The sequence below is a fragment of the Psychrobacter sp. CX5 genome, assembly GCF_057621535.2.
The window spans coordinates 2018502-2076172 of sequence record NZ_CM177735.1 but is presented as its reverse complement, the minus strand read 5'-3'; the positions used below and the strand labels follow the sequence as shown (position 1 = coordinate 2076172).

General features: G+C 41.4%; 38 protein-coding genes, 2 tRNA genes and 1 pseudogene (1 of these 41 only partly in view). 25 read left to right on the top strand and 16 right to left on the bottom strand.

The genetic code is table 11. The annotated features are described in order from the left end of the window. Positions 1-429, bottom strand: partial view of an LD-carboxypeptidase gene (locus AC21OG_RS08105; RefSeq protein WP_487377692.1) — the 5' portion only. It extends 804 nt beyond the left edge of the window; 429 of the gene's 1233 nt are visible here — the first part of the coding sequence; its start codon is at positions 427-429; its stop codon lies beyond the left edge, outside the window. Between the two features lie 210 nt (positions 430-639). Here AC21OG_RS08105 and hemB point away from each other — a divergent pair, with 210 nt between their 5' ends. Continuing rightward, positions 640-1650 carry a porphobilinogen synthase gene (gene hemB / locus AC21OG_RS08100; RefSeq protein WP_487377693.1) on the top strand — a complete coding sequence of 337 codons (1011 nt, stop codon included), beginning with the start codon at positions 640-642 and terminating at the stop codon, positions 1648-1650. 108 nt (positions 1651-1758) lie between these two features. Here hemB and AC21OG_RS08095 read toward each other — a convergent pair whose 3' ends face one another. Then, positions 1759-2385 carry an OmpW/AlkL family protein gene (locus AC21OG_RS08095; RefSeq protein ID WP_487377694.1) on the bottom strand — a complete coding sequence of 209 codons (627 nt, stop codon included), beginning with the start codon at positions 2383-2385 and terminating at the stop codon, positions 1759-1761. Between the two features lie 653 nt (positions 2386-3038). Between AC21OG_RS08095 and AC21OG_RS08090 the strand changes: the two genes are divergently transcribed. The 5 genes from AC21OG_RS08090 to argB all read left to right on the top strand — a co-directional run bounded on the left by AC21OG_RS08090 (position 3039) and on the right by argB (position 10517). After that, on the top strand, positions 3039-5075 hold the full coding sequence (locus AC21OG_RS08090; protein WP_487377695.1) for a UvrD-helicase domain-containing protein: 2037 nt from the start codon (positions 3039-3041) through the stop codon (positions 5073-5075). A 90-nt stretch (positions 5076-5165) separates the two neighbouring features. After that, on the top strand, positions 5166-6557 hold the full coding sequence (gene mgtE, locus AC21OG_RS08085) for a magnesium transporter (RefSeq protein WP_487377696.1): 1392 nt from the start codon (positions 5166-5168) through the stop codon (positions 6555-6557). An 82-nt stretch (positions 6558-6639) separates the two neighbouring features. Further along, the gene (dut, locus tag AC21OG_RS08080; protein WP_487377697.1) at positions 6640-7104 is read left to right on the top strand and encodes a dUTP diphosphatase; all 465 of its coding nucleotides are present in this window, start codon (positions 6640-6642) and stop codon (positions 7102-7104) included. A 258-nt stretch (positions 7105-7362) separates the two neighbouring features. Continuing rightward, on the top strand, positions 7363-9360 hold the full coding sequence (locus AC21OG_RS08075) for a phosphohexomutase domain-containing protein (RefSeq protein WP_487377698.1): 1998 nt from the start codon (positions 7363-7365) through the stop codon (positions 9358-9360). A gap of 245 nt (positions 9361-9605) precedes the next feature. Continuing rightward, complete coding sequence (gene argB, locus AC21OG_RS08070) at positions 9606-10517, top strand: acetylglutamate kinase (protein WP_487377726.1); 912 nt, start codon at positions 9606-9608, stop codon at positions 10515-10517. Between the two features lie 180 nt (positions 10518-10697). Here argB and AC21OG_RS08065 read toward each other — a convergent pair whose 3' ends face one another. After that, entirely contained in the window at positions 10698-11063 is a 366-nt protein-coding gene (locus AC21OG_RS08065; protein ID WP_487377699.1) for a hypothetical protein, read from the bottom strand. A gap of 337 nt (positions 11064-11400) precedes the next feature. Continuing rightward, complete coding sequence (locus AC21OG_RS08060; RefSeq protein WP_487377700.1) at positions 11401-11778, bottom strand: arsenate reductase; 378 nt, start codon at positions 11776-11778, stop codon at positions 11401-11403. A 344-nt stretch (positions 11779-12122) separates the two neighbouring features. Here AC21OG_RS08060 and leuS point away from each other — a divergent pair, with 344 nt between their 5' ends. From leuS to AC21OG_RS08025, 7 genes are all read left to right on the top strand, one after another. Beyond that, positions 12123-14780 (top strand): leucine--tRNA ligase, encoded by a 2658-nt coding sequence (leuS, locus tag AC21OG_RS08055; protein WP_487377701.1) that lies wholly within the window; start codon positions 12123-12125, stop codon positions 14778-14780. 2 nt (positions 14781-14782) lie between these two features. Then, the gene (locus AC21OG_RS08050) at positions 14783-15430 is read left to right on the top strand and encodes an LPS-assembly lipoprotein LptE (protein ID WP_487377702.1); all 648 of its coding nucleotides are present in this window, start codon (positions 14783-14785) and stop codon (positions 15428-15430) included. A gap of 81 nt (positions 15431-15511) precedes the next feature. Beyond that, the gene (holA, locus tag AC21OG_RS08045) at positions 15512-16576 is read left to right on the top strand and encodes a DNA polymerase III subunit delta (protein ID WP_487377703.1); all 1065 of its coding nucleotides are present in this window, start codon (positions 15512-15514) and stop codon (positions 16574-16576) included. A gap of 282 nt (positions 16577-16858) precedes the next feature. Continuing rightward, positions 16859-18247, top strand: a complete 1389-nt coding sequence (locus AC21OG_RS08040) for a permuted SH3 domain-containing protein (protein ID WP_487377704.1) — start codon at positions 16859-16861, stop codon at positions 18245-18247. 204 nt (positions 18248-18451) lie between these two features. Then, positions 18452-20521 (top strand): MacB family efflux pump subunit, encoded by a 2070-nt coding sequence (locus AC21OG_RS08035; RefSeq protein WP_487377727.1) that lies wholly within the window; start codon positions 18452-18454, stop codon positions 20519-20521. 360 nt (positions 20522-20881) lie between these two features. Continuing rightward, positions 20882-20957: transfer RNA gene (locus AC21OG_RS08030), tRNA-Lys, on the top strand. Positions 20958-21374: 417 nt separating this feature from the next. Continuing rightward, positions 21375-21450, top strand: a tRNA-Lys gene (locus tag AC21OG_RS08025). An 83-nt stretch (positions 21451-21533) separates the two neighbouring features. Here the strand turns inward: AC21OG_RS08025 and AC21OG_RS08020 are convergent. The 4 genes from AC21OG_RS08020 to AC21OG_RS08005 form a co-directional block, all read right to left on the bottom strand. Next, a complete protein-coding gene (locus AC21OG_RS08020) occupies positions 21534-22319 on the bottom strand; it encodes an MBL fold metallo-hydrolase (protein WP_487377705.1) in 786 nt (261 codons plus the stop codon). Positions 22320-22761: 442 nt separating this feature from the next. Beyond that, positions 22762-24849, bottom strand: coding sequence for a catalase (locus AC21OG_RS08015; RefSeq protein WP_487377706.1), 2088 nt, complete (start codon positions 24847-24849; stop codon positions 22762-22764). Positions 24850-25217: 368 nt separating this feature from the next. After that, positions 25218-25742 carry a DUF2726 domain-containing protein gene (locus AC21OG_RS08010; protein ID WP_486546876.1) on the bottom strand — a complete coding sequence of 175 codons (525 nt, stop codon included), beginning with the start codon at positions 25740-25742 and terminating at the stop codon, positions 25218-25220. Between the two features lie 375 nt (positions 25743-26117). Beyond that, positions 26118-27425, bottom strand: coding sequence for a LysM peptidoglycan-binding domain-containing protein (locus tag AC21OG_RS08005; RefSeq protein ID WP_487377707.1), 1308 nt, complete (start codon positions 27423-27425; stop codon positions 26118-26120). A 324-nt stretch (positions 27426-27749) separates the two neighbouring features. Here AC21OG_RS08005 and AC21OG_RS08000 point away from each other — a divergent pair, with 324 nt between their 5' ends. The 3 genes from AC21OG_RS08000 (at position 27750) to AC21OG_RS07990 (ending at position 31921) form a co-directional block, all read left to right on the top strand. After that, entirely contained in the window at positions 27750-28574 is an 825-nt protein-coding gene (locus AC21OG_RS08000; RefSeq protein ID WP_486546879.1) for a thiazole synthase, read from the top strand. A gap of 283 nt (positions 28575-28857) precedes the next feature. Then, positions 28858-30243, top strand: coding sequence for a WS/DGAT/MGAT family O-acyltransferase (locus AC21OG_RS07995; RefSeq protein WP_487377708.1), 1386 nt, complete (start codon positions 28858-28860; stop codon positions 30241-30243). Between the two features lie 316 nt (positions 30244-30559). After that, positions 30560-31921, top strand: coding sequence for a WS/DGAT/MGAT family O-acyltransferase (locus tag AC21OG_RS07990; RefSeq protein WP_487377709.1), 1362 nt, complete (start codon positions 30560-30562; stop codon positions 31919-31921). 516 nt (positions 31922-32437) lie between these two features. Here AC21OG_RS07990 and AC21OG_RS07985 read toward each other — a convergent pair. Continuing rightward, positions 32438-35524 carry an insulinase family protein gene (locus AC21OG_RS07985; RefSeq protein ID WP_487377710.1) on the bottom strand — a complete coding sequence of 1029 codons (3087 nt, stop codon included), beginning with the start codon at positions 35522-35524 and terminating at the stop codon, positions 32438-32440. Between the two features lie 974 nt (positions 35525-36498). Here AC21OG_RS07985 and AC21OG_RS07980 point away from each other — a divergent pair. Continuing rightward, positions 36499-37518 carry an adenosine kinase gene (locus tag AC21OG_RS07980; protein WP_487377711.1) on the top strand — a complete coding sequence of 340 codons (1020 nt, stop codon included), beginning with the start codon at positions 36499-36501 and terminating at the stop codon, positions 37516-37518. Positions 37519-37695: 177 nt separating this feature from the next. Here AC21OG_RS07980 and AC21OG_RS07975 read toward each other — a convergent pair whose 3' ends face one another. Next, complete coding sequence (locus AC21OG_RS07975) at positions 37696-39015, bottom strand: O-acetylhomoserine aminocarboxypropyltransferase/cysteine synthase family protein (RefSeq protein WP_487377728.1); 1320 nt, start codon at positions 39013-39015, stop codon at positions 37696-37698. 424 nt (positions 39016-39439) lie between these two features. Further along, on the bottom strand, positions 39440-40090 hold the full coding sequence (gene nfuA / locus AC21OG_RS07970; protein WP_486546884.1) for a Fe-S biogenesis protein NfuA: 651 nt from the start codon (positions 40088-40090) through the stop codon (positions 39440-39442). Positions 40091-40482: 392 nt separating this feature from the next. Between nfuA and paeA the strand changes: the two are divergent. The 6 genes and pseudogenes from paeA to AC21OG_RS07940 all read left to right on the top strand — a co-directional run bounded on the left by paeA (position 40483) and on the right by AC21OG_RS07940 (position 48279). Further along, a pseudogene (gene paeA, locus AC21OG_RS07965) lies at positions 40483-41762 on the top strand (polyamine export protein PaeA). A gap of 210 nt (positions 41763-41972) precedes the next feature. Then, a complete protein-coding gene (locus tag AC21OG_RS07960; protein ID WP_487377712.1) occupies positions 41973-42602 on the top strand; it encodes a glutathione S-transferase family protein in 630 nt (209 codons plus the stop codon). 242 nt (positions 42603-42844) lie between these two features. Continuing rightward, a complete protein-coding gene (gene rarD / locus AC21OG_RS07955) occupies positions 42845-43861 on the top strand; it encodes an EamA family transporter RarD (RefSeq protein ID WP_487377713.1) in 1017 nt (338 codons plus the stop codon). Between the two features lie 389 nt (positions 43862-44250). Then, complete coding sequence (locus tag AC21OG_RS07950) at positions 44251-45339, top strand: bifunctional nicotinamide-nucleotide adenylyltransferase/Nudix hydroxylase (RefSeq protein WP_487377714.1); 1089 nt, start codon at positions 44251-44253, stop codon at positions 45337-45339. Between the two features lie 225 nt (positions 45340-45564). Continuing rightward, positions 45565-46965: a nicotinate phosphoribosyltransferase gene (locus tag AC21OG_RS07945; protein WP_487377715.1), complete on the top strand. Its 1401-nt coding sequence runs from the start codon at positions 45565-45567 to the stop codon at positions 46963-46965. Positions 46966-47418: 453 nt separating this feature from the next. Continuing rightward, positions 47419-48279, top strand: coding sequence for an SGNH/GDSL hydrolase family protein (locus AC21OG_RS07940; RefSeq protein WP_487377716.1), 861 nt, complete (start codon positions 47419-47421; stop codon positions 48277-48279). A 201-nt stretch (positions 48280-48480) separates the two neighbouring features. Here the strand turns inward: AC21OG_RS07940 and AC21OG_RS07935 are convergent, their stop codons facing one another. The 3 genes from AC21OG_RS07935 to AC21OG_RS07925 all read right to left on the bottom strand — a co-directional run bounded on the left by AC21OG_RS07935 (position 48481) and on the right by AC21OG_RS07925 (position 51294). Then, positions 48481-48951, bottom strand: a complete 471-nt coding sequence (locus AC21OG_RS07935) for a DUF2127 domain-containing protein (RefSeq protein ID WP_487377717.1) — start codon at positions 48949-48951, stop codon at positions 48481-48483. Then, positions 48944-50110 (bottom strand): dihydroorotase, encoded by a 1167-nt coding sequence (locus AC21OG_RS07930; RefSeq protein ID WP_486546892.1) that lies wholly within the window; start codon positions 50108-50110, stop codon positions 48944-48946. Before AC21OG_RS07930 ends, AC21OG_RS07935 begins: the two co-directional genes overlap by 8 nt. Positions 50111-50256: 146 nt before the next feature. After that, a complete protein-coding gene (locus AC21OG_RS07925) occupies positions 50257-51294 on the bottom strand; it encodes an aspartate carbamoyltransferase catalytic subunit (protein WP_486546956.1) in 1038 nt (345 codons plus the stop codon). A gap of 538 nt (positions 51295-51832) precedes the next feature. Between AC21OG_RS07925 and AC21OG_RS07920 the strand changes: the two genes are divergently transcribed. Next, positions 51833-52855 (top strand): class 1 fructose-bisphosphatase, encoded by a 1023-nt coding sequence (locus AC21OG_RS07920; protein ID WP_487377718.1) that lies wholly within the window; start codon positions 51833-51835, stop codon positions 52853-52855. A gap of 48 nt (positions 52856-52903) precedes the next feature. Next, positions 52904-53737, top strand: coding sequence for a TrmH family RNA methyltransferase (locus AC21OG_RS07915; protein ID WP_487377719.1), 834 nt, complete (start codon positions 52904-52906; stop codon positions 53735-53737). 201 nt (positions 53738-53938) lie between these two features. Here AC21OG_RS07915 and tuf read toward each other — a convergent pair whose 3' ends face one another. Further along, positions 53939-55129: an elongation factor Tu gene (gene tuf, locus AC21OG_RS07910; protein ID WP_486546896.1), complete on the bottom strand. Its 1191-nt coding sequence runs from the start codon at positions 55127-55129 to the stop codon at positions 53939-53941. Between the two features lie 331 nt (positions 55130-55460). After that, on the bottom strand, positions 55461-57590 hold the full coding sequence (gene fusA / locus AC21OG_RS07905; protein WP_486546897.1) for an elongation factor G: 2130 nt from the start codon (positions 57588-57590) through the stop codon (positions 55461-55463). Between the last annotated feature and the right edge of the window lie 81 nt (positions 57591-57671).

The window sequence follows — 57671 nt, the reverse complement described above, 5'->3', positions numbered from 1 at the left end:
TTGATCAGTTCCGGCAAAGCGCAGATATTGCCTTCGAGTCACTTGTGGATTTTGAATATCAAATCCAGCACAGCTTAGGCGTTGTAGCCCTATTTGATTTCGAGCGTCGTCTAGCCCAGCGTTAGAGCTTGAAAATAGACGTGTAGATATAGTGGGCCTAATACAGCTTGTATTATTGGTTTGAACAGGGGTTTGAGCAGGGGTTTGCGCAGTGGTATGCAAATGGGTTTGCGAAAGGTTATTTAAATGGTTTAGATCATTTGTGTTATAACTATTTTCTTTGTCTACAACCAATGTATTCGCTATCGCATTTTTTGAATGACTACTCCATAGACTCATTCCTGCGACACCAAACGCGGTGAACTTAAGAAATCTTCTGCGATCGATGTCACACTTATCTAATAAAACAGAGTGCTGGTTATCATTCATAGCTATCGCGACCTCTTTCGAATAAATAAGTTTGTTGCTTTATCCTATCTACAACCCAAAATATACCTCTCTCTGCGTTATAATATACAGAGATTGCAAATTCTTCCATAGATTATGGGCTTTGAGTGTCATTACCAATAGGCATCTAATGTTTTAACCGTCTTTATAAAAGCTATAAAAACCAACCCTATTAAATTAGTAGGAATTATTATGAGTTATACCTTTAACCGTACCTTTCCCCATACTCGCCTACGCCGGCTAAGAGTCAATGATAATGTTCGCGCAATGATTCGTGAAGTTGAGTTACTGCCCAAGCATTTTATCGCTCCAGTATTTGTATTAGAAGGTGAAAATCAGCGTGAAGCTGTCGCCAGTATGCCAGGCGTTGAACGCTTATCGATTGATTTATTAATTGATTATGCCAAACAGCTACTGGCTGAGGGAGTGACGACAGTCGATATCTTCCCAGTGATTGACCCAAGCTTAAAAACCGAAGATGGTAAAGCCGCTTATGATCCTGATGGCTTAGCATGCCGTGCGGTTCGTGCCCTTAAAAAAGAAGTCCCTGAGATGGTAGTTATGACGGATGTCGCCTTAGACCCCTACACCTCTCACGGTCAAGACGGTCTACTTGATGAGACAGGCTATGTGGTCAATGATGAGACAGTGGATGTCTTAGTAGAACAAGCTCTCGCCCATGCGCGAGCAGGTGCGGATATCATATCCCCTAGTGACATGATGGATGGTCGAATTCTGGCTATTCGTGAAGCCTTTGAAGCAGAAGGGTTTGTTAATACCAGCATTATGGCTTATTCCGCTAAATATGCATCTGCCTATTATGGTCCTTTCCGTGATGCGGTCGGTAGTGCCGGTAACCTGAAAGGCGGACACAAGAAGCAATATCAGATGGACTTTGGCAACCGTGCAGAGGCGCTACACGAAGTGGCGATGGATATTAATGAAGGCGCGGATATGGTCATGATCAAACCAGGTCAGCCATACTTAGACTTAATTCGTGAGGTTAAAGATACCTTTGGTGTTCCTACCTTTGCTTATCAAGTATCGGGTGAATACGCCATGCACATGGCTGCTATACAAAATGGTTGGCTAACTGATGCCGTTATATTAGAGTCACTGATTGGCTTCCGCCGTGCAGGAGCAGATGGTATTTTGACTTATTTTGCTTTAGAGGCAGCTAAGCAATTAAATGCTTTAAAATAATGTCAATTTATTCAATTTTGTTTTAGTCAAAAAAACCCCGTTAATTTATGATTAACGGGGTTTTTACAGTTATTAAGTATATTAACATTAGCGTATTGATAATCAATATTAGAAACGCTGAACGTATGAGATACCATATACCCAAGGGTTAATCTCAACAGTACCAATATCAGTACCATCTAGTTTTACATCTGGCTCAAGGTCGATGTAGCGAGCGTCTACACGAACCGCATCGGTGTCACTGAGTTTGAAATCAACACCCACATGGCCTGCCACACCCCAGCTGTCATCGATATCTAAATCAGCGCCGCCATCGATACGCTCCTCAAAGAAAGTAGTATAGTTAGCACCAACCCCAACAAAAGGCTTAACGCTAGTGCTCACGTTGTCGAAGTGATACTGTAAGGATAGCGTTGGAGGAAGATGTTGGGTTTTAGCATTGACGACTGCACCAGCAGCATTTTTCAATTCGATATCGTGATGGAATGGAATGGCCGCTAATAACTCAATACCGAAATTATTCATTGGAAAATATTCAGCAGTAATCGTTGGACGAATATCAGAGTCTACTTCTACTTTATAAGCCCCATTTGCAAGGGTTCCATTATCGCTGTCTGGATCTACATAGCCAGCACCTACACCTACAGTCCAAGTACCTGCGGTTTCTGCCATAGCAGGCGCCATACTAAAACCAGCAGCTAGAGCAGCTAAAAGTAATGCTTGACGTTTCATCATAGTATCCTCAACTTAATTTAAGTAGTCAGTAATTGATCAAAAATCGATCAAAGCGCAGAGTCATTTAAACCAAACACTACGCCTAATAATAATCTCTAAACCGTTAGAATATTACTCGCTCCTAACTGTTTGGTTGTATTATATTACATATCCTTAAATTCTGTAAGGTATTTAAACAGAAAACTGACGACTTATTAGTCGTAACTTTTTACAATTTTGTTGGTTTAATGCCTTGAAAAATGACTTGAAATCCTTAGGACTCATTCATTAACTTTTCATAATTAGGGACTTTCTTGGAATCACGTCTTTTATCCTGTCTTTATGCATAACTCACAGTCTATCTTGCAATCTTTTTATTACTCATTTTAGAGGTTGTGATTTCATCGTTAACGCCTATAATAACACCTTCGCAACTTTAAACTATCTTCCACTGTCACAAATATTTATTAAGTATAAGCACTTATATCGTTATAAAAGGCGAATTCTTAATGATTATTTAAACCTCTAAACCCTCTAAACCCTTTAAACCGTCTAAAAAAAGGTTGGCTCGAACTTATAGGGTTAGTTTAAGATTTGCGTTTTTTAAAGCTATTATATCCAAGCTTTAGAACCTGTTCGAATTTATAGCATTTGTCATTATATAAAGGTGTGTCATGAGCAAGCTAAACCCCAAACAACAAGAGGCCATGACTTATGTGACTGGTCCCCTCCTCGTTTTAGCGGGTGCAGGCTCAGGTAAAACATCGGTCATTACTCAAAAAATCGCTTACTTAATAGAACAGTGCAATATTCCTGCAGAGCGTATTACCGCCGTGACCTTTACCAACAAAGCTGCGAGAGAAATGAAGGCACGGGTATCCACCCTGATGCCGAAAGAAAAAACGCGCGGGCTAACGGTGTCTACCTTTCACCAATTTGGTTTGCAGTTTTTGCGCTATGAGCTGCTACACACTCCGTTAAAAGGCAACTTTTCTATCATGGATGCCGACGACAGTAAGCGTCTGCTGATGGAGCTTATGATGCGGGATAACTTGTCAGGTGCTGAAAGCCGAGAGCTTGTGGGTAAGGCAATTAAATTTATATCTGATTGGAAAAATAACCTTATAGAGCCAGAGAAAGCGATGGAAACTCTGGACGATCCTGAAGATATGATCTTTGCGACCCTTTATGCGTTATATGAGCGTAACCTGCGTGCTTATAATGCCGTTGACTTTGATGACTTGATTGTCTTGCCAGCTAAGATATTACGTCAAAATTCACAGCTACGAGACAAATGGCAAAACCGAATTCGCTATTTATTGGTCGATGAGTATCAAGATACCAATACCGCTCAGTATGAGCTGATTAAGCTTATCGTCGGTCCTTTGGGTAAGTTCACTGTGGTAGGTGATGACGATCAGTCTATCTATGCTTGGCGTGGGGCTCGTCCTGAAAATATGGCCTTACTAAAAGAGGACTTCCCTAAGCTCAAAGTCATTAAGCTTGAGCAAAATTACCGCTCAACTAACCGTATATTAAGTGCCGCCAACCAAGTCATTATGAATAATGAGCACTTATTTGATAAAGCACTATGGTCAGAAAAGGGTCAAGGCGAAAAAATTCGCATCATCAATTGTCGCAACGATGATGATGAATCAGAACGAGTTGCCAAAGAGATCGTGACCCATAAGCTTCGCTTTGGAAATGAGTGGGAGCAATATGCAGTGCTGTACCGCAGTAACTTTCAGGCTCGTATGCTTGAGGCTCAGCTGCGTCAGTTGCAAGTCCCCTATAAACTCTCTGGCGGACAGTCGTTCTTTGCACGTAGTGAAATTAAAGATGTAATGGGTTATTTACGCCTGATTTTAAATCCTGAAGATGACAGTGCTTTTTTACGTATTGTGAATACGCCAAAACGGGGTCTGGGGCCAGCTACGTTGGAGAAGCTAGGACTGTTTGCGCAGGAGCACAGTATTTCACTATTGGCAGCCTGTACTCACGGCGGCTTACCTCATGTACTACCAAGCAAGGCTTATAGTACGCTTAAAAGCTTTGGCGACTTCATCGAGCATTACACCCGTGAGCTTGATCAGCATCCTGATCCCGTGCCTTTGGTGCGCCAAATGATTGATGAGACAGGCTATATCGACTTTGTCCGCTCAGACTCAAAGACTCCTCAACAAGAAAAAAACCGTCTCGATAATATCGAAGTCCTTTATACCAGTATCCAAGCTTTGATCAATCGAGCAGATGACGATGATGACAAAACCATCGATGCGGTCATTCGCAAATTGGTCTTACTTGACATGCTTGAGCAGCAACAAGAAGAGGAAAACACCAATAAAGTTAATCTGATGACGCTGCACGCTGCAAAAGGGCTCGAGTTTGATTTTGTTTATATTATGGGGTTAGAAGAAGAGCTACTACCGCATCGAAATTCTATCATTGGCGAGACCATTGAAGAAGAGCGCCGCTTGATGTACGTTGGCATTACCCGTGCTCGCCGTGAACTTACGTTGACATTAGCGGCTCAGCGCCGCGGCGGTGGTCAAATGCGTACCACGACTCAAAGTCGCTTTTTAGAGGAGCTACCCGAAGAGCATTTAGACTGGCCTGCCAATGCCAAAAAGAAAAAGGCAGATCGAGATCCTCAAGAGGTGGCAAATGAGTATATGGCAAATATTAAAGCCTTACTACAGAAAAAGAAATAAATGTACTCACTATTTTAAAGCTTTAAGAGCCTGTTTTTAGACGCTTAACCGCCCCTTATCAAACATTATTTAGATTATCCAAAGGCGCCCATGTCCAGTCATACTGAAAACACAGCCAAACAAGACGCCTATCCTGAAGGGTATGATCGTGCAGACGACAAGCTAATTTATCTGCAGCGGCTAGTCTATGATCGAAATGAAACCCAAATAGCTGAGTTCTTAAGTGAGCAGTCTGATTATGAGATTGCCAGCCTACTTGAGTCATTCCCACCCGATTCTCGTCAAATAATTTGGGAACAAGTCCCTGTCGACATGAAGGGACAGGTTCTAGCTGAAGTTGAGGATGATATTCGCCCATCATTGATGGAGAATATGCTAGCAAAAGAGATCGAGACGCTGGCAGAAGATCTAGACGCGCAGGACATTGCAGAGATCTTAGACACGGTAGATGACAAAGTTCGATCTGAGGTGATGTCCCATCTTGATGAAGAGCTTCGTCAGCAGGTCAGTCATCTTAATACCTATGAAGAGTATGAAGTGGGTGACTATATGGACCCGGATACTATTCAGATTCAGGGCAATATTACCCTCGAGCAAGTTCAGTCCAAGTTACGCCAAGATGAAGACTTACTGGATGATCAAACTCAAGAGCTCATCGTGGTGGACGCCAGCAATCAGCTGTTGGGTTTGTTAAGCTTAGTAGATTTAATTAAATATCCGCAGCACTCTTTGGTTGAGCAATGGATTGATCCTGCCATTACCATCAATGATCGGATGGATATCCAAGATGCAGCCGCCGTCATTCGCTCATCTGACATACGTTATGCGCCAGTGGTCAATAGCCATGGCGAGCTTGTAGGCCAGCTAAATGCTGAAGATATCATGGAGATTATTCAAGACGATGTCGACAGTACGATGAAGCACTTAGCGGGTGTTAGTGATGATGAAGAGCTGTTTGCACCCATTTTACGAAGTGCCAAAAGTCGTAGTGTCTGGTTAGGTATTAACCTATTAACAGCACTACTTGCGGCAGTTGTCATTGGACAATTTGAAGAGGTATTGGCCCAAGTCGTTGCACTGGCAGTCTTAATGCCAGTCGTGGCTAGTATGGGTGGTATATCTGGTAGTCAAACATTAACTGTGGTTATTCGCGGTTTGGCCATGGGTCAAATCGGGGGCTCAAACCGATTATGGCTGATGAACAAAGAGCTATGGGTAGGGGCAATCAATGGGGTTATTTGGGCATTGATCATGGCGGTCATTGCTCAGTTTTGGTTCCATGATCCTAAAATTAGTGTGGTTATCGCCTGCGCTATCGCCATAAATATGACCGCCGCTAATGTGGCAGGTATTGGTATTCCTTTATTACTGAAACGTATGGATATCGATCCCGCATTATCGGCATCGGTTATATTGACCACAGTGACGGATATTGTCGGCTTTATGTCCTTCTTAGGTCTCGCAAGTCTCCTAATTTTATAGGTAAATTCTCGTCACCTCAGTTTTAAAATAGCTGTCAATAATACAGCTAACTCTATAACCGTTATAAATAAAAGGGTAAATTATGAACTCCGTTCAAGTCAAGGTTTTAAATCCTAAGATAGGCACAGACCCCAAGTTTCCTATGCCCAGTCGAGCAACTGATGGATCTGCGGGTATTGATTTACGTGCTTGTATTGATGACTCCATTACCATTAAAGCAGGTGAAACGCAGCTTATTGGCACTGGTCTGGCGATATATATTGCCGATCCCAATTATGCCGGAATTATCTTGCCGCGTTCAGGACTCGGTCATAAGCATGGTATTGTCTTGGGAAATTTAGTCGGTCTTATTGATGCCGATTACCAAGGGGAGCTTATGGTCAGTGTCTGGAACCGCAGTAATACAGATTTTGTACTCAATCCTGCTGAGCGTATGGCTCAATATATGGTTGTTCCTGTGGTACGACCAGAGTTTGAAGTCGTCTCAGAGTTTACGGAGCAAAGTGCGCGTGGTGCTGGCGGGTTTGGTCACTCCGGTCGCGATTAAGAAAAAATTAGGGTTGTCATTATGCGCCTAGCCTACCCTCTATTTTAAATATTAATTTAACCTTGTATTAATAGGTATAGTGATTTTAATTAAGCAATTATTCATTCAATTCTCTACCTATTTTCTACTTTCATTGACACGGCAATCAGTATTTTAGGTCTACTACCAGATTCCAATTTATAACTCAACAGGATAAAAGTATTATAAATAGTTGTATATCAGTTATAATGAAAGTTTACATGTAAACAGGTTTATGACGTGTCCTCTTTTGCTTTTTCTGCTCAGCACATTCTGTTCAAGGCTTACGATATAAGAGGTGAGCGTCATTATTTCAGCCTTGAATTTACGAAAGCAGTCAGTCAAGCCCTTGTTTGCCATTTTTTTGATAAAGCTAAGTTCTTGGATAAAGGGCACATTTTTGATAAAGGAAAAATAAATACAGTCGTCATTGGCTACGATGTACGACATGGCAGTCAAGAGATCGCAAAGCAATTAGCCAATAGCTTTTATGAAAATGGTGTGGAAGTCATTTGGCTAGGCATGGTGACGACTCCGATTATGGCCTATTGGGCTAACCAGTTTCAAGGACATGGACTTATCGCCACTGCCAGTCATTCTGAGGCAAGCTATATTGGCATTAAATGGTTAATCAGTGGTGAGTCACCAAGTAGCGAGGACATTCAGGATGTTTATAAAATTAGTAATGACCTTGCTCAAAATCCGTCTGAACATACATCTTCTGCCCATATATCATCTGCATGTAAATCATCTGATTATAAGTCGCCTGCACATAACCTGTCCTTAATGAATAAGAGCACACTTCAACCGAACAAAACACACCCTAAACTGCCTAATGATAAACAAACTGTCAATCGAAGCTATTATGATGAAAATGCTTTAGATCTTAAGGTTTTAGACCCTGATATAGTGTTAGAGCGTTATATCGAAGCTACTCAACACGCATTGGACTCTATCAATAAAAATCAAGCTCAGAGTATAACTACTACGGCGCATACCGATAATCCGACCTTTAAAGTCGTCATAGACTGTTTAAATGGTGTCACGGGACTGTTCGCTGAGTCTTTTTTTACAAGACACCCAAACTTATGTTCAGACGTCATTTTACTCAATAACGTACCTGACGGAGATTTTCCGAAAGGCAATCCTGATCCTATGGAGGATCAAAGACTGCAAGAGCTCTGTCAAGCGGTCGTTGAAAATGGTGCCGATATTGGCTTAAGCTTTGATGGTGATGGTGATCGCTTAATGGTAGTCGATCATCAAGGCCACCCCGTAGCCCCAGATCATCTGCTGTATCTGTTAGCCCGCGTTGCTGTTGAAGACTATAGTCATAAAGACCTTCAAGACCGATTATCTGACTCGTCGTTATTAAGCCAACCTGAAAGCACTCCATTACCTAATGAGAATAACCCTCAGATACCGATCGTCATTTTTGATGTGAAGTGCTCTCATCATCTGCCAGTATTGATTAAGCAAATTGGCGCAAACGGGCAAATGAGTAAAACCGGCAGTAGTATCTTCCGCCGTGCACTACAAGCTAAGAAATATGGGACAAAAGATCCCGTCTTATTTGCAGGCGAGTTGTCAGGACATTTTATATTTAACGATGGTCACTTTTTATTGCATGATGATGCCATGTATGCGGCACTTCGTCTGTTAAATTGGTTACAGAAGCAGCCTAAAGATCCTGTTACGAACAAGCCTATTTATATCTCTGACATTATAAATACCTTACCGCCGATGGTGAGTACAGCAGATGTCTACTTACCAGTGGACAATTATCAACCTATTGAAAGACATGATCCTTATGGTTTGTATGGCCTAGAGGAATGGGCGAAAGACGATGACAGGGAAGTTGAAAATATCAGACAATCCATCATAAGTCGACTGACCGCACTATGCAAAAAACTGCAAAATAGTCAGTCAACTTGTTCTACTCATGCAACTGCTCTTAATCATACGACGAGCAAAACCTATAATGCCTTGTCTCATCATACTTTAGCTGAAGGCTTGCCAGAAGATATCCGTCTGACCTTTATTGATGGGCTACGTTTGGACTTTACCCATGGTTTTGGGATAATAAGGTCCTCGAGAACCAGTGATAAGCTGACCGTACGCTTTGCAGGTGATACGCTATCTGACTTGCAAAATGTCCAAAATTATTTCGTTAGACTCTGTCAATCGGTTAGTCAAGACTTGGCAAATCAAGTCGCTAAAATTAATATTCAAAGCTAGTTTCATTTATAACGTTTTCAATTTAAAGCCAAATGCATTTAAAGCCACTTTTCATTCTATGCCAGTCATATTGCAAACTAACCTCTAAATTGATCAGACATTGATGAACTTCAAATGAGCTTTTTAAATTTTCAGCATGCTTGAAATTTTCTACATTAATTTACCGTCTTTTACTCAATTATTTGCTTTTATTGGCTATAATTATGCCACTTCACCCTACTTTTAACCCGAAAGAAGAGTTACTCATGTCTTTAAACCTTGCAGAAGCCAAAACCACTGCCGAAGTTCTTACCACCGCCCTACCTTATATTCAACGTTTCGAAGATAAAATTATCGTGGTCAAGTATGGCGGCAATGCCATGACGGATCCTGAGCTTGAAAGCTCATTTGCACGTGACATTGTTTTACTTAAAACGGTCGGGTTACATCCTGTCGTGGTACACGGTGGTGGACCGCAGGTTGATAATTTGCTTAAAGAGTTAGGTCGTCAATCAGATCGTATTGATGGCATGCGAATTACAGATAAATCGACCATGGATGTCGTTGAAATGGTGCTAGGCGGTAGCGTCAATAAATCAATCGTCAGCTTAATTAATAAGCATGGCGGTCGTGCCATCGGTCTTACAGGCAAAGATGCTAACTTAATTCTTGCAAAAAAATTAAAAATGAGCAAAGTAGATAGTGCGGGTCAAAGTACAGAAATTGATCTGGGCTTTGTGGGAGAAGTGGTCAGTGTCAACAAAGACGTCATTATGATGTTAATCGCGTCCAACTTTATACCAGTTATCGCCCCTATCGGCGTTGATCAAGACGGTAATAGCTATAATATTAATGCAGATTTAGTGGCGGGGAAAGTGGCAGAATTTATCCAAGCAGAAAAGCTTATGCTGCTGACCAATATTAAAGGTGTGTTGGATAAACAGGGCAATGTTGTGACAGGTCTGACACCGAAGAAGGTGGATGGGTTAATCGAAGATGGGACAATTTCAGGTGGCATGATACCAAAGATTCAGTGCGCGCTTGACGCCGTGCGTGGGGGTGTCAAAAGTGCCGTTATCGTTGATGGACGTGTGCCAAATGCTACCTTGTTAGAGATCTTTACTAACGAAGGTGTTGGTACCTTAATTAGCCGCGATCTTGAGAGTGCATTGAGTTAACTAGATCAATCATCTGTCAACAAGATTTAATCTAATTAGAGCTCTTTAAAATTATAAGATATTTTGAAATTATAGGATTTACGTAAATTAGGATATAAACATCCTGCATTTTTACATAAATCCTATAGGTTACTCAATCTAAAAATCAACCTATCAAAGACAGCAATTGTACACTGTTCGCTAATAAGCGCAAAACTCTACTGAGCTATAGTTGTCATTGCCATAAACTTTCATATAATGATTGCCCTTACTTTCCGTATAGTAGGTCATGCTATCATCATAGTTATCTCTAACCCCTTCAAGACGTCCACTAGGGCCTTCAACATAGGCCACATTTAATTGATCATTTCCCATATTACGAATGACCATCTCTTGATTGGGCTGTAGCCATAAACGAAACTTTTTGCCATCTTTCATATATCCAGAAAAACTACCACAATAACTACCATCGGCGAAAGTGACTTTCGTGGACTGCTCCGCCGCTTGCACTGGTAAAGCAAATAGACAACCGATCGTTAGCGCTGAGATCATCAAAACATTTTTCATATTTTTCCCTTAAAAAAGTTAATAAAACTTATATTTATAACTTATATTTATAAAAAGCAACCTATCGAGTAAACCAAATCTAATTTAGTCTAAGCAATACCTTTAATGGGCTAAGCTAGTTCGACAAAGTAAAGTTACTTTTCTAAATTGTTATAAACTTATTGAGGCATTCCTTATAATAATACACAACTCATTTAATAAATACTGAGCTATATTATGAAGTTTATATGAATTGTTATTAACGAAGGCTAAATCACTGTTTAAATATTACATTCTCTCACTATTAACTTAAAATAATCTATATCATCAATACTCATTAATTTTTAACATCCTTTATTTAAGCAAAAGCTTCTGAATACTCTGCGTCATCAAAGCCACACAATAAAATATCTTTAGCCTCGTACTTGCCTTCTAAAACGCCTTCTACAATAGGACGCTTAATCATACTGGTATTCTCAATTAATAACGCTATTGCCGCATCGATATTGTCATCAGCAGCTTGCTTTTGTTCTTCAGTCAGCTTGCGCCACGTGGTGCCTCGTTTATTGAGTACTTTTTCAATACCAAGCTTATCGACCCAGCGCTCAACATGTGCTTTATCGATACCTTGCTTTTTGTAGTCATGAAACTCGTAAGCTACGCCCATGTCATCCAATTTAGTAAACGCTTTTTTCATCGTGCTACAGGCTTTGATACCGTAGATTGTCATTGTCATCATTGTCTCCAGTTAATATTAAGGTGTGTGATTTCAGTATATGTGTTCAGTAAACGTAAGTCCTTTAATAGCTTCTTTAAGAACCTGTATTCACAAGCTGCCGTTATGATATTTTTAGGCAAAAAGAGCCAATTATAGAGTGTGAATACCGGTTCAAAACCAGCTTAATAGCATTTACTTTACGATGTCAATGAAACGCTAAAGTTAGTGCATACCATCGCAATTTTAGTCAATTTACGCTATCCTATCGTATCTGATTATTATCCTTAATTTTACTCTTTTTCATCAAAACCTTAGGGCATGTTCAACACACCCTATTAAAAACATCCAACTTAGAGCCTATTATGAGCACTGCAGCATCCGAACAACTAAATTCTAATCATTATCAACCCCATATCATCGAAGCTGAACAACAAGCGAAATGGGAGGCTGACAAACGTTTTGAAATCAGTAACGATATTAGCAAAGACGCCAATACCCGTTATATGCTGTCTATGTTCCCTTATCCTAGCGGTAAACTGCACATGGGGCATGTTCGTAACTACACCATCTCTGATGTTCTGAGCCGTTATTATCGCTTAAAGGGCGACAAAGTCTTACAACCGATGGGTTGGGATGCGTTCGGCATGCCAGCAGAAAATGCCGCAATCGCTAATCAAGTGGCTCCGGCTAAATGGACCTTTGATAATATTGACAACATGCGTGCCCAGTTGAAGACCTTGGGTCTGTCTATTGATTGGTCACGTGAATTTGCCACTTGTACGCCAGAGTACTATCGCTGGGAGCAATGGTTCTTTTTACAGTTATACAAAAAAGGCTTGGTGTATAAAAAGCTTGCAACAGTAAACTGGGATCCGGTGGATAACACCGTACTGGCTAATGAACAAGTCATTGACGGTAAGGGGTGGCGTAGTGGCGCCCCTGTCGAAAAACGTGATATCCCAATGTATTACTTTAAGATCACAGAGTATGCTGATGAGCTGTTAGATGACCTTGATGAGTTAGAAGGTCAATGGCCAAGTGATGTCATTACTATGCAGCGTAATTGGATCGGTCGAAGCCAAGGTATGGAAGTGCATTTTCCTTATAAAAATACCGACGACATTAGTACCTTAGACGTCTTTACGACTCGTCCAGACACCCTTATGGGGGTTACTTATGTGGCAGTGGCAGCAGAACATCGCCTTGCTAAATTGGCTGCTGAGCAAGATCCAAAAATAGCGGCGTTTTGTGACGCCTGCAAATTAGGATCTGTTGCGGAAGCGGATCTGGCCAAAGCTGACAAAGTAGGGATGGATACGGGCTTAACGGTCACTCACCCATTAACAGGAGAAGAAGTGCCTGTGTGGGTCGCCAACTATGTGTTAATGAGCTATGGCTCAGGTGCTGTCATGGCTGTTCCTGCTCATGATGAGCGTGACTTTGAGTTCGCTACCAAATACGGCTTACCGATTAAAACCGTTATCAAAACACCAGAAGATCATGAAGGGCCTTACACCGAACGGGGTACGTTGGTTAACTCTGGGGAGTTTGACGGTCTTGATTTTGAGGCCTCTTTTGAGGCCATGTTGGCCAAACTTGAGCCTCAGAACTTAGCGTCGCGTAAGATTCAGTTTCGTCTGCGAGATTGGGGGGTCTCTCGTCAGCGTTATTGGGGTTGTCCCATCCCGATGATCAACTGTGAGTATTGCGGTAATGTCCCCGTCGAAGAGTCGGAGTTACCTATTAAGCTACCGACAGATGTGGTACCGGATGGGCGTGGCAACCCTCTAAAAAACATACCTGAATTTGTCAATACAACCTGTCCTAAGTGTGGTGGCCCTGCCGAGCGTGAAACCGATACCTTTGATACCTTTATGGAGTCTAGCTGGTATTATGCGCGCTTTGCCAGCCCTAATGACGATACCCAAATGGTCGATAAGTCAGCTGCTGATACGTGGTTACCCGTTGACCAGTACGTCGGGGGTATTGAGCACGCGGTCATGCACTTATTGTATGCGCGCTTCTATCATAAGTTAATGCGTGATGAAGGCTTAGTCTCTGGCAATGAGCCCTTTAAAAACCTTCTAACCCAAGGTATGGTGTTGGCGGGAACGTTATATCGTAGCAATGATGATGGCAGTAAGACTTACTACTTCGCAGAAGAAGTAGATATTAACTTCGATGAGCGTGGACAAGCCGTTAGTGCGACCTTAAAAAAGGATGGCCTGCCAGTCACTATTGGCAAAATTGAAAAAATGTCGAAGTCAAAAAACAATGGTGTCGACCCTCAAACGACCATCGATCAATATGGGGCAGATACGGTACGATTATACACCTTGTTTGCTGCCCCTGCTGATCAGACGTTGGAATGGTCAGATGACTCATTAAAAGGTCCCTATAACTTCTTGAAAAAAGTATGGCGTGAAACGCAAGATCATATACAGGCACTCAAAGATCAAGAGGTATCTTTGGACAGTTTACCGAATATAACGTCCATGGATAGCAGTCAGTTGTCAAGCTCTGCCAAAGACTTACGCCGAAAAGCGCATGACGTTATCGCTAAGATTGACAATGACCTTGGTGAACGTCTATCTTTGAACACACCGGTGTCAAGCTTGATGGAACTGGCGAATGCGCTCAGTGCTTTCACCTCAAAAAACAAGCAGCTTGATGCCACCTTACTTGCTGTTCAGCATGAAGCTATCGTTACATTGCTGACTATATTGTCGGTTTACGCTCCCCATATTTCCGAGTACTTATTAGAGCAGTTGTCTATCGACACCACAAACCTGACTTATCCAAAACTTGATGAAACTGCGTTGGTTCAAGATACCATTACTATGGTCATTCAGGTTAACGGTAAGGTTCGTGGTAAGATGGAGGTCGCGCCAGATAGCGATGCCGAAACTCTAAAAGCACAAGCTAAGCAAGTAGAGAGCGTGGTCAAATATCTAACGGGTGACATTAAAAAAGAGATTGTGGTACCTAATAAATTGGTCAATATCGTTGTGGCGGGATAAGTATGACTCATAATCGTTTAAGCATCGCTTTAACTACCTCTATTTTAGCCACTGTCACCTTTGCTGCGCCACTGGTGTTGACAGGTTGTGGGTTTCATCTGCGTGGCTATGAGGCCCCCCTATCTTATGTGGTCGGTAGTACTGTGCTTAGCATAGACGATGACCCTACCAGCTTCCGTTTAAAACGACCTTTAAAGGACAAACTAAACGATGTGGGGGTAAATGTTGTCGATGATATAGGACGTCAAATCAATAGTAGTAACCAGTTATATACGGCCACTATTCGAGTCGATAATATTAGGTTTAAACGTTACGAACTGGTCGGGGTATTGACCGAAGTGCGTTTGGTATTATCGGCTGATGTCACGTATCAGTCACTAAATAATACCAATGGTCATTTTAATGAGCCGGTTATTGTCAAAAATACTATACAGGTCGAGCGCACTTATCAGTTTGACGAGGCGTCGGTCAGTATTGAGGACAAGCAAGGTCAGCAGATTCAAGGTTGGTTATATGAGAACTTAGCTCAACGCATCACAGATCAATACGTGGCGTTAAGCCTACCTCGCCAAGCGCCTAGTGCAGCACCCGCTGAGGGAACTAAACCTTCAGAGCCCTTTGCGTTAAGTAATCCCGCTAACTCACGGTAATTAAGGATAACTTCCGATAACTACCAATCATTCCCGATAAATTAGGATAGGGCCAATTTGATTGACTCGACATAATAGCTTATGCAGGACTCTTTTTTAAACGTTTATCCCAAACTTAGCGCATCGCCCTCAGCTCAGAACTTAAGTCTGACGGGATTATGGTTAGCACATGGTGATGAGCCCTTGTTACAGCAGTGGCTAATTGATGCGATGAGGGCCTCTTGGAAGGCGCAAAATCTAGCGATAAAACGTATTGAGTTGGTGTCTACTAAGACATGGCAGGATGTATTAAGCGAGATTAATAGTTTATCTTTGTTTGATGATGCCACCGCGGTTATTGTGACAGGCAATCATAAGCCAGATAAATCAGTACTAGCAGAATTAGACGCATTCGCCACTGAAGCGAATGCTGGAAACAATCAAAACTGTGTGTTATGGCTTACATCAAAGGTCGATAAACGCTCACAAAGTAGTCAATGGTTTGCTCCTTTTACTAAGCTAGGTCATGTCATTGACTGCAACTTATATAACGAGCAGCAGCGTCAACAACTACTGTCAATACAAGCTCATCGTTTTGGCTTAGATCTTGTACCGGAGGCGTGGCAATTTTTAATGGTTCAGACGGAACATCATTTATTGAGCGCTTACCAAGCCTTGTGGCGTTTGTCTTATTTGTTTGCCCCTGATATTAAGTCTGCCTCTTCCCTTTCAACTACCTCAAGCACGCCTACTGTCACAGTTGATGTCGACGCATTACAACAGGCGTTAGTCAGTGATGCACAATATAGTGTATTTGATTTGTCTGATGCCATTTTGGCTGGAAATGCGCCTCAAGTGGTAAAAATTATTGAACAATTAAAAGCCACAGATGAGCCTACTCCATTGGTATTATGGGCAATTAGTAAAGATATGCGCTTAATAATGCAACTGATGGGTGGACAAGATCCACAGAGTTTGGGTATCTGGAGTAGTAAGCAGTCTTTATACCAGTCAGCTTGCCGCCGTCAAAACCTTCAAAGCATCTCAGACTGGTCTGATATTCTTTACCAATGTGATAAAGCGGTAAAAGGTGTCATCCGTCAGCCGGCATGGGAGCTTATATTGCAAGCGGCATTAAGAGCAACTGGGGTGCGTTTGTTCGCTTAAATTATGGATTAAAATTCATTTAAATTATTTACGTTTAATTTCCTAGTCTTTCCCTATTTGAGGTAAAAAAACCTTTTAATAAAACAGCTTCAGTAACCTTAAGTAAACTTATAACCATACTCTTTTAATGCCATTACGGTATTATTGTATAGTCAAAGAACTTTAAAGTAGTCATAAGGCAACCGAGTGCAAGTACTACTGGAGTAGGCTTAACGAGGTAAACGCCGTGACTCTTTATAAGTTTGCCGACTATATTTATAAAATCAAACTTTGGATGACGTTATGGCGACTGTTGCTCACTCAAAGAACCGCAAATCATGGATCAAATGGGCCGTTTTCGGATTCATTGCACTTGGTTTAGCGGTTTTAGCCTACAACCAATTTAAACCTAAAGAAGAGACACCAAATTATATTACTGCGACTGCTAAGACCGGTGATATCGAAAATAATGTCATGGCGTCTGGCAAAGTCAAAGCATTAAATACGGTCGATGTTGGTGCTCAGGTTTCAGGTGAAGTGACGAAGCTCTACGTTGATGTTGGCGATCAGGTTAAAAAGGGCGATCTTATCGCACAGATTGATCAGGTCACCCAAGACAATAATGTATCAAATCAAGAAGCGACTTTGCAGCAAGCACGAGCAGGTTTACAAGGGTCACAGGCAGATTATCTAAGCCGTCAAGCCGATTTAGAAAGCGCCCAAGCGAACCTTGCTAGCCGTAAAGCGGAGCTAAAGCAAGCTCAGTCAAATTATGCCAGATTACGCCCCTTGTTAGCACAAGACGCCATTAGTGAGCAAGAGTTAGACACTGCTCAAACCAGTGTAGAAACCGCTCAGGCTCAAGTGGCTAATGCCGAAGCTGCCATTAAAACAGCTAAAGCAGCGTTAATTACTGCTCAAGCGACAATAGCCAGTAATCAAGCCGACTTACAAAAAGCACAAACCAATTTGAATACTGCGAAAACAGACTTAGGCTATACCACTATCCGGGCGCCTATGGATGGCACAGTTGTCGCTGTGGTTACCGAACAAGGCACTACCGTTAATGCCAATCAATCTGCCCCTACTATCGTTACCTTAGCCGACTTATCCACGGTGCGAATTAACGCGCAAATATCTGAAGCTGATGTCATTAATGTCCAAGCCGGCATGCCCGTTTATTTTAATACGATTGGCAACCCTGATCAGAAATATAATGCGGTATTAACCGCCATTGAGCCTGCCCCTGAACAGATAAGTAACACCAGCTCAACTGATTCGGCTATTTATTATGTGGGTTATATCGAAGTCCCCAATCCCGAACGCCGCTTTCGAATTGATATGACTGCCCAAGTGTATATCATCTTAGATAAAGCTGAAAACGTACTATTAGTACCCTCAGCTGCTATTAAAAAGGGATCTCCTAGTAGCACACCTGATGGCAGTGATGCTCAAGCTTCTAATCCAAAGTCTGATAAGTCTGATAATTTTGATAATAAAGCTGCCAATATAAAAGGCACTTTTGTGCGAGTCTTAAAGCCAGATGGCAGTGTCGAAAACAGACCAGTTAAGGTTGGAATTGACAATAGAGTTAACGCTCAAATTCTGAGTGGGTTGCAACAAGGAGAGACGATCATTATTGGTGAAGAAACTGGTAAAAGTGACTCTGGTAGCCGACCACCTCGACTTTAACAAAACCAATAGAAGAACTTATGCTATCGAAGTTACCCCTAATTTAACGCTCTATATTGAACGCTCTATATTTAAGTCATCTGTATTTACTAAATTGCTGCAACAGTACACCCAGAGCGTTTTAAAATCGAGGATAAGAATTTGGAACAAGACGTTACTACCCTGCCGTCTTCCCCAAAAGACCTAAAAAACGCCACGCCTATCATGCAACTTTCTAACATTATAAGAGAGTTTCCAGCAGGTGAGCAGACGGTTCGAATTTTGCATAATATCAACCTGACTATTTATCAAGGCGAAATGGTTGCGATTATAGGTCAGTCAGGCTCTGGCAAGTCGACACTGATGAATATCATGGGGTGTCTTGATCAGGCCACTGCAGGTGAATACCTTATCTTTGGTAAGTCGGTCAAGCAGCTAGACCCTGACGCTCTGGCGAAGCTGCGCCGGGAACATTTTGGCTTTATATTCCAGCGCTATCATCTTTTAGGCGATATTGATGCTAGGGATAATGTGGCAGTCCCAGCAGTCTATGCGGGTATGAATGGTCAAGCTCGCATTCAGCGCGCTGAACAGCTATTAACCGACTTAGGTCTTGGTGACAAACTACACAATCGACCCAATCAGCTCTCAGGAGGCCAACAACAACGAGTGTCTGTGGCCCGAGCGCTTATGAATGGCGGTGATATTATCTTAGCTGACGAGCCCACAGGTGCCTTGGACAGCAAGTCAGGGAAAGATGTTCTACATATTTTAAAAACGTTGAACGATCAAGGTCATACCGTGATTATGGTGACCCATGATCCCTCTATTGCTTATCAAGCAGAAAGGGTGATTGAATTAAAAGATGGTCACATTATTGCTGACTATCAAAATGAGCACTTTCAACGCCTAACAGCCACGCCCCAATCGGTATCGTCTAGCGACTCTTCTTCAAATACAGAAAATGATACTCCAGCGGTTCCTACAACAACATCAATCAACCCTTCTTCGGATCGACCCAGTTTAGTTAATCAACACCTTGATAGTCAACACCTTAATAATCAGAGAAAAAGCCGTATCGGCTCCTTTTTCGATCGCATAACTGAAGCCTTTAGAATGTCAGTGCTGGCGATGCGCGCTCATAAAATGCGCACCCTGCTAACCATGTTGGGCATTATTATAGGTATTGCGTCTGTTGTTTCAGTCGTGGGCTTAGGACAAGGGTCACAGCAGCAAATATTGGCCAATATTAGCTCGCTTGGGACTAATACTATCACAGTGATAGACGGCTATCCGTATGGCGACCCTAGACGCCGCTATAATGATGATAATTTGACCCCTGATGATGCACAAGCCGTGGCCAATCAGCCTTATGTACGAAGTGTCAGCCCCCAATTAGATACCAATGCCAGTGTCCGCTATCGTAATACACAAGAGTCGGCCAGTATCAGTGGCGTGGGACAAGATTACTTAACTGTCACAGGTGAAACCTTAGCCTTGGGTCAATCGTTTGACGCCCAAACCATCTCTAGGCGTATGCAAGATGTGATCATTGATGACAATGCCAAGTCTACTTTTTTTGAAGATATTGACAACCCCATTGGCGAGGTCATGTTAATCGGGAATGTACCCGGACGGGTTATTGGTGTCCTTGCGCCTAATGACAATGCTTTTGCAAGAGCTTCAGACACCCCAACCATCTATATGCCCTACACCACTATGATGTCTCGTATTGTAGGCGGAGATAATATCGATAGCTTTGTGGCTTTGATCGATAATAATATCTCAACCAGCGCTGCTGAATCTGCCATTTCAGAGCTCATTGAAAGTCGACATGGCACGGATGACTTTAGAACCCGTAATTCTGACTCTATTCGTCAAACTATCGAATCGACTACCACAACCATGACATTGCTCATCTCATCTATCGCCATCATCTCTTTAGTCGTTGGCGGTATCGGGGTAATGAATATCATGTTAGTTTCAGTGACTGAGCGAACCAATGAGATTGGTGTACGCATGGCAGTTGGTGCGCGTCAAAGTGATATTATGCAGCAGTTTTTAATAGAGGCGATATTGGTCTGTGTTTTAGGCGGGGCACTTGGCGTGTTATTGGCGTTTGCGATCGGTGAAGGCATTAATAGCTTAGGGTCTGATAGCTTTAAGGTTATATACTCCCCCACCTCGATTATCGCTGCATTCGTTTGTTCTACGCTCATAGGCATATTGTTTGGATTTTTGCCGGCACGCAATGCAGCCAAGCTTGACCCAGTTGAAGCACTTTCTAGAGATTAAGTTATGATGCTATTTAGGAAGTTATTTAATAGTCGGCAACTTTAAATATTTAAAAAACTTGAGAAAATATAAAAAAATTAATATTTAGGGTTGCAATCTCATTTTTGAAGCGTATAATGTGCTCTCACGTTAAGGGGATACAGCAACCCCTTACGTGTTTAGAAAATTCCCTTTAAGGGATTTTTACTTGGATTTGTTTTAAACCTAGCTTGGATATAAAGCTTTTAGAATTTGCGATATATGCAAACTCTCTTGCGCTCGGACGAAGCAGTGCTTCGTCTTATACTCTTTAGAAAATTACCTTTAAGTAATTTTCTCTTGCGAGGCTAAAAAAGCAGTGCTTTTTTTATACGCCTCTCAGGGCCGATAGCTCAGTTGGTAGAGCAGTTGACTTTTAATCAATTGGTCCCGCGTTCGAGTCGCGGTCGGCCCACCATATTCTTGAAGTAACGATTAAAACCCCGACTAGGCAATCGCTTAATCGGGGTTTTTATTTTAGGTGTGTTGAGCATTCAAATATTAGGACTGCTGACAACAATTTTTTAAATTATATTCGCTGTAAACCTTGCATTCTCAGATTTGATAAGTATAATATGCCTCTCTTCTAAAGGGTTACAATACAACGTTTAGGAGATAGGTTTTAGAATTTTTACTATTTAAAATTCTCTTGCGAAGCTGAAAAAAGCAGTATGGTTTATTAAAACCGTTTTATACACTTCCATAAAATCCCCCTTAAGGGATTTTAACTTGCATTTGTTTTAAACCTAGCTTTGATATAAAGCTTTAAGAATTTGCGATATATGCAAATTCTCTTGCGCTCGGACGAAGCAGTGCTTCGTTATTTCCTCGCTCAGGGCCGATAGCTCAGTTGGTAGAGCAGTTGACTTTTAATCAATTGGTCCCGCGTTCGAGTCGCGGTCGGCCCACCACATACTTAAAACCCCGATTAAACCCTGTTTAATCGGGGTTTTTCTTTGGCATAAATAGTAGGTATTAACAATTCTAAAACATTCTATCTTTTAGAGTCGCCTCGCTTTCGAGCAAACCGAAACTGAGGCAAATTAAAATTAAATCCCGCTGTTAAATTTACCACTCTAGGATGGCTTGGCGCTTTTTCAATCAACCTATCATAGTCCTCTTGCCCAATCTCACATTTTTCGCCATGCGCCAATAACACCGTTTTAGGACGAAGAGCCTTCACTTTGTTTAATGAGGCACAATAGACATGAGGTAAGGTAATTAAAAACGGAGACATGTATTTATTTTTGATTTTTAATATTAAATCTGCGGTGTAAATCTGCTGACTAGGCTCATGCCAGAGTGACAGATCGTGATCAGTATGCCCTGGTGTCTGTAAGATGACCCAATCCTCAAAACCAGGCACTCTATCTCCATCCCTAGCCTCAATATCAGGTTTTAATATAGGGTCATACCAAACTTTTATGAAAGGTTTACCTTGACGGTTTGCTACATAATAAGTCAGCGCCAGATCGTTAAGATGGCTTAACCTACCCTTCACCCCTGCATACCACGGTTTATAGGTCACACCAGATATGATTATACATCCTGTCTTTTTCTTTAATAAGGCAGCACCACCGGCATGATCCGGATGCATATGAGTGACCACGACTGCTTTTAGCTGTGTGATTGGCCGATTTAACGTATTCGTTATGTAGTCTAAAATATTATCAACATCGCCATAGCATCCTGAATCTAATAATAAAAGTTTATCAGGATATACCGCTAAGTACGTTGTCTGAATATATCCATCAATCGCTACTGTCTCTATTAAACTCATGACGATCCCTATCAATGATGCTCTTTTAAATTAGAATACTAAATAATTCATTTTAGACTCATATTTAATTCAACTATTTAACTCACGTATTTAATTCGCGTTATACGACAATAACTGTTTACTTATGCTCCATATTAAGCGTATCGCCTTCTTTTATTAAGCTATCAAAGTGACTTACTAGTGTTAGTAACTGTCATCAATTCTTTAAACCGTTCTGAGATCCTTGTTTAGATATATTTTCTTTATAAAAGTTTAAGCCTAACCATTGGAATTACGTCACTACACCATTCGCTACCTATTTCGCATATCTTATTTTAAATTCAAAAATCACTTTAGTTAACCATTAATCATTCATCCCTAACTATTAAGCATAAAAAAAACCAGCCATATTACTATGACTGGTTCCTTAAATCTAAGAAATGTTAGCAACTTAAAATAAACATTATGCTAAATCACGTACTTTGGGCTCACGCTCCCATAAACGAGTTTTAGCATTTTCAACAAAGGTATCAAGTTCATCTAGCGGCGTCACAAATTCATCTTTTTCGACAGGAAGTTTGCTTAAGATAAACTCTTCAGTTGCCGGGCAGTAGGCAATCGCTTTACAGTGGTTATAAGCATCTGTAAACCAATCCAACGTCGAGCTGTCTTTCGCAAGTTTCTTAGCCACATCTGGCATAATGATACTGACAACCGCATCAAATAATACGGATGGCGCACCAGCAACTCGTTCGTCTGCTTGTACACGAGTACCGTCATCTAAAAGTGCCTCTTTACCAGGGGCAACAATTTTAACCGTTGCACCAGCAGCTTTAATCGCATTTTCAAACCTAGTCACTTGCTCACGACTAGAGCCTTCACCAATCAAGATACCTACTTGACGGCCTTTTAAGGTCTTAGGACTTAAACCTATGGTTTGAACTGCTGGAGATTCAGGAAGATCTTGAATCTTAGCACGAGGCTCTGGCGCTTCAGGAAGCTCCATACCGAGTGCATTTGCAACACGATTTGCTAGATCTTCATCAATATTAATGAGATGTCCAAGCGTACGAGTACGAACATGAGCGGTATCGACTTTACCTAATTCAAAAGCTATGGCTGATGCGATATGGGCTTGTTCAGCTGGAGTTTGGCTGCGATAGAACATACGAGGCTGGCTATAATGGTCAGAAAAGCTTTCGCTACGTACGCGGCCTTTCACGCCATCATCTAGTTGTTCTGGGAATGAGCTAAAGCCTTTCTTCACGCTTTCACGAGGCTTACTAGGATCTAAGCTTTGAGGCTCATACATAACACGACCCTTAGGCACCTGCATTTGCATATGTCCGTCTTGCTGCATATTGGCAAATGGGCACTTTGGCGCATTGATTGGAATTTGCGCAAAGTTAGGTGAGCCTAAGCGAGATAACTGAGTATCTAAATAGCTGAATAAACGACCTTGTAACAATGGGTCATTACTAAAGTCGATACCTGGTGGAATGTGAGAAGGACAGAAAGCGACTTGCTCAGTTTCAGCAAAGAAATTGTCAGGATAGCGGTTTAATACCATTTTACCGACAATTTTTACGGGTACCAATTCCTCAGGAATAAGCTTAGTAGCGTCTAAGTGGTCAAATGGGAATTTCTCAGCCTCTTCTTCTGTAAATAACTGAACGCCAAATTCCCACTCTGGATAATCACCAGCGTCGATAGCTTCAAATAAATCACGACGGTTATAGTCAGGATCTGCACCAGAGATTTTAACAGCTTCGTCCCACGTCAACGACTGTACACCTAGTACAGGTTTCCAGTGGAAGCGAACAAAAGTACTCTTACCTTCTTTATTAATGAGACGATAAGAGTGAATACCAAAGCCTTCCATCATACGAAGGCTACGAGGGAGCGCACGATCACTCATTAACCACATTAAGTTATGTAAAGTTTCTGGGCTCAATGATACAAAGTCCCAAAACGTATCATGCGCAGAGGCGGCCTGTGGGTAACCACGGTCTGGCTCAGGCTTTACCGCGTGGATCAAATCAGGGAATTTAATGGCATCTTGAATAAAGAAAATTGGCATGTTATTGCCAACGATATCCCAGTTACCCTCTGAGGTATAAATTTTTACGGCAAAACCACGAACATCACGTGGGGTATCTTTAGATCCCTTATTACCCGCGACAGTTGAAAAACGAGTGAATAATGGCGTTTGTTTACCCGTTTCCGTCAAGATTTTAGCCGTTGTATACTCTTCTAAAGATTCAGTTAACTCAAAATAACCATGAGCACCAGAACCACGGGCATGAACAATACGCTCAGGAATCCGCTCATGGTCGAAGTGAGTGATTTTCTCACGTAAGATGAAATCTTCGAGTAAAGATGGACCACGAGGACCCGCTTTTAAAGAGTTCTGATTGTCAGAGATGGGCACACCTTGTTGTGTGGTTAATACGGGTGAATCACCTTCAGCGCGAAGATGAGTTTCACCCCCTTCGCCGACACTTGGGTTCATGCTTTTTACAGGATCATTATGATCAATATTGTCTTTCATTATTTTTATCCTTGCTTGGTAAATTATTATAATTAACCTGGCTTATAGTAGGCTTTTAAATCGGTTAAAACAGATATAGCACTGCTGAGCTTATAGAGCATTACTGTTCTTCAAACAAAACATATTAATAGTCACATTTATTAATAGTCACATTTATTAATAGTCACATTAAAAAGAATACTCATGGTAAAAAAATGCTAAAACCAATTTAAAAGCCCAGCTATCAATATAGTAACGAATAATTCCAAAATACCTGTTTATATTTAGTTATGTATGTATATGACTCGTTACTTAATAAAATTTTTTAGATTCAAAATAATAGTTTAGGGTTTTAGACGTGTTCAGATGCTTTTTTAGATGAGGTAAAATTAATGGTATTTATTAATTATGGCCTCAACATCTTGGCGGATAATAGGCACACTTGGCATACGCTCTGCATGAAACCTTAAAATTGGTATGCCAGCACTCGCTAATGCCTTATCCTTTTTTTCATCTGCTTTTGTACGGGCGGCACTTTCGTGCGTCCAGTCATCAAGCTCGATTGCTAGCAAAGTGGTCTGTGCATCTTGAGCCACCAGCACATAATCCACGCTTTGACGACAAATCCGATTAAACCAAAAGCTTCTATCATTTCCTGCCGCCTCACTTGGTTCTATTACACGCGACAACTGCACCTGACTAAATATATAGTACTCTGGCACAGCCTTTTGTAGCTTAGCAAAAAATAACACTTCGGTATCAGTCATAATCGGCATCGGCTCAAAGGGCCAAACAGCAAGTTCATCTCCTCTTACTGGTTTCTCTTTTCTTTTGTCATAGCGGCGCTGGGCAATAATACTGAATATTATTATGAATGCCACCAATACCATGACAACCAACATTATATAGTTCACTTAATACGTACCACCTTTAAGACATTATCAACAGCAATAACTAAATTAGCAATATCTTGAAATTTATGGAAATTTATTAAAAATTAACCATAGAAGTCATTAATTTAGTTAGGGTTATAAACCATTTAATTATATGAAAAACAATAGTTTACAATTTAATTATCTCATTGTTGACCTTTATCACGAAGCAATTTTATGGGTTGCATAAAAAAACACGACATCTAGTGTCGTGTTGGTTCAATTACTATTATCTACAAGATTACTGAAATCTACCAAATAATGTCATTCATAAAATTCAACTCTGGTTACTTACAGTAGCCATTAGTGCCAACGAAGCCATTATCGCCAATGAAGCCATTAGCGCCAATGAAGCCATTAGCGCCAATATAGTACCCATGCATTATTAACGCCGGTACGAGAGTCAGCATTTATCTTGTCCTTAAGTGCCAATGCCGCATCTTTACCTTTTTCAGGACCGACCATGACACGGACACCGCGGCTCGTAGAGCTGGTTGACGCTGAATAACCGGCAGCCCGCAACTTTTTAACAATCTCATCGGCTTTTTGTTGATTATCTGCTAAGGCAACCTGTACCCCAAATGTACCCTTCGCTTCTCCACTAGCCGCTTTTCTGCGTGCTTCAGCCAAGCGCTGCTGTGCATCACGTTTTTGTTGTTCAGCAGCTTTTTTCTGTTCAGCTTCTCGTTGCAGTCTGGCAACTTGCATCCGTGAGGGAATAGTCAGTGTCTGCCCTACTCGTAACGACGCGCCAGTACTCATATTATTAGCTTCGGCTAATGCTTCTACTGGCACATTATATTGACGAGCAAGTTTTATTAGGCCATCACCAGGCTTAACAGTATAGCCAATTTGACGGGTGGGAGCGCTATTAGAACTTGCGGTTGAGGTCGGCTTTGTCGTCTGAGGCTTAGTTTGCGCTCTAGTGCTATTAGTATTACGAGCATTATACTCTCGCACCAAACGATCAACCTGACTACTTGAAGGGATTGTCAACTTTTGTCCCACATGAAGTGTGGTATTTTTAGACAAGTTGTTCGCTTGTGAAAGCGCTTCAAGAGGCACATTGTATTGGCGAGATAATTTAATCAGCCCCTCGCCGCGTGCGACCGTATGGTTTTGAGTCCGGCTAGGCGCTTGAGCTTTTTGATTAAGAACACTATTCACTGTGGGTTGTTGAGCAGCCGGTTGAGTTTCCCTCTGTTGATTAGGTGTGACTGACACAGACTCCACCTGCCTTGCTTTAACGACTGGCTTTGTCACTGTTACGCTTGATTGTGCCGTATTCTCATCTTGAGGAATACCATCAACAACTGGCTCTATAGCATTATTACGATACTGCTCATTCTCCAGACGGGCTTTATTCATAGCCAACGCTTCAGCTTGTTCTTGCTCAGTCAAAAACTGCCTGGTACGCTGATCCAGCTCAGCCATTCTTTTTTCACGCTCTTGACGTTTTTGCGCCAAAATACGCTCCTCAGTTTCAAGATCAGCTGTCAGGGGTGTTTGAGCGTTAGCAGACTCTTTACTTACCTCCGCCACTTTCGGCGCACCATCGGTGTCACTTGCTGAAGGTTGATCCATCTGCTTAACCATGGCAAATAGTAATAAGCTACCACCAAGAAACACGCCTGTGCCCAATAGTAATTGTCGTGACGAATTCATAAATACACCTTTGTCAATATATTCTCTATACAGTAAAGTCAGTTATAACCTTAAATATATAATAATATGAGATTATAAAGGATTCCTATAGCGTTGTCTGCTTTAACCAAAGATTAGCAAGTGAAACCTACGATCATAATATTCTAATCTCTATAAGCTATTATAGTACTCCCTATTCAAGATAACCTTTTAATACCTATTTTCAACCTTAATACAGTCACTTATTTGATATAATCATTTTTTGTAACAAGCATTATTACTTTTATGCTTATAACTTAAAGATAATCTTTCATTTTATAATAAAATACGGTAACTGGAATAACTATGACAACAGACTTACCTTCCCCATCTATATTACAACAAGATCTCTTAAAAATTGGTAGCCGAACTTTTTCATCAAGACTGCTGGTTGGCACCGGGAAATATAAAGATTTCCAGCAAACTGGTGATGCTATAGAAGCGTCTGGTGCAGAAATTGTCACCGTTGCTATAAGACGTGCCAATATTGGTCAACACAAAGACCAACCCAATCTGCTAGACGTTATTCCTCCTTCTAAATATACAATATTACCTAATACTGCCGGTTGTTTTGATGCAGACAGTGCTATTCGCACGTGCCAATTAGCACGCGAACTGCTTGATGGTCATAACTTAGTTAAGCTAGAAGTGCTAGGAGATGAAGACACCCTTTATCCTAATGTGACTGAGACTTTGTATGCCGCTCAAACGTTAATTGATGATGGTTTTGAGGTTATGGTCTATACCTCAGATGACCCTATTATCGCTAAAGAGCTTGCTAGCATGGGCTGTGTGGCTATTATGCCTTTGGGTAGCTTAATCGGTTCAGGGTTAGGCTTATTAAACCCTCACACTTTAAGCATTATTATTGAAAATACCAAAGCGTTTAATGTTCCTGTCTTGGTTGATGCCGGGGTGGGTGCAGCATCCGATGCCACTATTGCTATGGAACTGGGCTGTGACGGCGTACTGATGAACTCAGCCCTCGCTTATGCTGAACATCCCGTATTGATGGCTCATGCAATGAAACATGCTATATGGGCAGGTAGAGCATCATTTTTAGCCGGTCGGATGCCAAAACGTAAAATGGCCGTTGCAAGCTCCCCTCAAACCGGTTATTTTTTCCAATAATTAGCTCTTGCTGTGAGTTCTTAACTTATCTAAGGTCTGCCTCTAAACCTTGATTTAATCAAACTTTAGAAATAGATTCTATATGAAGTTACATTAAATAGTGTTTTATATATGTTTTCATATTAAAACTATCTATGCCTTATATTATTAGATAGATATATCTTGCTTTATCAGCAATATTATGACAAAAATGAATCATGGTAAATTAATTATGCTTAACTTTTTAAAGCAATACTTAATTGCGAAAACATATATTAACACTCTGACATAGCAAGGGAATGCCATGCGACTATTATCTATTACAGATTTTTTATTTTTACTTTTAGAAAACAGAAAACAGCCGATGCATGTTGGTGGGCTTTTTTTATTTGAATTACCGCCCGATGCCGATGAGGATTTTGTACTCACTTTAGTACAACAAATGCAAGCATCCGAAGTATCACCAACGTTTCCTTTTAATCAAGTCCTTTACAATTTAACGTATTGGAAGGAGGATGAGGAGTTTGATGTCGAACATCACTTTCGTCACATCGCTCTGCCTAAACCGGCTCGAGTTCGCGAATTGTTATCCTATATTTCAAAAGAACATGGACGTCTTTTAGATAGAGAACGTCCTCTATGGGAATGCCACATTATTGAAGGTATTGAACCTGAATCAGAAGGGCGACCAAAACGATTTGGCATGTATTTCAAGATTCACCATTCATTAGTAGATGGTGTTGCCGCAATGCGCTTGGTTCAAAAGTCATTATCTCACTCACCTAATGAGACCATTACTTTGCCATTGTGGGCTTTAATGATGCGCCATCGTCATCATATTGAAAGTGTATTGCCGCCTGAACGAACGATGGGCAGAATGGTCAGAGACCAAATCAAGACCGCGAAACCTGTTATTAGTGAATTGGCACGTACGGTGGGGGATTTGAGAAAAACATATTATGTGAAAACGACTCAAGCGCCAGCAAGTATCTTAAATCAAGGCATTTCTAGCTCGAGACGATTCACTGCTGAATCCTACGATATTGATAGGTTCAAAAGAATTGCCACAAACCTTGGTATCAGTATTAATGACGTGGTTTTGGTCGTCTGCTCAGGCGCATTGCGAAACTACTTGAAATCTATCAGTGAGCTTCCTAAAGAACCCTTAATAGCGTGGGTCCCCTACTCCATGCGTAAAGATGAAAGCGCATCTGGCAACCAGTTTGCTTTTATACTATGCAATTTAGGGACTCACTTAGACAACCCATTAGACCGCTTAAAACTTGTGCATAACAGTATGAATGACGGTAAAAAGCGTTTTGGTCGTATGAGCCAACCTGAAGTCATCAACTATAGCCTTGTATCGTATAGCTGGGAATTTGTCAACATACTCACTAACCTTTATCCCAAAAAACAAGCCTTTAACTTAATTATCTCAAATGTTCCTGGCTCGCAAAAGAAACTATACTGGAATGGTGCAGAGCTTAGGGCACTATATCCCGCGTCTATTTTGTTTAATGGTCAGGCGTTAAATATCACCTTAGCCAGCTACCTAGACCGAATTGAGTTTGGTATCGTCGCGTGCAGTAAAACATTGCCAAAAATCCAAAATATTTTAAAATTGATCGAAAATGAACTGGTTCTATTCGAAGACATCTGTAAAGAAAGAGCATTGGGAATTCGTGATTAGAGTTATTTAACACATTGCTAATGTTTATCTTCTTACTGTCTTTACCTTTTTCGAATTAACGTAATCTGTTTAACTCAATCAGTTCAAAGCAGTCAGTTAGTTTTGATAGGTATTTATGGCAAATATCGTTAATAATAATTTAGATTACATAGTTTTAATAATAGTTTTAATAATAGTTTTAATAATAGTTTTAATAATAGTTTTAATAATAGTTTGATTACACATTTTAGATAGTTAGTTTAATAACTGCCTTTTATTAATTTTCATTATACTGCCTTAATAAGGGTTTGGCTAAAAAGCCATTGCAAGGGTAAATATGCGTATCTTATCTCTAGTAGAACAGCTGTTTTTCTTATTGGAAAAACGCAAACAGCCCATGCATGTCGGTGGGCTGTTTTTATTTGAATTACCTGAAGCGGCAGATTCTAAATTTGTATCAAATTTGGTACGACAGATGAGAACGGGCAACACGCCACCTACCTTTCCCTTTAATCAAGTGTTACACAACCTGACCTTTTGGAAAACCACACCCCATTTGGACTTACACTACCACTTTCATCATATGGTATTACCAAAGCCTTATATGATTCAGGCTCTTTATGACTATATTTCAGACGTCCATAGTAACGTGCTTGATAAAAAGTATCCATTATGGGAATGTCATATTATCGAAGGTATTGCGCCGTCATCAAAAGAGGGCACACAGCGGTTTGCCTTATACTTTAAGATTCACCATGCGCTGGTAGACGGTATTGCTGCCATGCGTCTGGTCGAAAGGTCATTTTCATACTCCCCAAATGAAGTCATGAACTTGCCCCCTTGGGCTCTATTACGTCGTGATAAGAAGACATTGCAAAGTGTGGCTCCCCCCAAACGCTCTATAATGAAAATTTTAAAAGAACAAGCTACGACTCTAAAGCCTGTCTATAATGAACTAAAACATGACATAATGTCTCATAGAGAGCTGGGTTATGTGTCCACCCTGCAGGCGCCTAACAGTGTATTAAATCAGCGCATATCACCCTCTCGTAAGTTTATGACCATGGACTTTGAATTGGTTAGAATTAAACGCATTGCAGACTGGCTAAAAGTGAGTAGCAATGATGTAGTACTTGCTGTATGCGCTGGGGCACTACGCAATTACCTGCTTGATCTAAACCAATTACCTGATGAGCCATTAGTCGCTTTCGTACCTGTATCTTTGCGTAAGGATAATAGCGCAACGGGTAACCAAGCCTCGCTGGTCTTATGTAACTTAGCCACTCACCTGACCGATCCTCTTCAAAGAATGCAGACGATAAACGCCAGTATGACGCATGGTAAAGATAAGTTTGGTCGTATGCAGCAGGCACAGGTGATCAATTACAGTGCAATTGTATATGCTTGGGAGGGCGTCAACTTATTGACCAATGCCTATCCCAAAAAACAGGCGTTTAATATTTTAATTTCAAATGTTCCCGGACCAAAGCAACCCTTATATTGGGATGGCGCTGCTCTGACTGCTCTGTATCCTGCTTCAGTCATATTCGATGGGCAGGCACTCAATATTACTATCACCAGTTATCTTGATAAGCTACATTTTGGTATCTTAGGCTCGGATAAAACGCTACCTAATCTGGACAGTCTTTTGACATTATTAGAAGCTGAACTAGCCTTGTTAGAAACGATTTATAAATAGGAATTACACAAACATACGATTTTACGGCTTTAAAAGCGACTGGTTATTATTTATGGATCGTCTGGCTCTACCTTCAGAGGATTCATAAATAATTACCAGTTGCCATAATGTCTACTCGTGATTAAGTCCTAATAAAGTATAATGCAATGAAAGCCCCCAAACATAACGCTATGTTTGGGGGCTTAATACTATCAACATTCTCTTTAAGTTAACGAGACGATTTAAAGGTTAAACACCCATTAGGGCGTGTGGAACATTCGACCATGGCACTGGCGGAGACTATTTTTTAGTCAATATGCAGTGAAATTTTTGACGCTTAGTCATTCTAAGTTATAAAATTTCGCCATATATTGGCAAAAAAGAGTCCCGCCCCTTCGGGCTGATGCTAAAATCGCCCCAGACATTGTTACAAACCTAGCCAAGGTCCAATACGCTTCGGGCATTAGCGTCAGTTTGCGCCTAGTCTGGAACGATTTTAGCTATCAGCAGTGCTAATTTGCGAATGTTCCACACGCCCTAACTGGCAACTTTATCCACCTTAAATCCTAAAGACTTAACCACCTCTTCCTTATCAAACGGCGCTAAAACTGCCTTAACGCTAGGCTTGTCTTTTAGATAGGTTGAGGCGACTCGTTTTAGATCTTCTAAAGTGACGGCAAGGATTTTGCCACGCATATCCTGCTGCCAAGCCTCACCACGCTCATGCAACTCTGCAAAACAAGACTTCACTGCCTCACCTGCTGGTGAACCCGGTTTGTCCATGCCAGAGACGATACCTAAGATGGCTTCTTCTAATTGTTCAGGCTGCTGTGGCTCATTGAGCAACCATTGTACACTTTGTATGAAGTGTTCAAAGGTTTCTGCACAGTGCGGATCTCGATAGCTAAAGAACTTAAAAGCACTGGCATTGGCGTCATAGCCTGCGCCGCCTCCATAAGCACCGCCTCGTTCACGAATGGCGCTGTGTAGATAGCCGTTACGTAAGTAGGGAGCTAATACCATTAAAGCAGGCGCATCAGGGTGGTCTGCAGTCACAGCTGGGAAGACAGACGCATTGTGATAGACATTGGTTGCGACCAGCCACGCTAAGTCTTCGACCTGTGCGACCGATTTGTCAGCGTCATTGTCTTTACTAAAATTGTCATTACTACCTTTACTATCAATCGACGCCTTCTCACTTGCCGTCAGCTTAAGTTGTAGCTCGGTATATTCAGTAGGGATAGTTTCAGAAAGCAGGTTAGTGTTGTCTTTATGACCGCCTGTATTAGAGGACGCCTGCCAACTTTGCTCAATTAAGCTTTTGAAATGCTCAGTCTGTTCGGGCTCACACACAATCAAAGCCTGCTTAGGTAAGCTGGCAAAGCGCTTGTGCAATGCCATTAATGCACCAGCCAGCTCATCCCATTTAGACTCATCGTCTTCAGCATGTGCTAAAAATGCTTTAAGGGCATTTAATGCCGGTAAGCCACTACGCACATACTCAAGCTCGGCCTGACGACTCATGCCACGGCTCGCGGTCTGCATGGCATAAGCGTGACCAGCACTGGCTACACGGGACTGCCAGCCTGAGCGTTTTTGTTGAAGCAACTCTTTGATACGGTCATGCTCAGTAAAGACACTGTGCTCAAGGACTTGCTTCACCAAGTCAATAGCTTCAGGTTTACGATTGAGTGCCCGTGTGGCAACCACAAAGTAGCTGGTCAACGCATTAGCATCATAAGTGGTCGTACGTTGGCTCACACGCGCTGTCACCCCAGACGAGTGAGCGGCTTGCAGGGCCTGAAACTCACGTGCCGTTAAGGTGTCTGTACCTAGCTCTGATAATAATCCTAAGTAGATGGGCAATAGAGGATGATTGATGAGATCATCATGACCCGCCAAAGGCATAATCAATTGATAATAATACAAGCCGTTAGTGCCTGCTTGATATTGATGCAGTACACTGTCCCTACCTTCAAGCGTGATATCCACTAGCTCACCTTGCACAAAGCTCACCGACTCAGGCACATCCTCTAAGCCTACTTTTGGTAATAAGCTTAGGTCATCCTCTGCGGCCTGACGGGCAGCCAAATCTAAAGCCTGTTGTTTCAACTGCTGCTTGTCCGCCTCTGTTAGAGTGGCTTCGAGGGCATCAAGCCTAGCTTGTTCTGCTTCAGCAAGCTTGGCAGATTTAGTCGCATCTGGAACCAATGTCACGCGAACACGGTGGGCATTGTCTAATAAATGCTGCTTAATCAATCCTGGCAACCAAGCAGGATCTTTTACTTGCTCACGTAACCACTGTAGATGCTCATCCACTTCCCAAATGTCAATCGGATTGCCATCATGAATGGCGGTACTAAAGCCTTCTAACATTAAGTTCAACCCATAAGGGATACTGTCACCGCCAATATGACGCTGATCAATCTCAATCTGATGTAAGATAGTTTCGATCGTCTCTGCATCAATCTCACTGCTCGCTATTTGCTGCAACAGATCTAAAATACCTTGCTCGATGGCCTCTGCGTGCTCTTCTTCAGAACCCCGTACGCCTGCATAAAACACCATTTCATAGTGACTGTCGTCAAGTCCTAATAAAGGACTTGGTCCCGTGGCTAAAGGATGGCTGTCCAGATAAGCCCGCAATGGCGATCCAGCATGCTCTATCAATACCCCTTCTAACAAACGTAACGCTAAGCGCTGTCTCGGATTGGTAATCTCGGGCAATAGCCAAGCTAGCACATGATGCGTTTGTGCCTTATCTATTTCGTCTACCGTATAGGTTTCTGTCACTTTAACGGGCGCATCAAACCGTATTTCGGCACGGGACTCATGCTTTTTACCAAGGCTAAATTGTCCTAACGCATCGTCATGAATCTTGGCTTGAGTCTCTGCTACTGGGATATTTCCAAAGCTCATTATCACGCTGTTTGAGGGATGATAATGGCTTTTATGGAAGCTGACCAACTCTTCATGCGTTAGATCTGGAATATCTGCTGGATCCCCACCTGAATTATAGTGATACGTCGTGGTTGGGAATAGATGATGAGCCACACTATGATATAGCTGGTCAATCTCACCGCTCATTGCCCCTTTCATCTCATTAAATACAATGCCTTTAAACTGCGGCTTGTCATCCTCATCAAGCTCAACACGAATGCCTTCTTGAGCGAAATCTAGCGGATGTAAACGAGGAAAAAACGACGCATCTAAATAAATAGACAACAGGTTAAAATAGTCATTTTTATTTTGTGTCGCAAACGGATAAGCGGTCCAATCTGCCGCTGTCATCGCATTCATAAAGGTATTGAGCGAGCGCTTTATCATTGAGAAAAACGGGTCACGCACCGGATATTTAGCAGAACCACATAAAGCTGTATGCTCAAGAATATGCGCCTCACCTTTTGAGTCCATAGGCTGGGTACGAAAGCCAACCAAAAACGCGTTCTCATCACTTGGGTGCGCTAAATGGTAGTGCATTGCCCCAGTTTGGCTGTGTTGACTGATTAACACATCTAAGGATAATGCCTCAATTTTGCGATGTTCGAGTAGTTTAAAGCTGGGATGCAAGGTTAGATCGGGTGTGGTGTTGTCTTTATTCATAGAATTCATAGGTTCGCTCATGTAGTGTCTCGCTCTCGCAAGGTATTGGTATTATATGCGTATAAACTAACGTTTCTAAAGCTTCAGTGTTAAGACTTTGATGGAGTCTGCAACTTATATGGCCCGTTTATAAGTTCAAGGCAGCTTTTATCCTGATGTTGTTTTAGGCTTATTTTATAAGTGTTTTATATTATGGACTAATACTAGTCTATGGAGTCGTTTGTCGTTATTTAAAGTCATTGCCCTAGAGACTGGTAATAATAGATACCCTAGTCTACTTGTACTATTTATAATTTCAAAATTAGTTTTACAGTAGATAGAGTTTTAAGCTCTTTAATTATGGTCTTTAATCATTAAAAAGTTGTCTCATCCACACGCTAATATACTTTACAAATAACTCTATGAGCCTGTACTAGGAATGTGAACTTAAAGCTCGTTTAAATTTAGTCGATGATTTGGATGATTAATATTTGAGGATTAATAGCTAAGAATTAAAATTAGTGGTTTTAAATTTGATGAAGTTAAAACTAGAAGGTGCAATTAAATAAGTTAAATTTTGTGGAACACCTCATAACTGAAGAGTCATTCCTTAATAATTAATTCATAATTTTGCAATACCCTACTATGACGTCTTTGATAAATCATCTTTAAGAGCCTCCAAATATAAAGCACTCTCACAGTTACCCCCATAGTCTGTGGATAACTCTGTGTATAACTCATCACTTGACACTATTAACCCAACAAATGATAAGGCTTATCCTTAAATTGTATAATTTATAATCAATATTTTTTATTAATAAAATCAATAGTTTATTACTACATACAATTTAAACATTATTTTTTTATTATAGTTAGATGGCTGTTCAAGGTTTCACAGATATCGCTTAAAATTCCCTTACATTCATCTCCACAAACGTCATCATTTGCCGTATCATAGCAACTCAAAAGATTAGGCTTTTTTTCATATCACTTCGACACAATATTTTGGACACACTATGTACGATGTAATGGCGGTAGGCAATGCTTTAGTAGATCACGAATACCTATTAAATGACGAACAACTGACCAAAACCAGCTTAACCAAAGGCACCATGACCTTAGCAAGCCTTGAGGAACAAACGACACTCTTAAATGAGTTTAAAGACCAGAATTTACTACCTTCTAAGCAATCTGGCGGCGGCTCAGCTGCCAATGCTATGTTTGCATTTTCGTGCTTAGGGGGCACCTCCTTTTACGGCTGTCGTGTCGGAGATGATGATGCTGGTCATTTTTATCTGAGTGACTTAAATCAAGCCGGCGTTGCCACATCGTCTGAGTTATCAGTGTTTGAAGGCGGAGTGACCGGATCTTGTGTGGTGGCTATCACCCCAGATGGCGAACGCACCATGCAAACTTACTTGGGCACATCAAGTGATATCGATATAGCCAATATTGATTTTGACGCACTTAGTCAAAGCCAATGGCTGTATCTTGAAGGTTACTTGGCAATGTCAGCAAGCTTACGCCCTGCGCTGCAAAAGCTACGTCAACAAGCCAAAACTAACCATACTAAGATAGCAGTCAGCTTTGCTGATCCCTCGGTCATAAACTTTGGCAAAGAGGGCTTACTTGAGATGCTAGGTGATGGAGTTAATGCCATCTTCTGTAACGTGGAAGAAGCTAAGCTGTTCACGCAAACAGATGAGATTAAGCAGGCGGCACAGGCTTTAACTCAATACTGTGAGCTTGCTGTCGTGACCAACGGTCCTGATGATACCGTCATATACCAACGTGCAGAGGACGGCTCTTTAGAACTTACGGTCGTTAGCACCCCAACAGTGGATAAAGTGCTTGATACTAATGGTGCCGGTGATAACTACTCTGGAAGTTTTCTTTATGCGCTGACAAATGGGCATTCAATAGAGCAGTGTGCTCAATTGGCAGGGATGGTTGCCAGTCATATTGTTCAGCAATTTGGGCCAAGACTGACAGCATCTGAATACCAAAGCATTGCGAAGAACGTCTTACATGCTTAATCTAACAAAAAGCCCCAGACTGATCTAGTCTGGGGCTTTTGTTCGTTAAATATACACCAGTTCTAATACAAATTGTACCAATAACCACAACCTGTAAAACCAGCCCGCTCACGTCAAACACAGGCCGAGTAATTTCGACAAATCAAGTTATTATGCATAATTGGGTCAAAAAAGTTACTAAACTTTATCTAATGCTTGCTCAAGATCCGCCTTAATGTCTTCGATATGTTCAATACCAATGGACAGACGAATCATATCTTCACTGACCCCAGCTTGCTCAAGCTCCTCCGCATTTAGCTGACGGTGTGTCGTCGTCGCAGGGTGGCTCGCTAAAGATTTGGCATCGCCTATATTAACCAAACGGGTAATCAGATTCAGCGCATCAATAAACCGAGCACCCGCTTCACGTCCCCCTTTCACCCCAAAGGTCAATATCGCAGAAGGCGTTCCTTTGACATACTTTTTTGCCAACGCATGATCGGGATGATCACGCAAGCCCGCGTACTTAACCCATGACACCTTATCATGGGCTTTAAGATACTCTGCCACTGCTTGAGCATTGGCAACATGACGTTCCATACGTAGGCTTAATGTCTGAATCCCTTGCATGATACTAAATGCATTTAGTGGACTTAAGGCCGCCCCTGTATTACGTAATGGGGCTACCCGTGCCCGTGCAATAAAGGCCGCCGCGCCCACATCTTTCACAAAGTTGACACCGTGATAGCTCACATCAGGCTCATTCAATATCGGGAAACGCTCAGGATAATCACCCCAATTGAACTGACCACTATCCACGATAGCACCACCAATTGACGTACCGGTACCACTCATATATTTAGTCAATGAATGAACGACAATATCTGCCCCATATTCAAAGGGACGGCATAGTACTGGTGTGGCGACTGTATTATCAATTACCACTGGAACACCGTGTTTATGCGCCGCTTCCGCTATCGCTTCGATATCAATGATATTACCTAGCGGGTTGCCGATACTTTCAGCAAATACCATTTTGGTTTTGTCATCAACAAGGTCATGTATGGCTTCAGGGTTTCGATAGTCAAAGAAGCGCACTTCGATACCTTGGCGTGGTAAAGTATGCGCAAATAAGTTATAAGTACCTCCATATAAGGTCGATACGGCAAGGATATTATCGCCTGCTTCACAAATAGTTTGTACTGCATAAGTGATCGCCGCCATACCTGAAGCAACTGCTAACGCCCCAATGCCCCCTTCTAATGCTGCCACACGCTCCTCTAACACCGCATTGGTTGGGTTCATAATGCGGGTATAGATATTACCAGTAACTTTTAAGTCGAATAAGTCAGCGCCATGCTGGGTGTCATCAAACGCATAAGAGCTGGTGTGATAAATGGGCACAGCGACTGCTTTAGTGGTTGGCTCTACACTGTAACCGGCATGGATAGACAGCGTTTCTAAACGGTGGTTTTTAGTGTCCTCATTGGTAGTGTCAGTAACGTTATTCTTTGACATCTCTTCATTACTCATAAGTCTTCCTTAAATAAATTAAACTATACCGATGAATGGTTAGTGACTCAGCGAGTGAATCAAACGCTATCATTGTATCGTACTCTGATACAACTATCATAGGTGTCAAGAACACCTACAGTCATAGCCATATAAAAAAGTTACGGTGTTAATTTTGCTTAGCCTACACCAATATTACTTACACTCGATTGCCTTGTACCTCATTTATCTGACTACGACTATATAACCCATTTATAGGCTTGAAGCGTAATTGACTTTAATTAAGCCATAAAAAAGCTGAATTATCCAATGATAACCCAGCTTAATGATCAAGATAATAGCTAAATGTATGTCATACTTGTAAGCTATTGACACTAATAAAACTTACGTTACCCACAACTTAATTTAATTGTCTAATTAAAAATAAAGCTTACTTGTAATAAGCATTCTCGGTACGGGTATGGTCGGTTTCATCAACCACTTGCGTAAGCTCTGGGATTTGTTGTTTAAGCTGTACTTCAACACCTTGACGCAGTGTCATGTCTACAGCAGAACAGCCCTGACAGCCGCCACCAAATTTAAGTACCGCAGTTAGACCAACGCCCTCTTCTTCGATAAGCTCTAATAACTGAACATTACCCCCATGAGCAGCTAAGCTTGGGTTAATCTCAGATTGCAGCACGTAATTAATACGCTCTTCAACACTGGCATCCGCCCCAACCTTAGGTACTTTAGAGTTCGGCGCGCGGAAGGTTAACTGACCCCCAAAGCGATCTTTATTATAATCAATCACCGCATCTTCTAAATAAGGCACAGAGCTGGCTTCAATATAAGCTGTAAAGTCTTCAAATGGCATTTGTAAGTCAGCAGCGTCTTCTTCACCAGGCTGATTATAAGCCATGCAACACTCTGCGCGTGGTGTGCCTGGATGTTCAACGAAAATACGAACACCAATACCCGGTGTCTCTTGTTTCGCTAATAACTCAGCTAAATACCCTTGAGCGGATTCGGTAATTGTTATATTGGTTTTGATGTCTGTCTGATCAGTATCGATAGCAGAAACGTGTGCGTTATCAGTCATAGTATGACCTCTTATAGTGTGGAAAATTTGCAGGCTCACATTTAATTCTGGTTCAGAACGAATCGTCCAAAACGAACAAAATTTAATATAAAGCTTTTATGGTTCTATTATGGCGGTGATTGTAAATTAATCAAGGTAAATCACCATAACTACACAGATAAGACATGCTGATAAACCCTCTTTTAAAGTAGATATGACATATCATGCTTACTTGTTCTAAATTTACTTTATAATACTGTGATAAATTGGCCGGATATTGCTTCCCGTCATAGGCTTTAAGGCGGCTTATACTTCTCTATCACCCAAATTAAAACGATACCCTAATTAAAACGATAGGATACAATCTGTCGTCCTATATCAATGGCTAAACAAAAGGTTTAGAGCTTACTATCATGAGTCTAATCAGTGCGATAATCTCTATTTTTTTATTAATAGCCGTCAGTGCGGTTATCTCAAGCTCAGAGTTGGCATTGGCATCTGCCCGCAAAATCAAACTACAAATTCTGGCCAAGGAAGGAGATATTCGGGCGCTTGATGTCTTAGGTATGCAAGACAATCCGGGTAGCTTTATTACCGTGGTTCAAGTACTGCTCAATGCGGTGGCAATTTTGGCAGGTGTCATCGGCGAATCAGCCATCAGTCCCTATTTGGTTAATATTTTTGGTCATGAGACACTCGCTTCTGTTTTGTCTTTCATTTTTGTAACCAGTACCTTTGTGTTGTTTGCAGATCTGATGCCGAAACGATTTGCCATGTCTTTTGCTGAGCCTATTGCCATACGCTTAGTCCGTCCTATGATGACCCTTATTTTTATATTTAAGCCGATGATTTGGGTGTTTGATGGCGCCGCTGATATCTTATTTAAGCTACTAGGTATCTCTACCGTTCGCCGTGATGATATGACCTCAGAGGATATCTTTGCAGTCATGGATGCAGGTGCAGAAGCGGGGGTTTTAAAAAAACAAGAGCATCATCTTATTGCCAATATTTTTGAGATGCAGGAACGTACCGTCACCTCAGTAATGACTACGCGTGAGAATATTATTTATTTTGACTCATTAGAGAAAGAAGATATCATCATTGAGACTATGATTCAGAAGCCGCATCATAAGTTTTTGATATGTTTAGAAGATGACTTGGAGCAAACCCTTGGTTATGTTGAGTCTCGAGCGTACTTAGCCTTAATCTTAAAAGAGAAAAAGGTAAAATTAACCGATGCCAATATTCTGCATACCGCCCTTTTTATCCCAGACACATTGACTTTATTTGATGTGCTAGAAACCTTTAAAAGTACGGGGTCTGATTTCGCTGTCATTGTCAATGAATACGCCCTAGTGGTGGGTGTAATTACCTTAAAAGACGTGATGAGTATCGTCATGGGTGAGCTGGTCACAGTGGATGAACAACCGATTGTGCAACGATCCGAAAACTCATGGCTGGTTGATGGTATGACGCCCATTGAGGATGTCATACGTACGCTTGGCGTGTTTAGCTTTCCTAATTCTGAAAACTATGAAACCATTAGCGGCTTTATGATGTATATGCTCAGAAAAATACCAAAAAAACAGATATCATTGAACATGCCGGCTTTAAATTTGAAATCTTAGATACTGAGAATCTTAAAATTAACCAATTGTTGGTCTCTAAGATAGATGAGGATGAAAAAGTATAAGCACCTTATGAAGTATGAGCATCTTAAAAAGTATGAAGACCAAACACACCTAGAGAATACCGACTCATCTTCACATTTTGAAATTGAATTATCCTTTTGCCTTCTTTACACTCAATTAGGTTCGTAAAACGTTGTTAGTAACACAATTCAATAATTAAACCAAAAAATTCTAATAACTCAGTCAACAACTCATTTAATAAGGATAATAATATGAAATTATACGTCTTACCAGGTGCCTGCTCGTTTGTGCCTCATACCGCTCTTGAATGGACTGGAGCAGAGTATGAGCTTGAAGTCATGGATCATGATTCTGTGAAATCAGAGGAATATCTTAAAATTAACCCTCAAGGTTCTGTACCTGCAATCGTCGATGGGGATACCGTCGTTACCCAAAACATAGCGGTACAAAGTTATATCAATGCCTCTTTTCCCGATACCAAAATATTCGGTAACTTTACCACTGCTGCTGAGCAAGCTGAGGTTATGCATTGGTTGGCGTATTTGAACTCAGATGTTCACAAAGGATTTGCTCCCTTATTTAGCCCAGAAAGTTTTGTCAGTGATAAGTCGGCTCAAGCCGAACTAGAAAAAAACACCAAGCAAAAACTGGTCGATATGTTAGCCCTTGCTAATGAACAGTTAGGCAAACAACAGTACCTGACAGGCACTAAATCTACTGCTGACCTATACTTATATGTGGTCATGCGTTGGTCGAAGAAATTTGGGTTAGATTTGTCATCTTATGCTAACTTTAATCCGTTTATTAACCGTATTGAATCGGATGAGAGCGTCACAGAAGCTCTACGTCAAGAAGGTCTTGAAAAAATAAACTCATTATAGTAACGTCTCACATTATAGTAACATCCCAATAAAACTAACGTATCACGTTTAGCTTTTAATGGCCTCTTTAATAACGTCTTTAGCTCACTTTAAACGACCCCCTTAATTATCCAAGGGGGTTTTTATTTTTATATTTTAATATCTCTAGCCCAAGTATGGTGCACTAGGGTCTGTATTGAGTTCCTACTATAGATATAGATAAGGGTGTAACTGGTTTTTGTAATAACTTTATGGTGCCTTATATGCCTAATCATGATGCCTCTCATCAAATCTCAAATAAGCCAATGACTGGATTACCATTCATCTCCTATTGGGCAAAAAATGAAATACAACAGCGTACTGCTATTGTGGGTGTCATATTGGCAATCATCTCAAACATACTGTTTGCCATACTCTACTTTTATAGCCATCTTTTAAAGCCATTATCAGGCAGCCAAGTCTTTATATGGCGTATGCTGTCTATGTGGGTAGTTTTGATAACGTTCTTGATACTTAGAAGTCGATTGCGTATGCATATTAATGTCATACGTCAATTCAAGACTGCAAAACAATTAGCATGGTTACTGTTGCCGACGCCTATATTCTTTAGTCAACTGTGGTTATTTATGTGGGCGCCAGTTAATGATCAAGGGGTTCAAGTGGCAATGGGCTATTTCTTATTCCCTTTAATGATGGTGCTATTTGGATTTCTATTCTTTAAAGAGCGCCTTAGCCGATTACAGTGGACCGCGGTTATTTTTGCGATGTTGGGTATTGGTATTGAAATCATACGCACCCAAAGCGTTTCATGGGCGACGTTATGGGTATGTGGCACTTATCCGATTTACTACATTATGCGGCGACTGCAGGGCGTAACGGCGATGACTGGCATGCTAGTGGATTTAACTTTATTTTTGCCCATTGCCTTGGCTTACTTACTATATGTTGCGCCTAGTAATATTAATTTTGTAACCAGCTCAGCGGTTTATCTTTTCTTAGTGGTCAGCCTAGGTATCATTAGCGTATTGGCCTTAAAAACCAACATAGATGCCAGTCAAATGTTACCCGTCAATGTATTTGGCATGATGAGCTACCTCGAGCCCGTATTTTTGTTTTTCTTAGCCATCACTGTATTAGGAGATACCTTTGAGCCAGCCATGCTCTATAGCTATGGACTAATATGGATAGGGATAATGTTTTTGATTGCTCATGGTGTCCGTCAAATTCAGGCTAATAGACGACAGACTAAACGTTGGCTAAAAGGCGCACGGGTCAGTTAAATTTAACGCTAATAAGTATCGCATATTTGGCTGGAGGCACTCATATACTGGCAGTGTGATATCAGTAACAAAGCCAATGACTCTCAGATAGTTTGGTAATTTTACGTTTTAACACGCTTTCATTGTTGTTTTTAACGCTGTTAATATGTCACTATAACTTATATCAAATTTAGAAATTAACCTATCGAGGAAGACGAAAGCAAACACTACACAAAGTAGGTTCAACGAGTCTGACTGTGCTTGAGAAGGATAGGTTATTTTATAGAACTGGTATTACTTCTATGTCCTAATAACTTGATAAGCTTATTAAAGTTAAAGATATATTCCTAATTAAATAAGCTAATATCACCGTTTAAAAGTCATGTATTGCCACTGCAGGAGTCGAAATAATGAGTGTGTTACCCGAACAAAGCCCTATGGACCCAGCAAATCAATCCAATAGCGCAAAAGGGGGTAAAAACAAAACTCGCCGTTATAAATATTTAGTATTTATAGGTCGATTTCAGCCGTTTCATTTAGGTCACAAAGCAGTGGTTGATGAGGCGTTAAACCGTGCAGAAAATGTAATTATGCTGATCGGCTCTGCGAACTTACCCCGCAGTCTACGTAATCCTTTTAGTGTAGAAGAGCGAGCACAAATGATTCAAGGGGCTTATTCTAAAAAAGATGCCAAACGCATTCATTGTGTGGGACTTGATGATGCGCTGTATAACGATACACGTTGGCTGCAATATGTGCAGGCTGCCATTTATTCGGTCACTCAAGACTTAAGCGCTGATATTGCCCTCATTGGTCACTCAAAAGATAGCTCTTCTTACTACCTGTCTCTGTTTCCAAACTGGCAGTCAATCTCCGTTCCGAATTACAAAAATTTATCAGCCACGCCTATTCGCGAAGGTTATTTAATGGGGGCAACCCCGACCGGCGATCGCTCGCCCGCCTCGACACGGGACGTTTTAGAGCAGTTTAAACAAACGGATGACTATCAAAAGCTACAAGAAGAAGCATGGTTTGTCGATAATTATAAAAAGCAGTGGCAAGATACTCCGTATCCGCCTACCTTTATGACGGCGGATGCTGTAGTGGTTCAGTCTGGTCATATATTGCTTGTTGAACGCCGCAGTATGCCTGGTCGTGGACTGTGGGCATTACCTGGCGGCTTTATTGATCAAAAAGAGACCCTGCTCGATGCTTGTATTCGAGAATTAAGGGAGGAGACCAAACTTAAAGTACCAGAGCCTGTCTTACGTGGCTCAAGACATTCACAGCATACTTTTGATGATCCTTACCGCTCAGCCCGTGGTCGTACTATTACGCAAGCCTTTTATTTCCAACTAAAAAATGACGCCAAAGGCCTGCCTAAAGTCAAAGGGGGCGATGATGCTACCAAAGCATTTTGGTTGCCTTTAGCCAAGCTTGATGCCTCAAAAATGTTTGAAGACCATTATGCGATTATTTCCAAAATGGTCGGGTTGTAAATTTTTATCTTTTATAGCCAAAATTTAACTTATTATTATGTATACCTGTTAAACATTCAATAAATCATATAGTTAACTATATCTTCGTCAACCTTTTTTACCTACCTGAGCTGATAGACGGCGAGGGTTCAACACACTGTCTAGAATTGCCAAGCTAGCAGTGATAATGAGCCCCCCATTGTTTTTTCGATTGGGGGGTCGTTTTTTAAACAGAGGAGTTCTGTTATGTACACTGGTAATTTTAATAATCTCATTCTCAATTCAGACAGCTATAAGGCCTCACACTGGTTGCAATATCCACCCGGTAGTGAGTATATGTCAAGCTACGTCGAAGCCCGTAAAGGCGACTATGATGTTGTATTCTTTGGCCTTCAAGCCTTTATTAAAGAGTATCTTAAAGACCCCATCACTACCGCCCATATTGATGAGGCTGAAGCTGTCATTACGGCCCATGGTCTTCCGTTTAACCGCTCAGGTTGGGAGAGACTCGTTGAAAAGCATGGCGGCTACCTTCCCGTTCGCATTCAAGCCGTTCCTGAGGGTAGTATCGTACCTGTCTCAAATGTCGTCTGCCAGATAGTCAATACAGATCCTGAGTTTTATTGGTTGCCAAGCTATTTAGAAACCTCTTTATTACGCGCGATATGGTATCCCTCTACAGTGGCCAGTGTTTCCTTCTTTTGTAAAAACGTAATCAAAGCAGCATTAGAGAAATCTGCTGATAGTACAGCGGGCTTACCGTTCAAATTGCATGACTTTGGTGCTCGAGGCGCATCGAGTATGGAATCTGTGGCTCTAGGAAGCTTAGCGCATTTAGTTAACTTCTCCGGTACCGACAGCATGACCTCCTTAATCGCTGCAAGTCGATGGTATGGGATGGATAAGGAAATGCCTGCCTTCTCAATTCCTGCAGCCGAGCATAGCACTATGACCTCTTGGGGTCGCGAGCGTGAACGTGACGCTTATGCCAATATGCTGGATAAATTTGGTGGTGAGGGTCATTTAGTAGCCGTTGTTTCAGACAGTTATGACTTGTGGAATGCCATTGACAATATTTGGGGGGATGAGCTTAAACAACAAGTCGAAACGATGGGCGGCACGCTGGTCATTCGTCCTGACAGTGGTGACCCTGCTAAAGTGGTCCGTGAAGCTCTTGAGCGCTTATCTGTCAAATTCGGGTATACCGTCAACAGCAAAGGCTATAAAGTGTTGCCAGATTATGTGCGCCTTATTCAAGGCGATGGTATTGGTCCACATAGCTTAGGTAGGATTTTGGATACCATTATGCAGGCAGGCTTTAGTGCAGACAATGTCACATTTGGTATGGGTGGAGGATTATTGCAGCAAGTCAATCGTGACACCATGAGCTGGGCGATGAAAGCCAGTGCGATTAGTATCAATGGCGAATGGAAAGAGATCTTCAAAGACCCTATTACCAGTCGTTCAAAACGCTCTAAAAAAGGCCGGTTGGCATTGATTAAAGATACTAAAGGTCAATTAACCACCATTAAAGAAGAGTCGCTCACTAATCCTAGAGACAATGTGCTACAGGATGTATTCGTTGATGGTAAATTGCTAGTAGATGAGAATTTAACCTCAATTCGTAAGCGAACTGGTGGTTGGTAGGCTAAGCATTCATTAAACCCTACTCTTATTAAACCCAACCTTTATTCGTTATTAGTTTAAAAGCCCTATCAAGATTTGTTAGGGCTTTTTAGCTTTTTAGTGCTGTAGAGCACCATACGCTTTATTTCGTTGCATTTCTTGATTGATTTCCTAGCTAGACTTACGATAGGGATGATCTTATTATAATAGTCAAAGTGTAAGCCGTGGGTTTCGCTTCGCTTAACATTCTACAAACTATTAGAATTCACGTTTAACTATAATACGCTTAAATACATTAGACTTATTGTCAGCTAAGTACTACCAAGTCTAGATATTAACCAATCGTGTAAGGCAAGTCTAAACACGACATTAAACGCTGCAAATAGTAGGTTCAGTAAACCTAACCGAATCTAACAAGGATAGGTTATAGAACAGGTATAAAGCAATATTAACTCAGAAACATAAGATGATGCTATGCAACCAAAAGATATCGCTCTAGCCCCGATATATATTTATCAAGGCCGTAAACTCAAACGCAACGCCCTTCGTTTGCCTGAGGCACAAGGCGATCGTCAAGGTGTTATTGACTTAACGTCCGCTAAGAAAAATGAGTCCAGTAAATCCAACAACCATTTTAACTTAATGATGACTGGCGACTCGTCTGCTGCAGGAGTGGGCGTTGACTCACAACAAGAGTCCCTGTTAGGGCATTTATTAAGCGAATTACAATCGACATCTGAGATTCAAAATAGGTTTGATAGATTAAACTGGGAGCTTCATGCCACTAGCGGACATACTAGCTTTGACGTACTTCGAAGATTGTATGTACTTCCCAATCCTGATACAGAACTTGATATCATAATTGTGATGGTTGGCGTGAATGACACCACTACCCGTGTTAAATTAGAGAAGTGGCAAGCGCAACTTGAAGAGATAATAGCCCTTGCTAAACGCAAGTTTGGCGCCAAATACATTATCTTCCCATGCCTGCCGCCTATGGCACATATGCCGTCTATACCCCGCCCTTTAAACACGTTTATTGGCGCTCAGTCAGACCTTATGAATGACAAATTGATAGAAATTTGTCAATCGCATCCAAACGTTGATACCTTAACGGTAGACTTTTCTGAAGCAGGCTTGACAGTAGATGATATGTTCTCAGAAGATGGCTTTCATCCCAATAGTATCGCCTATGCTTTTTGGGCGAAGAAACTGGCAGAAAAGATCGTTGAAGTTATTGATGAGGTCACGAACAAGGACAATAATGGGCGTGCTGATAAGGACATTAACGATAAGGACACTAATAAGGTCATAACGAGTAACTGTTATGAATAATTGTGTTTACTAGGCTAAGGGCTGTATAGTTGCCTTTTCGCTGTCCATGGTTAGAAGTAGTTCTCAATGACTTAAAGGTATACCTACCCGTTATATTTATACCAAATTAAGAAATAAATCTATCAAAAAAGGCGAATGTTAACGCTACAAATAGTAGGTTTAATGAGCCTGATATAGATAGGTTATTTTATAGAAAAGGTATTAGATAAGCTTCTTTCGGCGCATTTGCTTATAAACCACATACACCACCATAAGATTAAGCAGTAATATAACCAGCTTAAACCAATCAAAAGGTCGCACGACTAGATAATATATCTCTGCAGGAATAAACAACCCATAACCCAATATACTAAACCAATATGCCCACGCTTTATCCTTCCATAATCCATAAGCTTCGATAAAGCGTAACAGCCCATAACCAAAGACTAATAGCATAAACACTTGCCAGTTTTCAGCCCCTCTTTGTGCCACCCGTGACAAACTGTCAACCTGAACACTAAATAAAGATCCGAAGTGGTTAATCCATGCCTGACTAGCAGAGTCTATTAGAGTTAAGATATTATTATGCCATGCCCATAAAGCAAAGGCGGTAATCACCGCCCCGACTCCTTTGATCACTTCATACAAAGTAACGGCCTTAATCGAACCACTTGTCTGCTGTGATTCAATCAAAGTAAGTCTCCATAACTTTGCCTTGTAAGGTTTGATTTAAAAAGGGAGTATTTTTGCCTTTTGACATTAAGCTATCTCTACTCACTTGCCAAGTTTGATTCGGATCGACCAATACTGCACCACCAACCTCATTATACTGCGTTTCAATTCCCGCTATCCGAGCAGGTGCTAAACAAATCTTATCGACTAACTGCTCAGGTGTGAGTACTCCATCACGCACCAGCTTGCACCCTAATGCCATAAAGGTATCAAAATTTGATATGCCGGGTGTAGATTCTGCAAATGGGGCTTGCTTCGCCGTATCATTAAGCGGCTCATGATGACTACAAATAGCGTCGATAGTGCCATCTTGCAACCCTTTCAGTAATGCTTTTTGATCGGTATTACTGCGTAAAGGCGGTAACACAAAAGCAAGCGCATTAAAGCCTTCGAGATTGTCATCGGTTAAGTGCAATTGATGCATAGCCACATCACAGGTCACAGGTAAGCCTTGTTGCTTAGCCAAGCGCATCAAATCCACAGATGACTTACATGTCAGTTGACTAAAGTGAGCTGAAATACCCGTTTCCTCGACCATTAATAACTGGGCGGATAATGCCACCGTTTCGGCAAGCCAAGGGATACCTTGTAGTCCATGAAAAGATGCAATATAGCCATCATGTGCTACGCCGCCTGCGGATAAGCTTGGCTCATTCGGATAGAAGAAAACCTTTAAATCAAAGGTTGCCGCATATTCTAGAGTACGCAACATGACTAGGTCATTTTTAAAAGGACGTCCCGCATTGGTCACAGCGATACAGCCGCCCTTTTTTAGTCCAGCCACATTAGCCGGTCGATCTCCTTCTAGACCAGCAGTTAACGCTCCAAGGACATGTAGATAAATGCCACCATCTTGCTTAGCACGTTCACGCAAACCCTTAAGCAATGAGCCGTTCTCTAAAATGGGATTGGTATCTGGTGGGGTGACCACATGTAAGAAGCCATTGTTACGTGCTGCAGTGCCTTCTGTTTTTAGCGTACCATGTTGCTGTAAACCGGGCTCTCGCAATCTTGCGCATAAATCCACCAAAGGCGGTAATAACCAATGGTCTTTTTTTGTATCAAGATCTTTTGGGTCAATATCAGGCTGTGTGACATCTTTAGGCAATAAATTTAGCATGACAAATCCAGTTATTAATATTGTAAAAGTGAGTAAGCATCCTGCGGCTCTAACGTTAATAGCTTCTGATTAGTGAGTTATTATCAGCGTTAGGCTTAATAGCGTTAGGTGTAAATAGTATGGTGTAAAATAGTATGGTGATAGTATTAAGAGCGTAGTGCCTGATATTCACGTTGACCTTGCATCGCCATCGACAGCACCGCCATACGGATGGCAATACCATTATTAACCTGCTTTAATATGACTGACTGCGGCCCATCAGCCACACTCGATGCAATCTCTACACCTCGATTCATTGGGCCTGGGTGCATAACGATCGCATCAGGCTTAGCTTTCGCTACCCGCTCAGGGGTAATGCCATATTTCTTAAAATACTCGCTTGATTCTGCCATTAATGGCGATCCAATGCGTTCATTCTGAATGCGTAACCCCATTAACACATCACAATCCACTACCCCTTTCTCTATATCCTCAAATACTCTAACACCATAACGTTCAATGCCTTTAGGCAATAGCGTACGGGGGGCAATGACTCGGATTTCTTTAACGCCCAATGTTTTCAAAGCACTAATATCCGAGCGTGCGACACGTGAATGCTTGATATCGCCAATGATAGCAACCGTCAACTCTTCAAAGGGACGTGGTGCTTCACGATGGATAGTCAGCATATCTAGCATGCCTTGGGTAGGATGAGCATGCCAACCATCACCGCCATTAATAATAGCAATCTCAGGTGTTACTTCTGTCGCCATGAAGTGAGCGGCGCCTGACGCAGAATGGCGAATGACAAATATATCCGCGGTCATGGCTTGTAGGTTCCATAACGTATCGCGCAGGCTCTCCCCTTTTTTAGTACTTGATCGCGCAATATCGATATTTAAGACATTTGCGCCCAGTCTTTTTTCTGCCACCTCAAACGTGGTACGCGTACGCGTTGAAGGCTCGAAAAATAAATTCATTACCGTACAGCCTTCAAGTTCAGGGCTGTTGATAAGCTGTCCGTTTGTATCAAAGAAGGTTTCTGCTTTGGCAATGATGGTTTGTAACTGCTCACGGCTTAAGCCTTCAATCCCTAAAAAGTGGCGGATATGACCATCTTCATTTAGTTGTGGCTTACTCAACGAAGCATTTAGTCGAGCCGTTGTCGAGTCAAAAAAAGCAGATTGGGTTGACTGTTGTTGCATTTCAGTCTTATGTTTCTGTGTTGAATCAGTCATGGCAGTTACCAGTATCCTTTATGAGCAGGTGTATGAAAAGGGATTGCAAATTATAAAATTGAACGATGTGGTTACTAATATGGTTGCTAATTATGGTTGTTAATGTGGTTACTTATCTAATATCGTTATTAAGGTGACCAGTATTTTTTTAGTCGCTTAAAATGGATTCAGTATCAGCTATATGACTTTTAACGTGACTTTTAAAATAAACTAGAAGAAGAAATATCGCATGGTTTTTGTTACACTTTGCACAGACAAACTTAGAGCACTTATAGTCAGCAATAACAGATAAAATTGAAACAATTTAAAACTCTATATTTTTTGTAAACGATAAAATATGGCGTATATGACAGCTTGTATAGTTTAGCCGATTTAGCAGCTTTCAAAAAGTAAACGTTTTATTTTTCTCGTACTAATTTTATACATAGAATTTAGCCTTACCTCAAATAATAAATCTTTATAACCACCGAGCTATTCCTCAATACATTGGTTAAAGGAACCACAAATGACTACGTTAAATGACTATTTTGAAAACCATTTAAACGCCTCTTCTTCTAACATCAGCACTAAAAACGCCGCTGTCATCGATGTTATAAGTACCATTACTTCGGTTGGAAAACAAATTACAGAGCTGCTACGCAAAGGCGCATTGGCCGATATCCATGGTGAAGCAGGTGCTGAAAACGTGCAAGGTGAACAACAAAAGAAGCTTGATGTTATCGCTAATGATTTACTATTAAAGGCATTAACTGCCAACCCACACTGTGCGGGTGTGGCCAGTGAAGAGTTGGATGATGCTACTCCTGCCAATCAATCCGGTGAGCTTTTGGTCTTATTTGATCCATTAGATGGCTCTTCGAACATCGACATTAATATGCCAACCGGCACTATCTTCTCAATCCTTGAGTACAAAAATAAAGGTAAATCGGCTAAAAATGAGGACTTTTTACAAAAAGGTACCGAACAGTTGGCCTCTGGTTATTTGCTATATGGCTCATCAGCGATGTTGGCATTTACTTTTGCAGAACCCCTAGACCCCAATCATGATGGGGTACTTATGTTTAGTTTTAACCCAAGCACAGATGCATTTGAGCTCGTGGAAAAGAATATCGCCATTGCTAAAGATACCAAAGAGTATGCTATAAATGGCTCTAACTATCGTCATTGGTTACCCCCAGTACAGCAGTACGTAGATGAATTGCTAGCAGGTAGTACTGGCCCACGCGGTAAGAACTATAATACCCGCTGGGTGGCCGCCATGGTTGGCGATGTGCATCGTATTTTGTGCCGCGGTGGTATCTTCTTGTATCCTAAAGATACCAAAGACCCTAGCAAAGCTGGCAAGCTGCGTCTTATGTATGAAGCCAATCCTATGAGCCTTTTAATTGAGCGTGCTGGTGGTGCCTCAACAGATGGTATGAACCGTATCATGGATTATGAGCCGACAGAGATTCATCAACGTGTTGCTGTAGTCTTAGGTAGTAAAAATGAAGTTGAGAGAGTAAAACAGTTACATGAACATCAATAAATTGCACCCAGTCAACGCAACTATTTATAACCCTTTAAAGAGCTCATAATGAACGACACTATTACCAATAAGTTTTCAAATTATCCCGTCATCACCTCAGATAAAAATCCAACCGCAAAGCTTGCTAAAGCTTTGTTAACCCAATCTCGTCAACGAAAAAAAACAGGTCAAACTGTGTTAGAGGGCTTGCACCTCATTGAAGCTGCTCTGCAAAACGAGCATCTACCAGAGCAGATCTTAATATCCTATAGTGGATTATCTCATCCGGAAGTACAGTCTCTTTTAACGCAACTTATCACCTATAAGCTTGAGAATAAGCTGACGGTTGTGAGTGACTCTGTGTATCAAGGGATTACATCATTAGGTAACGGTGTGGATATCATGGCGATTGTTAACGTACCGCAGCATGACCTGCATGGCTTAAAATCCCCTATCACCACTGATTGTTTAATTTTGAACGATGTCCAAGACAATGGTAATGTGGGCACTCTGCTCAGAACCGCCGCTGCCGTCGGTATCAAAAATATTATTTGCACGAAAGGCAGCGCGCAAGCATGGTCTCCTAAGACAATGCGTGCTGGTATGGGCGCCCAGTTTGGATTGACTATTTATGAAGGCCTTGAGGAAGATGAAATATTAAACTATTTACGCTTGCCGGTTTTTGCGACCAGCTCCCATACGGATAATATAATTTATCAGCAAAATCTAAATCGACCAGTAGCGTGGGTTATGGGGCATGAAGGCCAAGGTGTGTGTCAGTCAATCATGAAACAAGCCACCCCTGTTGCTTTACCACAGCCAAATGGGCAGGAAAGCTTGAATGTCGCGATTGCAGGTGCGCTCTGTATGTATGAGATGATCAGGCAAAGGGATTATTCTTAGATTGAACCATAACTCATGGGATTTATTGGCATTATAAAAATTTAAGATAGCAGATCTAAATCAATTATAGCGTTAAATATTTGTATTCATAAAATACTTTACAAAAGAAAGCCCCTCTCAATTGAGAGGGGCTTTCTTAGTATTGATTAGCGAGGTATTGCTTAGCGAGTTATTAACAAATAACTCGTTTTATAACAACAACTAGTCTTTTACAGTAGCAACAACACCAGCGCCTACCGTACGGCCACCTTCACGAATCGCAAAACGTAAGCCTTTGTCCATAGCGATTGGGTGGATTAGCTCTACGCTCATCTCAACGTTATCACCTGGCATAACCATTTCTGTACCGTCTTGTAAGGTGATTGCACCTGTGACGTCAGTGGTACGGAAGTAGAACTGTGGACGATAGCCGTTTAGGAATGGCGTGTGACGACCACCTTCTTCTTTTGATAGTACGTATACTTCGGCGTCAAACTTGGTATGCGGTGTGATTGAACCAGGTGCAGCAAGTACTTGACCACGTTGTACGTCTTCACGTTTTGTACCACGTAATAGTACACCACAGTTCTCACCAGCACGACCTTCGTCTAGTAATTTACGGAACATCTCAATACCGGTACAGGTGGTTTTTTGAGTGTCACGGATACCAACGATTTCAATCTCGTCACCTACTTTGATGATACCTGATTCTACACGGCCAGTTACTACGGTACCACGACCTGAGATTGAGAATACGTCTTCGATAGGCATTAGGAATGGCTTGTCAACGTCACGCTCAGGCTCTGGGATGTAGGTGTCTAGGGTTTCAAGGAGTTCAATTACTGCAGGCTCACCATATTTGCCGTCGTTACCGTTTAGGGCTTCTAAAGCAGAACCTTTGATGATTGGGGTGTCATCACCTGGGAAGTCGTAGTCTGATAGTAATTCACGTACTTCCATTTCGACTAGTTCTAGTAGCTCTTCGTCATCTACCATGTCACATTTGTTCATGAATACGATGATGTATGGTACGCCTACCTGACGTGATAACAAGATGTGCTCACGTGTTTGTGGCATTGGGCCGTCAGTTGCTGATACAACTAGGATAGCGCCGTCCATCTGTGCAGCACCGGTGATCATGTTTTTAACATAGTCAGCGTGACCTGGGCAGTCTACGTGTGCATAGTGACGAGCTTCTGTGTCATATTCAATGTGTGAGGTGTTGATGGTGATACCACGTGCTTTTTCTTCTGGTGCTGAGTCAATAGACGCGTAGTCTTTGGCTTCGCCGCCTGACGTTTTTGCTGCTACGGTTGCGATAGCGGCAGTTAGGGTGGTTTTACCGTGGTCAACGTGACCGATTGTTCCGACGTTGACGTGTGGCTTGTTTCTTTCAAACTTGGCCTTTGCCATGAGTGTATCCTCTTATTATTTCTAAATTCAGTTTAGACAGATAAAAATTAACGACTATAAACTAAGTGTTAATCTGCCAAATATTAATCTTGAAGGTGATTATCAAGTTAGTAGCAAATGATATAAGAAAACATGAGTCAATGACAAGCCCTGGATACGTAATTGGTCATAAATTCATCAACTAATTACATTTAATTCCTATATGGAATATTAAGTAGGTCTTGTCATTCTATTGTCTTCAATGAGTGCCTAGTAACTATTCATAAATTAAAAGGTCATAAGCTAAAAGGCACTCATCTTCATTTACCGTAATTGCAATAATACGTTATTACTATTCTTCGTCTTCGTCTTTACCAGAGAATTTCTTCATAATCTCTTCAGCAACAGACTTAGGCGTTTCAGCATACTTTTGGAATTCCATTGAGTATGTTGCACGGCCTTGAGACTGTGAACGAAGGTTCGTAGCATAACCGAACATTTCCGCTAACGGAACTTCAGCACGAATTTGTTTATTACCACCTGGTAAGTCATCCATACCTTGAACCATACCACGACGACGGTTTAAGTCACCCATGATATCACCCATGTACTCTTCAGGCGTTTCAACTTCCACTTTCATTAACGGCTCAAGAAGAACAGGATTGGCATTCATAAAGCCTTTCTTGAATGCGATAGAACCTGCCATTTTAAACGATAACTCATCCGAGTCAACATCATGGTAAGAACCATCATATAAAGTCGCTTTAACACCAACGATTGGGTAACCAGCAAGAATACCGTTCTTCATACGCTCTTGGATACCTTTATCAACGGCACCATGGAACTCTTTAGGAACAACACCACCGACAACTTGCTCTTCGAATTGGTACTCAGGACCTTCATCAAGATCTAAAGGCTCAAGTCTTAACCAAACATGACCGAACTTACCACGACCACCAGTCTGGCGAACAAATTTACCTTCTTGTTCAACTGAATTGCGAATAGTTTCACGATAAGCAACCTGTGGCGCACCAATGTTTGCCTCAACTTTAAATTCACGCTTCATACGGTCAACGAGAATTTCTAAGTGTAGCTCACCCATACCACTAATAATAGTCTGGCCAGACTCTTCATCAGTATGTACACGGAATGAAGGATCTTCTTTAGCTAAGCGGCCAAGTGCCACTGACATTTTTTCTTGGTCAGCTTTTGTTTTAGGCTCAACAGCAAGACTAATAACTGGATCTGGGAATTCCATACGCTCAAGGGTGATGATTTCTTTTTCATCACAAAGGGTGTCACCAGTACCAACGTCTTTCATACCCACTAGAGCCGCGATATCACCAGCACGAATCTCTTCAAGCTCTTCTTGAGAGTTGGCATGCATCTGTACGATACGGCCAATACGCTCACGTTTCATCTTAACAGGGTTGTAGACACTTTCACCTTGCTTAATGACACCAGAATAAACACGTACGAAGGTTAAGTTACCGACGAATTTATCGTTCATGATTTTGAAAGCAAGTGCCGCGAATGGGGCTTCATCAGAGGCTTCACGAGTGCCTTCCGTTTCCGCTTTGTCATCAAGAATACCTTTAATAGCAGGAACATCTTGAGGTGCTGGCATATACTGAATAACAGCATCCAACATCTTTTGTACGCCTTTGTTTTTAAAGGCAGTACCACAGTACATTGGGATGATTTCGTTATTAATCGTACGCTGACGAATAGCCTCATGAATTTGCTCTTCAGTCAGCTCATCACCTTCTAAATAAGCATTCATTAGCTCTTCGTTTGCTTCAGCAGCAACTTCAACAAGCTCACTACGATACTCTTCTGCTTTGTCTTGAAGCTCAGCTGGAATCTCACGCTCTTCATATTGCATACCTAGAGATTCAGTATCCCAGTAGATAGCTTTCATAGTGACAAGGTCAACAACACCTTCAAAGTCATCTTCTTTACCAATTGGGATGACCATGGCAACAGGGTTACCACCTAGGCGTGTTTTAATCTGATCTTTAACACGATAAAAATCAGCACCAACACGGTCCATTTTATTAACAAACGCTAAGCGAGGTACTTTATACTTGTTAGCTTGACGCCATACAGTCTCTGACTGAGGCTGTACACCACCAACCGCACAATAAACCATACATGCACCATCAAGTACACGCATAGAACGTTCAACTTCAATCGTGAAGTCAACGTGGCCTGGAGTGTCAATGATGTTGATACGATGCTCTGGGAATTGTTTGCCCATACCTGACCAGAAACAAGTGGTCGCAGCAGACGTAATGGTAATACCACGTTCCTGCTCTTGTTCCATCCAGTCCATGGTAGCACCACCATCATGAACCTCACCTAACTTGTGGCTAACACCAGTATAGAATAAGATACGTTCAGTCGTGGTTGTTTTACCAGCATCAATGTGTGCTGAAATACCAATATTACGATATCGGTTTAGGGGGGTTGCACGTGCCATAATTTTTTCCTAATGGAATGTCTTTATAATTTATTTCGTTTTACAAGTTAAAAATAAGCAAAAGGTTAGCATACCTTTAAA

Bases quoted from the DNA above. Each gene is read 5' to 3' on its own strand.
- mgtE (WP_487377696.1), top strand. From the start codon at position 5,166: ATGTCCAGTCATACTGAAAACACAGCCAAACAAGACGCCTATCCTGAA.
- AC21OG_RS08050 (WP_487377702.1), top strand. From the start codon at position 14,783: ATGACTCATAATCGTTTAAGCATCGCTTTAACTACCTCTATTTTAGCC.
- tuf (WP_486546896.1), bottom strand. From the start codon at position 55,129: ATGGCAAAGGCCAAGTTTGAAAGAAACAAGCCACACGTCAACGTCGGA.
- AC21OG_RS07925 (WP_486546956.1), bottom strand. From the start codon at position 51,294: ATGCAACAACAGTCAACCCAATCTGCTTTTTTTGACTCGACAACGGCT.
- rarD (WP_487377713.1), top strand. From the start codon at position 42,845: ATGCCTAATCATGATGCCTCTCATCAAATCTCAAATAAGCCAATGACT.
- AC21OG_RS08090 (WP_487377695.1), top strand. From the start codon at position 3,039: ATGAGCAAGCTAAACCCCAAACAACAAGAGGCCATGACTTATGTGACT.
- AC21OG_RS07960 (WP_487377712.1), top strand. From the start codon at position 41,973: ATGAAATTATACGTCTTACCAGGTGCCTGCTCGTTTGTGCCTCATACC.
- hemB (WP_487377693.1), top strand. From the start codon at position 640: ATGAGTTATACCTTTAACCGTACCTTTCCCCATACTCGCCTACGCCGG.
- AC21OG_RS08095 (WP_487377694.1), bottom strand. From the start codon at position 2,385: ATGATGAAACGTCAAGCATTACTTTTAGCTGCTCTAGCTGCTGGTTTT.
- AC21OG_RS08005 (WP_487377707.1), bottom strand. From the start codon at position 27,425: ATGAATTCGTCACGACAATTACTATTGGGCACAGGCGTGTTTCTTGGT.
- AC21OG_RS07985 (WP_487377710.1), bottom strand. From the start codon at position 35,524: ATGAGCGAACCTATGAATTCTATGAATAAAGACAACACCACACCCGAT.
- AC21OG_RS08040 (WP_487377704.1), top strand. From the start codon at position 16,859: ATGGCGACTGTTGCTCACTCAAAGAACCGCAAATCATGGATCAAATGG.
- AC21OG_RS07920 (WP_487377718.1), top strand. From the start codon at position 51,833: ATGACTACGTTAAATGACTATTTTGAAAACCATTTAAACGCCTCTTCT.
- AC21OG_RS07940 (WP_487377716.1), top strand. From the start codon at position 47,419: ATGCAACCAAAAGATATCGCTCTAGCCCCGATATATATTTATCAAGGC.
- AC21OG_RS08015 (WP_487377706.1), bottom strand. From the start codon at position 24,849: ATGAAAGACAATATTGATCATAATGATCCTGTAAAAAGCATGAACCCA.
- AC21OG_RS07975 (WP_487377728.1), bottom strand. From the start codon at position 39,015: ATGTCAAAGAATAACGTTACTGACACTACCAATGAGGACACTAAAAAC.
- AC21OG_RS07915 (WP_487377719.1), top strand. From the start codon at position 52,904: ATGAACGACACTATTACCAATAAGTTTTCAAATTATCCCGTCATCACC.
- AC21OG_RS07995 (WP_487377708.1), top strand. From the start codon at position 28,858: ATGCGACTATTATCTATTACAGATTTTTTATTTTTACTTTTAGAAAAC.
- AC21OG_RS07930 (WP_486546892.1), bottom strand. From the start codon at position 50,110: ATGCTAAATTTATTGCCTAAAGATGTCACACAGCCTGATATTGACCCA.
- AC21OG_RS08035 (WP_487377727.1), top strand. From the start codon at position 18,452: ATGCAACTTTCTAACATTATAAGAGAGTTTCCAGCAGGTGAGCAGACG.
- AC21OG_RS08060 (WP_487377700.1), bottom strand. From the start codon at position 11,778: ATGACAATGACAATCTACGGTATCAAAGCCTGTAGCACGATGAAAAAA.
- leuS (WP_487377701.1), top strand. From the start codon at position 12,123: ATGAGCACTGCAGCATCCGAACAACTAAATTCTAATCATTATCAACCC.
- holA (WP_487377703.1), top strand. From the start codon at position 15,512: ATGCAGGACTCTTTTTTAAACGTTTATCCCAAACTTAGCGCATCGCCC.
- AC21OG_RS07950 (WP_487377714.1), top strand. From the start codon at position 44,251: ATGAGTGTGTTACCCGAACAAAGCCCTATGGACCCAGCAAATCAATCC.
- AC21OG_RS07980 (WP_487377711.1), top strand. From the start codon at position 36,499: ATGTACGATGTAATGGCGGTAGGCAATGCTTTAGTAGATCACGAATAC.
- AC21OG_RS08020 (WP_487377705.1), bottom strand. From the start codon at position 22,319: ATGAGTTTAATAGAGACAGTAGCGATTGATGGATATATTCAGACAACG.
- AC21OG_RS08065 (WP_487377699.1), bottom strand. From the start codon at position 11,063: ATGAAAAATGTTTTGATGATCTCAGCGCTAACGATCGGTTGTCTATTT.
- dut (WP_487377697.1), top strand. From the start codon at position 6,640: ATGAACTCCGTTCAAGTCAAGGTTTTAAATCCTAAGATAGGCACAGAC.
- fusA (WP_486546897.1), bottom strand. From the start codon at position 57,590: ATGGCACGTGCAACCCCCCTAAACCGATATCGTAATATTGGTATTTCA.
- AC21OG_RS07945 (WP_487377715.1), top strand. From the start codon at position 45,565: ATGTACACTGGTAATTTTAATAATCTCATTCTCAATTCAGACAGCTAT.
- argB (WP_487377726.1), top strand. From the start codon at position 9,606: ATGTCTTTAAACCTTGCAGAAGCCAAAACCACTGCCGAAGTTCTTACC.
- AC21OG_RS07990 (WP_487377709.1), top strand. From the start codon at position 30,560: ATGCGTATCTTATCTCTAGTAGAACAGCTGTTTTTCTTATTGGAAAAA.
- AC21OG_RS08000 (WP_486546879.1), top strand. From the start codon at position 27,750: ATGACAACAGACTTACCTTCCCCATCTATATTACAACAAGATCTCTTA.
- nfuA (WP_486546884.1), bottom strand. From the start codon at position 40,090: ATGACTGATAACGCACACGTTTCTGCTATCGATACTGATCAGACAGAC.